Below are 57,002 nucleotides of genomic sequence, written 5' to 3' on the forward strand. Positions count from 1 at the left end.
AGTTGGCGAGCAGCTCGATGCCCGTCCCCTGCAGGTAGCAGTGCAGACCGCCGGCCGGCATGAACAGCCCCTCGCCCGGGCTGAGCGTCACGTGCTGCAGCAGGAGGGAGGCCACCAGCCCGATGTCCCCCGGGTGCTGGCGCGCGATGCGCACGGCGGCGCGGAAGGCGGCTCGGTCCTCGTCCGCCACGCCGGGGTCGTCCGCGAGCTCCCCGCAGCGCCACTCGACGTCGGCGAGGAGCTGGTCCCGCTCGCGCATGGGCCAGTGGAGCAAGGTGGTGAGCGCACGGACCTGTGCCTGGTCCTCCCCCGAGCGCAGGGCGTCGACGACGGTGGCCAGCGCGGGCACCTGGAGGTGCTCGACGATGCGGGCCGCCTCCTCCACGCTGCGAAAGCCCGCCAGCGCCTCGAACTCGGTGAGCGCCAGCACGGCCTCCGGCTTGGGCCAGTCGTCCTTGTAGTTGCGGGCCGGGTCGCGCAGCGGGATCGACGCGGCGTCCTCCCGTGACCACCCCTCCTGCGCCTGGGCCCGGTCGGGGTGGACCTGGATGGACAGCGCCTTCTCCACGGCCAGGACCTTGAGCAGGAAGGGGAGGCGCCCGTCGAACCGGCTCGCGCAGGCGACGCCGAGCTCCTGCTCGGGATCGGCCGCGATGACCCGGTGGAGCGTGGTCAGACCCTGCTCCCGCTCGAGCAGGGCAGGGGCACCGGGGTGGGCCCCGATCCACAGCTCGGCCTCGGGCCCGGGGGACGGCGTCGGCCTGCCCTGGAGGGTGGCGATGACGTAGCGGGAGCCCCAGTCGTAGGGCTGGACGACGGCTTCGAGACGATCCACCCAGCAACTCTAGCGAGGGGGGAGGCCCCGGACGGCCGAATGAGCAAGCTCAGACCTCCCGGAGCCGGTCGTCCTCGCCGCGACGCGGGCGGTGGGACTCCACCAGGGCTGCGAGGCGCCCGGCCTGCGCCTGGGACCCCAGGCCGTCGGCCCGCTGGATGGCCATCACCGCGACCGTCTCGGTGTCGTCGAGCACCACGGACACCCAGGGGTCACCGTGCCCGAACCGCACCGCCTCGATGCTGGTCCACGGCAGGTGCCGCGTCGTCATCAGGTTGCGGACGGTCAGACCAGACTCGTCGGGGATGGCCCGGATCGCGGCATACCGCGCGAGCACGGCGGCGATCGCGACACCGCACCCCACGAGCATGAGCCGATCGACGGCACCGAAGCCCCGGGCCCCGCCGGGGACCAGCGCCGCGAGGACGCAGAACAGCACCAGGCTGACGACCCCGGCGCCCAGGGCCACGGCCCGTCCCCGGCGCGGCTGGAAGGGGTCGTAGGGCGACGGCCCCGGCCGGTCGACGGCGCTCATCCGGCCGCGGTCACAGCCGGCACGCGGCGATGTCGGTGACCAGGATGCCCCGCGCGCCGATGCGGTAGAGCTCGTCCATCACGGCGTTCGTCTGCTTGCGGGGCACCATGGACCGCACGGCCACCCAGGCGCGGTCGTGCAGGGGCGAGACCGTGGGCGACTCCAGGCCCGGCGTGACGGCGACGGCCCGCTCGACCAGCTCGGCCGGGCAGTCGTAGTCCATGAGGACGTACTGCCGGGCGACGAGCACGCCGTGCAGCCGCCGCCGCAGGGTGTCCAGGGCGGGGTCGGGCTCACCCTGCGTCGCGGCACCGGCGTCGGACCGGCTGATGAGCACCGCCTCGCTGCGCAGGATGGGGTCGCCGAACACCTCGAGGCCCGCGTTGCGCAGCGTCGTGCCGGTCTCGACCACGTCGGCGATCAGGTCGGCCACGCCCAGCGTGACCGCGGTCTCCACCGCGCCGTCGAGATGGACGACCTCGGCGGTGATGCCGTGCTCGTCGAGGTGGGAGCGGACCAGGCCTGAGTAGGACGTCGCCACGCGCCGGCCGTCGATGTCGCTCACGGCGTCCATGGACCCCGCGGGCGCGGCGAACCTGAAGGTCGACCGGGCGAAGCCCAGCGCCATGACCTCGCGCGCGGTGCTGCCGGAGTCGAGCAGCAGGTCGCGACCCGTGATGCCGAGGTCGACGGTGCCCGCTCCGACGTACACCGCCACGTCACGGGGGCGCAGGTAGAAGAACTCGACGCCGTTGTCGGCATCGGTGAGCACGAGCTCCTTGGTGTCACGACGCTGGGCGTAGCCCGCTTCCTTCATGATCGTCGTGGCGGGCTCGGACAGCGACCCCTTGTTGGGGACGGCGACTCGCAGCATGGGGTCTCCGGTCAGAGGTGGGCGTAGACGTCGTCCAGGCCGATGCCCCGGGCGAGCATGAGGACCTGGAGGTGGTAGAGCAGCTGGCTGATCTCCTCGGCGGCGCGCTCGTCACCCTCGTGCTCGGCCGCCATCCACACCTCGGCGGCCTCCTCGACGATCTTCTTGCCGATGAAGTGCACGCCCTGGTCGAGCTCGGCCACCGTGCCGGAGCCTTCCGGCCGGGTCGCGGCCTTGTCGGTGAGCTCGGCGAACAGCTGGTCGAAGGTCTTCACGCGCTACAGCCTACGGCTCCCGGTGACGGCCGTATGACGTCGTCCGCGACGCGGGACCGCGTCCATCCGAGCCCCGGCGGGGCCGCCTCCCTCCGCACCGGCCTGGCGCGCCAGGGCTGGCACACGCCGCAGGCACTCGAGCGCTGCGCGACTGGTCGCTGGCACCGGAACCCCTCTCCCTCGAGAAGTCGTACGCACGCATAGTACGACAAATCGCACGGAGAGTAACTAGGTGCGGATACCTAGCGTGACTAGTCATCCGGCGTGCGCCGCCACGAGCCCACGCAGGTGGTCGACCGCCGCCGCCGCGTCCTCGGCGCCGTAGACCGCGGACCCGGCCACGAAGACGTCGGCCCCCGCCTCGGCGCACCGCTCGATGGTCGTGAGGGACACCCCGCCGTCGACCTGCACCCACACCTCGCCGCCGTGGCGCCTCACCGCCTCGCGGACCTCCCTCACCTTGGGCAGCTGGTCGGCCATGAAGGACTGGCCGCCGAACCCGGGCTCGACCGTCATCACGAGGATCATGTCGAGCTCGGGCACGAGGTCGGCGTAGGGCGCGAAGGCGGTGCCCGGCTTCAGCGCCATGCCCGCCCGGCCACCCGCGGCGCGCAGGGCCCGGGCGAGCCCGCGCGGGTCGCGGGTCGCCTCGACGTGGAAGGTCGCCGACCCGGCCCCGGCCTCGACGTACGCGGGCGCCCAACGGTCCGGGTCGTCGATCATCAGGTGGCAGTCGAGCGGGATCGGGCTCACCCGCGCGAGTGCCTCGACGACGGGCAGCCCCAGCGTGAGGTTGGGCACGAAGTGGCCGTCCATCACGTCCACGTGAGCCCAGTCGGCGTTGCCGATGCGGTCGAGCTCGTGCTCCAGGTTGGCGAAGTCGGCGGACAGGATGCTGGGCGAGATCTGCACGGGCCCAGCCTAGGCGAGCCGCCGTCCGCCGGAGGTCTCGCCGTCGGTCAGCGCTTGCGCAGCAGGGCCAGGAACATCCCGTCGGTCGCGTTGCGGTGGGGCCAGAGCTGCACCTGCGGACCCTCCCCCGCCAGGTCCAGGCCCGGGGCCACCGTGAGCATGGCCTCCCGGGCGTCCAGCACCTCGACGTCGTCCCGGCGCCCCGCCACGTCCTGCACCACGAAGGTGGTCTCGTTGACGTGCGGGCTGCAGGTCGCGTAGCCGATGACACCCCCGGGACGGGTCGCGTCGATGGCCGAGGCCAGCAGCTCGCGCTGCAGCTGGGTGAGGGCAGCCAGGTCCGCCGGGGTGCGGCGCCACCGGGCCTCCGGGCGGCGCCGCAGCGCGCCCAGCCCGGTGCAGGGGGCGTCGACGAGCACGCGGTCGTAGCGGCCCGGCTCGTCCACGCCGACGTCCCGGCCGTCGCCCACCCGCACGTCCACACCGGCCCCGGCCGCCACGGCGGCTCGCAACCCCTGGCGGACGAGGTCGGCCCGGTGGGGGCTCACCTCGTTCGCCGTGAGGTAGGCCCGGCCCACGGACAGCGCCGCCAGCAGCCCGGCCTTGCCGCCCGGGCCGGCGCACAGGTCGAGCCACTCCTCGGGGTAGTCGTCGATGCTGTCGACCGGCACCGCGGCGAGCGCGAGGGCCAGCAGCTGCGAGCCCTCGTCCTGGACGGCGGCCCGTCCGTCACGGACGGGGGCCAGAGCCCCGGGGTCGCCGCTGCGCAGCACCGCGCCGACCGGTGAGACGGGGGCCGGCTCGGCGCCGAGCCGGACCAGCTCGGCGACGCCCACCAGGCCGGGGCGCGCCACGAGCATGACGTCCGCCGGGTCGTTGTCGGCCTCCAGCAGCGCGACCAGCTCGTGGTCGACGGTGTCCGGGGACGCCGCGCCGTGCGCGACGAGCGCGGCGCGCAGGGCCCTGACGATCCACTCCGGGTGCGAGTGCTCGACGGCCAGCCGGTCCGTGCCGGTGCCGGTGGGCAGGACCCGGCCGAGCCACTCCTGCCGGGACCGCTCGCTGACCCTGCGCAGCACGGCGTTGACGAAGCCCGCCGCGCCGGCCCCGTTGACCTGCCGCGCCAGCCCGACCGTCTCGGCGACGGCGGCGTGGGCGGGGACGCGCATCCCCAGCGCCTGGTGCGCCCCGAGACGCAGCGTGTCGAGCACCGGCGGGTCGATCTTGTCGACGGAGCGACCGGCGGCATCGGCGAGGACGGCGTCGTACAGGCCCTGCCACCGCAGCGTCCCATAGGTGAGCTCGGTGGTGAAGGCCGCGTCGCGACCCTCCATCGCGTGGCCACGCAGGAGGCGCGGCAGCTCCAGGTTGGCGTAGCCGCCCTCGGCGACGCTGCGCAGCACGGTGTAGGCGGTGAGCCGCGCCGGGTCACCGCTGCGGGCGCGCTCGGAGGGGCGCTGCGCACTCCGCGGCCGGGGCCCGCGGCGGCCCTCGGGGCGGTGGCGCCGCGCGGGCCCGTCGGCACGCCGGTCGTCGGGGGAGGTCACTGGCCCATCACGTCCTCGTCGGTGATCCGCACGCCACGCGCCCAGTCGGCGGCGGCCATCTCGCGCTTGCCCTGCGGACGGACGGTCCACAGCCGCACCGCCGTGGTCGCGGTCCCGACCACGACCTCCCGCTTGCCGGCCTCGACCTCGCCCGGCCCGAGGTCGGGTCGGGAGTCGACCGTGACCGGCCCGATGCCGAGGCGCTCGCCCCGGAAGGTCGTCCACGCGCCGGGGTCCGGGGTGCACCCTCGCACCTGGCGGTCGATGGCGAAGCCGGGTGCGGCCCAGCTGATCCGGGCCTCCTCCACGGTCAGCTTGGGCGCGTGGGACACGCCGTCGGGGCGCTGCGGCACGGCCTGGATCGCGTCCGCCTCGATCGCGTCGAGGGTCTCCACCAGCAGGCCGGACCCGGCGACGGCGAGCCGGTCCAGCAGGTCACCGGCCGTGTCGGTCGGGCGGACGGCCTCCGTCATCCTCCCCAGGACCGGCCCGGTGTCCAGACCCTCTTCGAGCAGGAAGGTGGTCGCCCCGGTGATCTCGTCGCCGGCCATGACCGCGCGCTGGACGGGAGCGGCACCCCGCCAGGCCGGCAGCACGGAGAAGTGCAGGTTGACCCAGCCTCGCGGGGGGACGGCCAGCGCCGTCGGGGGCACCAGCCCACCGTAGGCGACCACGGGGCAGCAGTCGGGCGCGAGCTCGCGCAGTCGCTCGAGCACCTCCGGGTCACGCAGGCTGCGGGGGGTGAGGACCGGGAGCCCGGCCCCCTCCGCGCGGGCCCTGACCGGCGACGGGACCAGGGTGCGGCCTCGTCCGGCGCGCGCGTCGGGTCGGGTGATGACCGCGACGACGTCGTGGGACGACCCGAGCAGGGCCTCCAGGCTGGGCAGGGCGACGGCCGGGGTGCCGGCGAAGACGAGACGCATGGCGGGCTCCTAGAGGCCGAAGGCCGAACCGGACAGGTGGGGGCTGGCCTTGACCGTGGGCGCCGGCGACCCGGACCACTGCGCCTCGCGGATCGCCCGCATCGCGAGGCGCCGCTGCTCGGGGTCAAGCCGGTCGATGAAGAGCACCCCGTCCAGGTGGTCGGTCTCGTGCTGGACGCAGCGCGCGAGGAGCTCGGACCCCTCGAGGCGGACCGGCTCGCCGTGCATGTCCTGGCCGGTGGCCACGACGCGCAGGGCGCGTCGGGTCGGGAACGCCAGGCCCGGCAGGGACAGGCAGCCCTCGTCCCCGTCCTGGGTCTCCGGCGACAGGTCGAGGCAGGGGTTGACGAGGTGCCCGAGGACGCCGTCGACGTAGTAGGTGAACACCCGCAGGGAGACGCCCAGCTGAGGTGCCGCGAGGCCCGCCCCCGGCGCGTCGATCATGGTGTCGGTCAGGTCCTGGACCAGACCTCGCAGCTCGGCGTCGAAGTCCGTCACGGGTGCGGCCGGGGTGCGAAGGACCGGGTCGCCGAACAGGCGGATGTCCATGACTGACACGTGCTGCGGTCCTTGGTGGGTGCGACGACGGCTGGCGGTCCCAGTCTACGCGGGTCGCAGCGGCGCCCCACGGGCGACCAGGTCGCGGCGCAGCTGCTCCGGCCCGGTGAAGCGGACGGCGTCGAGACCGCACGCCGTCGCCGCCACGACGTTGCGGGCGTTGTCGTCGGTGTAGCAGCACTCGGTCAGGGGGATGCCCATGCGCTGCTCGAGGATGCTGAAGATCGCCGGGTCCGGCTTGATCACGCCCTCGGCGCCCGACACCACGACGTCGATGAAGCCCTGCAGGAAGGCGAAGCGGGGCCGGGCGTGCTGCTCGAACAGCTCGCTGGACCAGTTGGTCAGCGCGAAGAGCGGCACCCTGGCGTCGTACAGCTCCCGCAGGATCTGCACGGTCCCGTTGATCTGGTGCGTGAGCGACTTGTCGAAGTTGGCCGCGTAGGAACGGATCTCGTCGGCGTACCGGGGGTGCTCGGCGATCGCGCGGTCCTCCGCCTCGGTTACGGGCACGCCACGGTCGAGGGAGAGGTTCCAGTCGTGGAAGCTGAAGTCGTCCGCGGCGAGGAAGGCCCGCGCACGCTCCTCCCCGACACCGGCCGCGATGGCTGGCAGGGGGTCCCACGCGACGAGCACCTGCCCGAGGTCGAAGACCATCGCGCGTGTCTGCCTGCTCATCTCGTCCCGCCTCCGCCTCGTGGTCGCCCGACAGGCCCCACCGTATGCCGTCGACCACCCCCGTACGCCGTCACACCACCGCGTCGCGCGGGCCGACCACGACGTGCACCGTCTCGGGCTCCTTGCGCGCCGAGCGCGTGGCGCGCATCGCCCGCAGGGCGTCGGCGAGGTCGAGGGCGTGCTCGTGGCCCGTGCGCAGCAGGATCCGTTGGCGCGGCGGAGGGTCGTCGCCCACCCGGCGAGGACCAGGTGGGGGCGGCGCCGGCAGCGGGCCGAGCCGCTCGACGGTGTCGGCCAGCCCCACGGCGGCGACCGCGTCGGCCAGGGCGTGCCGCTCCGCGTCGAGGCTGGCCATCACCACGGCGGGCGGCAAGGACAGCTCACGGCGCTCGGCCAGCTCGCGGGCCGCCAGCCAGCCTGGGTCCCAGCGCACCAGCGCCTCCACCGGCGGGACGGTGAGGTCGGTGGGGGCGCCGCACAGGACCGCGACGGCGCCCGAGGAGGCCGCGCGGGCCAGCGCGGCGGCGCCGAGCCAGCGCCGCAGCGCCTCCAGGGACGCGTCCAGGTCGGGGCGGTCCAGGCTCGCCCAGGCGTCCAGGAGCAGGACGGCGGCATAGCCTGACTCGGCGACCGGCTCGGCGCCGGGCGTGGCGATCACCAGCGCGGGCCGCGACCCGACCCGGCCCACGACCTCGCCCGAGCCGGACGTGATGACCGGCACCCCGGGAAAGGCCCGGCCGAGCTCCTCGGCGGTGCGCCTCGCCCCCACCACGGACGACCGCAGCCGGCTGCCCTCGCACTCGGGACACTCGTAGCGCGCCACCGTCGCCCCGCACCAGCGGCACCGGGGCGCCGCGTCGCGGCCGCCGAGGCCGAGCGGGCCGTGGCAGACCGGGCAGCGAGCCGGGGCACGACAGTCCTGGCAGGACAGGGAGGGTGCGTAGCCACGACGCGGCACCTGCACCAGCACGGGCCCGGAGTCGAGGGCCTTCTTGGCCGTCCGCCAGGCCAGCGAGGGCAGGTGCGCGCTCGCCGCCGCCGCGTCGCGCTCCTGCTCGTGGCCCTCGCCCGCGAGCACCACGCGCGGAGCCGCCCGGCGGAGCGCGACGGGGTCGGCCGCCACGACCGGCATCGCGCCGGCCTCGACCAGGCGCTGCACCTCGACCGAGCGGGCGAAGCCCCCGGCCAGGGCGGCGGCCCCCTCGCGACGGGCCCGCGCCAGCAGCACGTCGCGCACGTGCGGGTAGGGCGCCCGCGGCTCGGCGAGGAGGTCGTCCCCGTCGTCCCACCAGGACACCAGCCCCAGGTCCTGGACCGGCGCGAACATCGCGGCGCGGGTGCCCACGACGCAGCGAACGTGCCCGCGCAGCACCTTGAGCCAGGCCGTGTAGCGCGCCTGCGGGCCCTGCGCCGCGGTGAGGCGCACGTGCGAGCCCTTGCCCAGCACCGCCGTCAGCGCCGCGTCGACCCGGTCGACGTCGCGGTGGTCGGGCACGACGAGCAGCGCCCCACGTCCCGAGGACAGCGTGGTGGCCGCCGCCACCGCCAGCAGGTGCGGCCAGTCGCGCTCCGGGTCCCCACCGCTGGGCGTCGCCTGCCAGCAGGCGTGGGGCGAGCGACCCTCCGCCAGGTGCCGCAGGAAGGCATCGCCCGCGCGCAGCTCCCCCCACGGCCCGGGGTCGGGCCGTGGTGGCGTCGGCGCCGGCTCGCCGGACAGGTTGCGCTCGGCCGTCGCGTGCCGTGGGGGGACGGCGAGGCGCAGGACGTCGGACACCGTCCCGGCGCGGGCCCTGGCCACCTCGCGGCAGGTGTCCAGGACGGCCGGGGTGAGCACCGGCTCGGGGCTGACCACCCGCCGCAGGGGCGCGAGACGCCCCTGGTGCTCGGGCTGCTCCTTGCGGGCGATCACGAAGCCGTCGACGTCCTGACCGGCGAAGCGGACCCGCACCCTCGCACCGGGCACGGCCGTCGCGGCCAGCTCGTCGGGGACGGAGTACTCGAAGGGGCGGTCGAGGTGCGCCAGAGGCAGGTCGACGAGGACCTCGGCGATCGGGTCGCCCTGCGTGGTGCCCCCGGCCGGCGGCAGGGACCGGTCACCGCGCACGCGCGCCCGCACGAGCGCCAGCTGCTCGCCCGTCGCGGCCTCCACGGTCCCCTGGGCGGGCACCCGGTCCTCCTGCGTCATGGCCACGTTTCTATCGCACCCCGCCGACATACCCACGCCTGGCCGGACCCCGTCGCCCCGCTGTGAGCGTGACCCCCGTAGTCCGTGACCTTCATCCCCAACACCTGGGCGGTGCTCGCGAGCTCCTCGGCCGGGCGTTCGTCGAGGGTCCCTACCTGGTGGCGGCCCTCCGCGCCGTCACGCTACCCGCATCAGCGGGACACGCCCTAGGCGCGGACGGCGCGCTGCAGGGCCTCGACGCGGTCCGTCCGCTCCCAGGTGAAGCCGCCGTCGTCGCCGCCGGTCCGGCCGAAGTGGCCGTAGGCCGCGGTGCGGGCGTAGATCGGCCGGAGCAGGTCGAGGTCGTCGATGATCGCGGCCGGGCGCAGGTCGAAGGTCGAGGTGATGGCCCGCTGGATCGCCTCCACCGGGGCGCTCTCGGTGCCGAAGGTCTCGACGTACAGCCCGACGGGCTGGGCCTTGCCGATGGCGTAGGCGACCTGGATCTCGCACCGGCGGGCGAGCCCCGCGGCCACGACGTTCTTGGCGACCCAGCGGGTCGCGTAGGCGGCGGAGCGATCGACCTTCGAGGGGTCCTTGCCGGAGAAGGCGCCGCCGCCGTGGCGCGCCATGCCGCCGTAGGTGTCGACGATGATCTTGCGCCCGGTCAGGCCGGCGTCGCCCATGGGCCCGCCGATCTCGAAGCGTCCGGTCGGGTTGACCAGCGTGCGGTAGCCCTCGACGTCGAGACCGTCGGCGTGCTCGGCAAGCACGGGCTCGAAGACGTGCTTGACGATGTCGGGCTGGAGCAGCCCCTCCAGGGAGATGTCGGTGGCGTGCTGCGTCGACAGCACCACGGTGTCCACGCGGACGGCGCGGTCACCGTCGTAGGCGATCGTGACCTGCGTCTTGCCGTCGGGACGCAGGTAGGGCAGCGTCCCGTCCTTGCGGACCTCGGTGAGGCGCTCGGAGAGGCGGTGCGCCAGGTGGATCGGCAGGGGCATGAGGTCGGGCGTGTCGTCGCACGCGTAGCCGAACATCAGGCCCTGGTCGCCGGCACCCTGCTTGTCGAGGGCGTCCACCGCGCCGGTGCGGGACTCGTAGGCCGTGTCGACGCCCTGGGCGATGTCGGGGCTCTGCTGGCCGATGGAGATCTCGACGCCGCAGGACTGCCCGTCGAAGCCCTTGGTGGAGCTGTCGTAGCCGATCGCGAGCACGGTGTCGCGCACGATCCGGGGGATGTCGACATACCCCTCGGTGGTGACCTCGCCGGCGACGTGGACGAGGCCTGTGGTGACCATGGTCTCGACCGCGACCCGCGAGCGAGGGTCCTGCCGGAGCATCTCGTCGAGGACCGAGTCGGAGATCTGGTCGCAGATCTTGTCGGGGTGGCCCTGGGTCACGGACTCGGACGTGAACAGACGCGACACGTGTTGCTCCTCAGCACATGGACGGCAGTTGCCGGGAGTCTAGCGCCGCAGTTCGGTGGCGATGACGTCGAGGAGCGCGTGTGAGACGCGCGTCTTGGTCGTGGGTCCCGCGGTGACGGGCGCGCCCCCGTCGCGGCGCAGGATCGTCACGGTGTTGTCGTCCTGGCCGAAGGTCACGCCGACCCCGACCTGGTTGACGACGAGGAGGTCGCAGCCCTTGCGCCGCAGCTTGTCCTGGGCGAGCTCCAGCACGGAGTGCTCCGCGTCCCCCGTCTCGGCGGCGAAGCCCACGATGTAGGGCACCTGGCCGCCCTGGCGGTGCCGCTCGCGCACGAGCTCGGCGAGGATGTCCGGGTTGCGGACGAGCTCGATCGTGGGGGCGGACTCGTCAGGCCCGCCGTCGGCGCCCTGGCCGTGGGTCTTCTTGATCTTGGCCGTGGCCACGTGCCGTGGCCGGAAGTCGGCGACGGCGGCGGCCATGATGATCACGTCGGCGTCCTTGCTCAGGTCGGCCAGCTGAGCCTGCAGGTCCAGGGCGGACTCGATCCTGCGGGTGACGATGCGGGGATGGTCGGGCAGTCGTATGTCGACCGCGCCCGCCACGAGGACGACGTCGGCACCGCGCGCGGCCGCCGCCTCGGCGATCGCGACCCCCTGCTTGCCGCTGGACCGGTTGCCGAGGTAGCGGACGGGGTCCAGCGCCTCGCGGGTGCCGCCGGCGGAGACCACGACGACCACCCCGTCGAGGTCCTGGCGCGGGTCCGTCCCGGGCTCGAGCGCGCGGACGGCTGCGGCGTAGATGTCATCGGGCTCGGGGAGCCGCCCGGGACCGGTGTCCGAGCCCGTCAGCCTCCCGGACGCGGGCTCGATCACGGTGACACCACGGGCGCGCAGGGTAGCGACGTTGGCCACCGTCGCCGGGTGCTGCCACATCTCCGTGTGCATGGCCGGGGCCAGCACCACCGGGCAGCGCGCCGTCAGCAGGACATTGGTCAGCAGGTCGTCGGCCAGGCCGTGCGCCGCCTTGGCGAGCAGGTTGGCGGTGCACGGGGCGACGACGACCAGGTCCGCCTGCTGGCCGAGCAGCACGTGCCGCACCTGCTCGACGTCGTCGAAGACCTCGTGGGTGACGCGCTTGCCGGACAGCGCCGACCACGTGGGCTCCCCCACGAACCGCAGCGCCGCCTCGGTCGGGACGACGGTCACGTCGTGTCCGGACTCGGTGAAGCGGCGCAGCAGGGAGGCGGCCTTGTAGGCAGCGATGCCCCCGCCGACGCCGAGGACGACGCGACGGGGGCCGACGCTGTTGCTGTCCCCGTGGACAGCCATGGGGCGGATCAGCCCTCGGTGGGCTCGGAGGTGAGCAGACCGTCGTTGATCTCGCGCAGGGCGATCGACAGGGGCTTCTCGTGGACCTGGGTCTCGACCAGGGGCCCGACGTACTCCAGCAGACCCTCGGACAGCTGCGAGTAGTAGGCGTTGATCTGCCGGGCGCGCTTGGCCGAGTAGATGACCAGTGCGTACTTGGAGTCCGCAACCTGGAGCAGGTCGTCGATCGGCGGGTTGGTGATCCCGATGGGGGCAGCAACGGTGCCAGGCACAGTCAGTCTCGCTTCAGTCGATGGGTGGATCTCATCAATGATACGAGTTCCTCGGCCGCGCGGCGAACATCGTCGTTGACGACGGTGACGTCGAACTCCGCCTGGGCGGCGATCTCGGCCCGAGCGGTGGTCAGCCGCCGGGCTCGCTCCGCCTCGTCCTCGGTGCCCCGGCCGACCAGCCGGCGCACCAGCTCGTCCCAGCTCGGGGGCGCGAGGAAGACGAACTGCGCCTCGGGCATGGACTCGCGCACCTGGCGGGCGCCCTGCAGGTCGATCTCCAGGAGGGCGGGTCGGCCCTCGGCGAGGACCTCGTCGACGGGCCAGCGGGGCGTGCCGTAGAGGTGCGTCCCGTGGACAGTGGCCCACTCGAGGAACTCCCCCGCGTCGCGGCGGCGCTCGAACTCCTCGCGGTCCAGGAAGTGGTAGTGGACGCCGTCGCGCTCGCCGGGGCGGGGGGCCCGGGTCGTGGCGGAGACGGACAACCACACCTCGGGGTGGTGGTCGCGGACGTAGGCCGCCACCGTCCCCTTGCCGACGGCCGTTGGTCCGGCGAGGACCACCAGTCGAGGGCCGGGCGCAGCGGCCTCGGGCATCGCGCTCAGTTCTCGAAGCGGGCGAGCAGCGCCGCGATCTGGTTGGCGCCGAGCCCACGCACGCGTCGGGTGCGCGAGATCCCGACCTCCTCCATGATCTGCCGGGCCCGCACCTGGCCGACGCCGGGCAGCGACTCCAGCAGCACGTAGACCTTCATCTTGCCGATGACGTCGTTGGACTTGCCCTCGGCGAGGACCGAGCGCAGCGAGCCCTGGCCGTACTTGAGCTGGTTCTTGACCGCAGCGCGCTCGCGTCGAGCGACGGCGGCCTTCTCCAGTGCCTCGGCTCGCTGCTCGGGGGTCAGGGTCGGCAAGGCCACAGGAGTCTCCTCGGTGGGTCTGGACCGGGCTGGCCAGCGCCGGTCGGTGATGCTTGTGGACAACGTACTGGCGGGGCCAGCGCAGCCGCAACGCGGGGCCGGGCCCGCGCGGCGTGTGACGAGCCTAGCTCCCCGTCCGACATCGTCGGGAACGAATCCGGACATTTGACGCGCACATTCGTGCCGCTCAGCCGGACAGGGCCACCAGGGCGCGCATCTGCCGACCCGTCCGTCGCGCGGCCTCGCGCAGGACCGGCACGTCCGGCCCGGCCGACAGGACCTCGCGTGAGCTGGACGCAAGCACCTGGGGCAGCGCCTCGCCGAAGACCTGGCGAAGGCTCTCGGCCGTGCCGCCCTGGGCCCCCACGCCCGGGGCGAGCAGGGGTCCCCCCATCGAGGTCAAGTCCAGGCCCAGGTCCCGGACGGCGGTCCCGACGGTGGCACCGACGACCAGCCCGACCGAGCCGAGCCGTCCGGACTCCCTCGCCGCCGCGTTGTCCGCGGCGGCTCCCGCCACGACCTCCCCGGCGACCGAGCGCCCCCCTGCGCCCCGCGCGTGCTGCACGGACGCTCCCTCCGGGTTGGAGGTGAGCGCCAGCACGAAGACACCGCGGCCGGTTGCGGCGGCGAGGTCGAGCGCGGGACGCAGCGAGCCGTAGCCGAGGTACGGCGAGACCGTGATCGCGTCGACCGCGTCGGATCTGTCCTTGCCGAGGAAGGCCTCGGCGTAGGCCGTCATGGTGGAGCCGATGTCACCGCGCTTGACGTCGAGGATCGTCAGGGTGCCGGCCTGCCGCAGCCCGGACTGGACCCGCTCGAGGAGCGCCACGCCGCGCGACCCGAAGACCTCGAAGAAGGCGGACTGCGGCTTGACGCAGGCCACCTGCCCCCCGAAGGCCTCGACGCAGGTCATCGCGAAGCGCTCCACCCCGGCGAGGGTGTACGGCAGTCCCCAGGACTCCACGAGCTGCTGGTGCGGGTCGATGCCGACGCACAACGGGCCGTGCGCGTCCATGGCGGCGCGCAGCCGCGTGCCGAAGGGGGTCGGGTTCACGGCGTCTCCTCCGGTCGGTGGGTGCTCACCCGGTCTCCTCGGGCCACGGGCCGGCTCACCCGGCCGCGTGGGCGCCGTGCTGGGCCAGGCGCTCGGCGTGCTCCTGCAGCGAGATCACCGACACGGAGCCGTCTCGCATCGACTCGATGCCCTGCACGGCGGCGGCGAGCTGCTGGACCGTCGTGATGATGGGCTTGTCCATGCTGGTGGTGGCGGTGCGGATGGTGTAGCCGTCGGCGCGCGCCTCCGGGCTCGTGGGGGTGTTGACCACCATGTCGACCTCGCCGTCGAGGATCAGGTCCACGACGGTCGGCTCCCCCGCCGGGCCACGGCCCTCGCTGTGCTTGCGCACGGCCTCGGCACGGACCCCGTTGCGCCGCAGCACGTCGGCCGTGCCCTGGGTCGCGAGGATCCGGAAGCCCAGGTCCGCGAGCCGCTTGCAGGGAAAGATCATGGCGCGCTTGTGCCGGTTGGCGACCGAGATGAAGACGGTCCCCTCCGAGGGCAGCCCCCCGAACGCGCCGAGCTGGCTCTTGGCGAAGGCCGTCCCGAAGTCGTCCGCGAGGCCCATGACCTCGCCGGTGGAGCGCATCTCGGGGCCGAGGATGGTGTCGACGAACTCCCCGTCCTGCGTGACGAACCGCTTGAACGGCAGCACGGCCTCCTTGACCGCCGTGCCGGCCTCGATCGGCAGGGACGCGCCGTCGCCCTCGGACGGCAGCAGGCCCTCGCGGCGGAGCTCGGCGATGGTGGCGCCCATCATGATCCGCGACGCCGCCTTGGCGACCTGGACGCCGGTCGCCTTGGCGACGAACGGCACGGTGCGCGAGGCCCGGGGATTGGCCTCGAGGACGTAGAGGATGTCCTGGGCCAGGGCGAACTGGACGTTCATCAGCCCCCGGACCCCGATGCTGGCCGCCAGCCGGCGGGTGGACTCCCGAACCCGGTCGATCTCGGCGCGCCCCAGCGTCACCGGCGGCAGCACGCACGAGGAGTCTCCGGAGTGGATCCCGGCCTCCTCGATGTGCTCCATGATCGCCCCGACGTACATCTCCTGCCCGTCGTAGAGCACGTCGACGTCGATCTCGATGGCGTCGTCGAGGAAGCGGTCCACGAGGATCGGGTGGTCGGGGCTGGCCAGCGCCGCGCGCGTGACGTAGTCGGTGAGGGTCTGGTCGTCATACACGATCTGCATGCCGCGCCCGCCGAGGACGTAGGAGGGGCGGACGAGGACCGGGTAACCGATCTCGCGGGCCACCTCGAGGGCCTCGGCGGCCGAGTAGGCGGTGCCGAACCTGGGGGCGGGCAGCTGGGCCTCGTGCATGACCCGGCCGAACGCGGCGCGGTCCTCGGCGAGGTGGATGGCCTCGGGCGACGTACCGACCACCGGCAGCCCCTCGTCCTTGAGCGCCTGGGCCAGCCCGAGCGGCGTCTGCCCGCCCAGCTGGACGATGACGCCGGCCACCGGACCCGCGGCGCGCTCGGCGTGGTAGACCTCGAGGACGTCCTCCAGCGTCAGCGGCTCGAAGTAGAGCCGGCTGCTGGTGTCGTAGTCGGTCGACACGGTCTCGGGGTTGCAGTTGACCATGACGGTGTCGTAGCCCTGGTCGCGCAGCGCGAAGCTCGCGTGCACGCACGAGTAGTCGAACTCGACGCCCTGGCCGATGCGGTTCGGCCCGCTGCCGAGGATGATCACCGCGGGCCTGTCCCGAGGCAGCACCTCGGTCTCCTCGTCGTACGACGAGTAGTAGTACGGCGTCTGGGCGGCGAACTCGGCGGCGCAGGTGTCGACGGTCTTGAACACCGGGCGCACGCCGAGGGCATGGCGCACCCCGCGTACGACCGGCTCGGTCATGCCGGTGAGCTGGGAAATCTGGGTGTCGGAGAACCCGTGGCGCTTGGCCAGCCGCAGCTGCGCGGGAGTGAGCGTCTCGGAGCCCTTGATGGTGCGGGCGACCTCGTTGAGCAGCTCGATCTGGTCGAGGAACCACGGGTCGATGCGGGTCGCCTCGTGGACCTCCTCGACCGTCATACCGGCGCGCAGGGCCTGCTGGACGAGCAGGATGCGGCCGTCGGTCGGCGTCCTGGCCTGCTCCAGCCAGGCGGCACCCTGGTCACGACCGGGCCGATCGCCGCGCCAGTGGAAGGCCGCGTCCTTCTTCTCCAGGGACCGCACGGCCTTCTGCAGGGCCTCGGTGAAGTTGCGCCCGATCGCCATGGCCTCGCCGACCGACTTCATGGTGGTCGTGAGCGTCGGGTCGGCGGCCGGGAACTTCTCGAAGGCGAACCGCGGGACCTTGACGACGACGTAGTCCAGGGTCGGCTCGAAGGACGCCGGCGTCTCCCGGGTGATGTCGTTGGGCACCTCGTCGAGGGTGTAGCCGATGGCCATCTTGGCGGCGATCTTGGCGATCGGGAAGCCGGTCGCCTTGGACGCCAGCGCGGAGGACCGGGACACCCGGGGGTTCATCTCGATGACGATGACCCTCCCGTCCTCGGGGTTGACCGCGAACTGGATGTTGCAGCCGCCGGTGTCCACGCCGACCTCGCGGATGACGGCGATGCCGATGTCGCGCAGGTTCTGGTACTCCCGGTCGGTCAGCGTCAGGGCCGGTGCCACCGTGATGGAGTCGCCGGTGTGCACGCCCATCGGGTCGAGGTTCTCGATGGAGCAGACGACCACCACGTTGTCGGCGTGGTCGCGCATCACCTCGAGCTCGTACTCCTTCCACCCGAGGATGGACTCCTCGAGCAGCACCTCGGTGGTCGGCGAGGCGAACAGCCCGGCGCCCGCGATGCGCCGCAGGCCGGCCTCGTCGTAGGCGAAGCCGGAGCCGAGACCGCCCATGGTGAACGACGGCCGGACGACGAGCGGGTAGCCGAGATCGCCCGCCGCGTCGAGGCACTCGTCCATCGTGTGGCAGATGATCGAGCGGGCCGACTCGGCACCGCAGCGCTCCACGACGCCCTTGAACCGCTCCCGGTCCTCCCCCAGCTGGATCGCCTCGACGTTGGCGCCGATGAGCGGGCAGCCGTAGCGCTCGAGCACGCCCGCCTCGTGCAGCGCCATCGCGCAGTTGAGGGCGGTCTGGCCGCCGAGGGTGGCGAGGACCGCGTCCGGGCGCTCCTTGGCGATGATCGCCTCGACCACCTCGGGGGTGATGGGTTCGACGTAGGTCGCGTCGGCGAACTCGGGGTCGGTCATGATCGTGGCGGGGTTGGAGTTGACCAGGACGACCCGGATCCCCTCCTCGCGCAGGACGCGGCAGGCCTGGGTGCCGGAGTAGTCGAACTCGCAGGCCTGCCCGATGACGATCGGGCCGGAGCCGATGACCAGGACGCTCGTGATATCGGGGTTGCGGGGCATCAGCGGGCGTTCTCCTCAGGCTGGGCGGCGCCGATCAGGTCGATGAAGCGGTCGAACAGGTAGGCGGCGTCGTGCGGGCCCGCCGCCGCCTCGGGGTGGTACTGCACGGAGAAGGCCGGGACGTCGAGGCACTCGAGTCCCTCGACCACCTGGTCGTTGAGGCCGACGTGGCTCACCCGTGCCCGCCCGAAGGGGGTGTCGAGGTCCTCGCCGATCGGCGCGTCGACGGCGAACCCGTGGTTCTGCGCGGTGATCTCGACCTTGCGGGTCGACAGGTCCATCACCGGCTGGTTGATCCCGCGGTGGCCGTACTTGAGCTTGTAGGTGCCGAGGCCGAGGGCCCGCCCGAGGATCTGGTTGCCGAAGCAGATGCCGAAGAAGGGGATGCGGGCGCCCAGGACCTCGCGCAGCACCCCCACCTCGTGCTCGGCCGCGGCCGGGTCTCCCGGGCCGTTGGACATGAACACCGCGTCCGGGGAGAGGGCCTGTATGTCGGAGAACGTCGAGGTCGCCGGCAGGACGTGCACCTCGAGGCCGCGCTCCGCCATGCGCTGCGGCGTCATGCCCTTGATACCGAGGTCGAGCGCCGCCACGCGGTAGCGTGGCTCGCCCTCGGGGCGCACGACGTACGGCTCGTCGGCGCTGACCTCGGCGGCCAGGGCCGAGCCGGCCATCGCGGGCTGGGAGACGACCCGGTCGATCAGCCGCTCCACGGGGGTGTCGGCCACGTCGCCGGAGAAGATGCCGACCTTCATCGAGCCGCGCTCGCGCAGGTGGCGCGTGAGGGCGCGGGTGTCGATCTCGCAGATCCCGACGACGCCCTGGCGCTCCAGCTCGCCCTCCAGCGGGGCCGTGCTGCGCCAGCTGCTCGGGCGCAGCGCGGGGTCCCGCACGACGAAGCCGGACACCCAGATGCGGTGCGACTCGTCGTCCTCGCCGTTGACGCCGGTGTTGCCGACGTGCGGGGCGGTCATGACCACCACCTGACGGTGGTAGGAGGGGTCGGTCAGGGTCTCCTGGTAGCCGGTCATGCCGGTGGAGAAGACCGCCTCGCCGACGGTGCTGCCGACCGCTCCGTAGGAACGACCCGCGAAGGTCCGTCCGTCCTCGAGGATCAGCAGGGCCGGTTGGCGTTCGAGGCGCAGGGTCACGACATGCTCCGCTCAGGTGTGAGGACGGGGGTCACGCGAGCCGGCCGTCGCGGGCGGTAATGCGCCCACGCAGCATCGTCGCGCGGACGGCACCGGTGAGGGTCCGCCCGTGCCACGGATTGTTGCGCGACAGCGAGGCGCTCGCAGCGCGGTCCACGGTCAGAGACCGCGTGGGGTCGACGAGCACGAAGTTGGCGGGCTCCCCCTCGGCGATCGGCCTGCCGTGCCCCTCCAGCCGGGCGATCTCGGCGGGCCGCGTCGACATGACCCGCGCCACGTCGGACCAGGACATCCGCCCGGTGCTCACCATCACGTCGCTGACCACGGACAGGGCGGTCTCCAGTCCGAGCATGCCGAACGCGGCGTCCGCGAAGGCGTGCTCCTTGTCGTGCACGACGTGCGGCGCGTGGTCGGTGGCCACGACGTCGATGGTGCCGTCGGCCAGGGCGGCGCGCAGCTCCTCGGCATACTCGCTCGGCCGCAGGGGCGGGTTGACCTTGTAGACCGTGTCGTAGTCCTGCAGGAGGTCCGTGGTGAGCACCAGGTGGTGGGGGGTCACCTCGGCGGTGACCGCGATCCCCTTGCCCTTGGCCCAGCGGATGACCTCGAGCGAGCCCGGCGTGGAGACGTGGGCGACGTGCACCCGCCCCCCGGTCTGCTTGGCCAGCATCACGTCTCGGGCGACGACGACCTCCTCGGCCGCGTCCGGCCACCCGGGCAGACCCAGCCGCCCGGACAGCTCGCCCTCGTGGCAGCAGGCCGTGCTGTCGGCGAGCCTGGGGTCCTGCGAGTGCTGGGAGATCACCCCGTCGAAGGCCGTGACGTACTCCAGCGCGCGGCGCATGAGCCGGCTGTCGTGGACGCACCGGCCGTCGTCGGAGAACACCCGGACCCGGGCCTGCGAGCGCGCCATGAGACCGATCTCGGACAGCTCCTCCCCCGCGAGCGCCTTGGTGACGGAACCGACGGGCATCACGTCGACCAGGCCCGCCTCGCGCCCGCGGCGCCAGACCTCCTCGGCCTTCTCCGGGGTGTCGGTGACGGGCTGGGTGTTGGCCATCGCGAAGACCGCGGAGTAGCCGCCCACCGCCGCAGCCGCGGACCCGGTCCGGATCGTCTCGGCGTCCTCGCGCCCCGGCTCGCGCAGGTGGGTGTGCAGGTCCACGAGCGCAGGGAGGGCGACGAGCCCGTCGGCGTCGATCGTCTCGTCCACGGCGTCCTGGGCCACGGACATGTCTGCGGCAGAGCCGATCTCGCGGATGACGCCGTCGACGACGAGGATGTCGGCGGAGCGATCCCCGAGCAGGCTGGCACCGGTGATGAGGGTGGTGGACATCAGGCGGTCTCTCCTTCGCCGGCGAGCAGGTGGTAGAGCACGGACATGCGGACGGCGACGCCGCCGGAGACCTGGTCGAGGATGACCGAGCGGGCGCCGTCGGCGGCGTCCGAGGAGATCTCCAGGCCGCGGTTCATCGGGCCGGGGTGGCAGATGAGCGCGTCGTCGCGCATGAGCTCGAGGCGCCGCGGCGTGAGCCCGAAGCCCGCGATGTACTCCCGCGGCGTGGGGAAGAAGCCGCCGCTCATGCGTTCCTTCTGCACACGCAGCATCATGACGACGTCGGCCTTGGGGATCTCCGCGTCGAAGTCGTGGGACCAGGTGAACCCATCACGCTCGGCCCAGGTCCGGATGCCGTCCGGCATCAGGGTGGGCGGCGCGACCACGCTGACCGTCGCGCCGAGCTTGGCCAGGCACAGGACGTTGGAACGGAACACGCGGCTGTGGCGCAGGTCGCCGCAGATCACGACGTGACGGCCGTCGAGGTCACCCAGCTCGCGCCGCATCGTGTAGGCGTCCAGCAGGGCCTGGGTGGGGTGCTCGTGGGTCCCGTCGCCGGCGTTGATGACGACGCCGGAGACCCACGACGCGATCTGCTGCTGGGCGCCCGAGGACATGTGCCGGATCACGAAGCCGTCCACGCCCATGGCCTGGAGGTTCATCACCGTGTCGCGCAGCGACTCGCCCTTGGACAACGACGACCCCTTGCCGGCCATGTTGAGCGAGTCGGCGGACAGCCACTTCTCGGCGAGCTCGAAGGATCCACGCGTGCGCGTGGAGTCCTCGAAGAAGAAGTTGACGACGGTGCGCCCGCGCAGCGTCGGCAACTTCTTGATGTCCCGGTGCTGGACCTCGTGCATCTGCACGGCGGTGTCGAGGATCTGCGTGATGTCCGCAGCGGTCAGGTCGTTGATGGACAGGAGGTGCTTGTTCACCGGTTGCCTCCGGAGATGCGGACCTCGTCGGTGCCGTCGCGCTCGGCGAGCAGCACCGAGACCCGTTCGGTGGACGAGGTGGGGAGGTTCTTGCCGACGTGGTCGGCACGGACGGGCAGCTCGCGGTGGCCTCGGTCGACGAGCACGGCGAGCCGGACCACGCGGGGGCGTCCCAGGTCGGCCAGCGCGTCGAGGGCGGCGCGGACGGTGCGGCCGGAGTAGAGCACGTCGTCGACGAGGACGACGACCTTGTCGTCGATGCCGTCGGACGGGATGTCGAGCCTTTCCGCGGGGCGGATCGGCCGGCGCCGCAGGTCGTCGCGGTACATCGTGATGTCGATCGCCCCCACGGGGACGTCCGCGCCCTCGACCTCGGCCATGGTCCGGGCCAGGCGCCGGGCGAGGGGGACGCCGCGGGTGGGGATGCCGAGGACGACCAGGCCCTCCGCTCCCTTGTTGCGCTCGAGAACCTCGTGGGCCATGCGTCGCAGGGCCCGGGCGATCTCGTTGTCGCTCATGACGATCCGGGCATCGGTGCCGTTGTCGTCGGATGACTGGGGGGGTGTCTGTGGGGCAGGCGTCATCGCGTCTGACCTCCTTCTCGCCTCGCTGGACGTCGTTAAAGGATGTCGATCGCCCCGATCCTAGCGGGACGCGAGGGGTGGTCGTGACCGCCGTCCCCGCGCCCCGGTGCCGCCGGTGCCGCCGGACGGCAGAACCCTCGCGCACGGTCACAATCGGACAGGGCGGGGCCAATCGGGCGCACATCCACCACGTCCACGATGACGCAATCGGATTGTTCAATCGCTCAGAGTCAATCATGTGCCCATATGGATGAATACCAGTGGGCTTTCGGCGGTTGCGCTTGCCGCGAGGATCACCGTGAGTAACCATCTCTTTGTTACAGACAGTTACGTGATCGGAGACAGTCATGGCCAGCGACTACGCGAAGGCCCTCGGGTCCCGGCTGCGTTCCATCCGCACCCAGCAGGGCCTGTCCCTGCACGCGGTCGAGGAGCGCTCGCAGGGTCGCTGGAAGGCCGTCGTGGTGGGTTCCTACGAGCGTGGGGACCGGGCCGTGACCGTGCAGCGGCTCTCCGAGCTCGCCGACTTCTACGGCGTCCCCGTGTCCGCGCTGATGCCCGACTCCGAGGTCGCGCCAGCCACCGAGGCCCCCGCCAAGCTCATCATCGACCTCGAGGCCCTCTCCCAGGTCTCGGCCGAGCGCGCCGGCCCCCTCGCCCGCTACGCCGCGACGATCCAGTCCCAGCGCGGCGACTACAACGGCAAGGTGCTGTCCATCCGCCAGGAGGACCTGCGCACCCTGGCCGTCATCTACGACACCTCACCCGCGCAGCTGGCCGACGAGCTCGTCGGCTGGGGCGTCCTCGACCCGGCCGCCCGCCGCGGCATCCCCGAGGCCTGATCCTCGCAGCTCTCGTCGGCGAGCTCAGACCAGGGTGGGCTTGACCTGCTGCAGCCGGCCGAGCAGACCGTTGACGAAGGTCGGGGACTCGTCGGTGGACAGCTCCCGCGCCAGCGCCACGGCCTCGGCGATCGCCACGCCCTCCGGCACCTCGTCGCCGTAGACCAGCTCGAAGGTCCCGAGCCGCAGGATGGCGCGGTCCACCGCCGGCATGCGGTCCAGGGTCCAGCCCTGCGCGTAGGTCGTCAGCGCCTCGTCGATCGCCACCCAGTGCCGGACGACACCCTGCACCAGGGTCGTGGAGTACTCCGGGACGGGGTGGTCGTCCTGACCCGCTCGGACCGGCGACGCGAGCCGCTCGGCGAGCAGGTCGGCGGCGTTCATGCCCCGCGACTCCGCCTCGAAGAGGATGTCGAGCGCCCGCTTGCGAGCCTTGCCTCGTGCCGACACGTCAGCTGACGCGGCCCAGGTAGGAACCGTCCCGGGTGTCGACCTTGACCTTGGTGCCGCTCTCGAGGAAGAGCGGGACGGCGATCTGCGCGCCGGTCTCCAGCGTGGCAGGCTTGGTGCCACCCGTGGAGCGGTCACCCTGCAGGCCCGGCTCGGTGTAGGTGATCTCCAGGACCACGGAGGCGGGCAGCTCGACGTAGAGCGGGGAGCCCTCGTGGGTGGCGACGATCGCCTCCTGGTTCTCCAGCATGTAGTCGGCGGCCGAGCCCACGACGGTCTCGCTCACGTGGAGCTGGTCGTAGGTCTTGCCGTCCATGAAGACGAAGTCGTTGCCGTCCTTGTAGAGGTACTGCATCGTCCGCTTGTCGACGTTGGACGTCTCGACCTTGGTGCCGGCGTTGAAGGTCTTGTCCACCGTCTTGCCGGTCATCACCGACTTCAGCTTGGTGCGCACGAAGGCCGGACCCTTGCCGGGCTTGACGTGCTGGAACTCCACCACGGACCAGAGCTGGCCCTCCAGGTTGAGCACCATGCCGTTCTTGAGGTCGTTGGTCGTTGCCACAGGGCCGTCCATCTCTGTCGTCGGGGGGCGCGCTGCAGCGCCTCGGATCACCAGGGTTTCCGCGTCAGTCTACCGGGTGCGCGCACACCCAGGTGATCGCCGGTTCACGCCGACGCCGGGCGCCGGACGGCAGCAGGGCTCACACTCGGGTCATGAAGCTCACGACCGCCGCTCTCGGGGGCCTCGCCGCGATCGCCGGCGTCGCCGTCCACGACCTCACGCAGCGACGACACTCCCTGCTGCGCAACTACCCCGTCATCGGCCACGGCCGGTTCCTCGTCGAGGCGATCGGGCCGGAGCTGCGGCAGTACGTCGTCGCCGCCAACGACGAGGAAAGACCGTTCTCCCGGGATCAGCGGCGGTGGGTCTACGCGTCGGCCAAGAGGGAGAACAACTACTTCGGCTTCGGCTCCGACAACGACATGGAGCGGGTCGCCAACTACGCGGTCATCAAGCACCGGACGTTCGCAGACGTCGCGCCGCCCACCCACGACCACCCGGCGGAGCAGTCGCCGCTGCCGTCGGCCAAGGTCCTCGGGGGTCCGCGCGGACGTCGGCACGCGTTCCGCCCGCAGTCGGTGGTCAACGTGTCGGCGATGAGCTTCGGGTCCCTGTCCGCCAACGCCATCAGCGCCATCAACGCGGGGGTGGGCATGGCCGGGGCGTTGCACAACACCGGCGAGGGCGGGCTGTCGCCCTACCACCGCCAAGGGGGCGACCTCGTCTTCCAGATCGGCACGTCCTACTTCGGCTGCCGCGACGGGGAGGGCAGGTTCGACCTGGAGCGTCTGGCGGCCCTGGTCGGGTCGGCGCCCGTCCGGGCCATCGAGATCAAGCTGTCCCAGGGTGCCAAGCCCGGGCTGGGCGGGGTCCTGCCGGCCGCCAAGGTGACCGAGGAGATCGCCGAGATCCGCGGCATCCCGGTCGGCAAGGACTGCATCTCGCCATCGCGTCACGGCGAGTTCGACAGCGTGGACGGCCTTCTGGACTGGGTCGAGACCATCGCCGAGCGCACGGGGCTGCCCGTCGGCATCAAGTCGGCGGTCGGCAACCTAGAGTTCTGGCAGGAGCTGGCCGAGCTGATGACCGACCGCACGCGCGGGGTCGACTTCATCACCGTCGACGGCGGCGAGGGCGGCACCGGCGCGGCGCCCCTGACCTTCTCCGACTCCGTGTCCCTCCCGTTCCGGATGGGCTTCCCGCGGATCTACGCGCTGTTCGCCGAGCGGGGGCTGACCGACGACATCACCTTCATCGGCGCGGGCAAGCTGGGGCTGCCCGACAACGCGGTGGTGGCCTTCGCCATGGGCTGCGACATGGTCAACGTGGCGCGGGAGGCCATGCTGGCGATCGGCTGCATCCAGGCCCAGAAGTGCCACACCGACACCTGCCCGGTGGGGGTGGCCACGCAGAACCCCTGGCTGTCCCGCGGCATCGACCCCGCCCTCAAGTCGGTCCGACTGGCGAACTACCTCATGACCGTGCGACGCGACCTGCTCAAGGTGGCCGAGGCCTGCGGCGTGCTGCACCCGGCCCTGATCACGATGGACGACGTGGAGCTCCTCGACGGCACCGGCGGCGGCGTGTCCCTGCGCGAGCGTTACGGCTACGAGCCGGGGTGGGGCGAGCTCGGGCCGCAGCTCGCCGCGGAGGTCTCGGCGATCATGCACCGCACCGCACCGCAGGGAGGCGAGGCCCCCGAGAGCGCCCACGCGCAGTGATCAGGCGGGGCGTCGTGGGCGACGTCGCGTCCGACCCTGGGTCGCAGGACTGCATGAGTGCTGCTTGGAGTTGGCGACACTCATGGACTGTCCCTCCTCCGTGGCCCTGACCGCTCTCCTTCTCGGCGCCCTGATCGGCTCGTCCTGCAGCGCGGCCACGCACGAACGACCGGGCCGGTCATCTCCCCCCGCAGATGACCGGCCCGGAGCCGTATGCCGTCGGTGCCCGCGTCCCCTACTTGATCTCGCGCCGCACCAGCAGCGCGCTACCCACCACGAGGGGCAGCAGGACCCACAGCGCCTGCGACGAGACGAGGTGCTGCCAGTCCGTGCCCGTCATCGACCCGGCCAGCAGCGGCGCGGTGGACTGGCTCGGGTCGATCCAGGGCGCCGAGCTCCGGAACCACGCCACGCTGGCGGTCAGGATCGTCAGCGCCGTCGGGAGGATGAAGAACGCCGCGATCGCCGCACCCGGCACCACGATCAGCAGACCGAAGGCGACGCCCTGCAGGACGCTGAGGATCATGGCCAGCAGGACGCCTCCGACGAGGGCCCAGCTGCTCGGCCAGGTCCCCGGCGCGTCCTTGACCGTCATGGCCAGGCCGTTGGCCGCGGCGGCGAGGGCGACGGCCAGCGCCACCGCGAGGACCGCGACGATGCAGCCGGCCACGGCCTTGGCGGCCACCACTCTGAGCCGGCGCGGCTCCTGGGTGAAGCTGACCAGCCCGGTGCGCTGCGAGAACTCCGAGGTCCCGGTGAGGATCCCGAGCACCGGCAGCAGCATCATCAGCGGCGTCGACGTGGCCGTGAGGAAGGTCGTGAAGGTCAGGCTCTCGCGCTCGGCGAAGGCCAGGACGAGGGCGATCGCCGCCGCCGTCACCAGGCCGATCGTGATGAGCAGCCACCGGCCGGAGCGGGTGTCGACGAGCTTGCGCAGCTCGACGTGCAGCAGCCGCCCGAAGGGGATGCCGGGGCGGCCGCCCGAGGCGCGGGTCGCCGGGGTGCGCCCGCTCTCGTCGCGACCGGTCGTGCGGTGGGTCGTCGTGGCGCTCATGCCACAGCCTCCTGCCCGTTGGTGCCGCGCGCGTCGCCCGCGGTCAGCTCGAGGAACATCTGCTCCAGCCCGGCACGCACCCTGCGAGACGCGTCGGGCCTTCCGCCATACCGCGACCGACCATCGGCCAGGGTCGACGCGACCTAGGGATGACGCCTCCAGGCCCCCCGGCTCCTAGGCTGCTGCCATGAGCAGCCGTCCGCCCCGGGACCTGTGGGCTCCCATCTCGGTGTGGGGGCACGTCTGGCGGGGTCTGCTCGCGGCGGTGACCGGCACGCTGCTCTTCCTGGTATCGAACGATCCCCAGTTCTCCCGCCCGCTGGCGAGCTGGGTGCCGTTCGTCGACCTCGTCGTGGGGGTCCTGTCCCTCGTGCTGCTGCCGCTGCACCGGCGCTCCCCGCTGCTGGTGCCGGTCCTGCTGCAGGCGATGACGGCCGTGTCGACATCGAGCGGCGGCTCGGCCTCGGTCGCCCTCGTCTCGGTCGCCACGCGGCGGCGCTGGCCGCGCATCGCCCTCGCGGGCGTCGTCGCCATGCTGGCGTCGCTGGCCGTGTCCCGCATCTATCCCGAGATCGATCCGATGCCAACGGCGCTCAACGTCGCCACGATGGTGCTGGTGCTCGCCGCCCAGATCGCCTGGGGCCTGTACCTCGGGGCCCGGCGCGACCTGTTCGCGACCTGGCAGTGGCGAGCAGAGACCGCCGAACGCGAGCAGGTACAGCGCATCTCGTCCGCGCGCGAGGCCGAGCGCACCCGCATCGCCCGCGAGATGCACGATGTGCTGGCCCACCGGATCTCGCTGGTGTCCATGCACGCCGGTGCCCTCGCCTACCGGGACGACCTGTCCCGCGAGCAGATTCGCAAGGAGGCCACGATCATCCAGGGCACCTCGATGCAGGCCCTGACCGAGCTGCGTCAGATCCTCGGCGTGCTGCGCAGCACACCGGTCGGTGAGCCGCAGGACGCCGTCGAGGCGCCGCAGCCCACCTTCACCGACGCCGACGACCTCGTGCTGCGGGCCCTGCGTGCCGGGGCGAGCGGCTTCCTGCTCAAGGACACTCCCCCACCGCAGATCGTGCAGGCCATCCACCGCGTCCGGGCCGGGGAGCCGACGCTGTCGCCGAGCGTGACCCAGCGACTCATCCACGCGGTGTCCACCCGCACCAGCGACACGCGGCAGCGCCGCGCCTCGACCCTGGTGGCGGGTCTGACCGATCGCGAGCGCCAGATCGCGCTGGCCATCGGCGAGGGCCGCACCAATGCCGGCATCGCAGCCTCGCTCTACCTGTCCGTCGCCACCGTCAAGTCCCACGTGACCCACCTGCTGACCAAGCTCGAGGCGGACAATCGCGTCCAGATCGCCATCCGCATGCACGACGCCGGCCTGCTCTGACCATGCCGCGGGTGCCGGCCGCCGCGACCGCGCGGCGCGCCTGGGGCCTGGGGCCTGGGGCCTGGGGGGGTCGTGCGATCGCTGGACTTGCCAGAGATGACACGGGCTGTCACCTGACGTTAGCACCGTCATCTGTGACAAGCAGGCGCGTCGACGGTGGCCTGCTGCGCAGACCCTGAGCGTCACCAACCGGGCGTGGCGCCTCGGCTGGACGGGGCGGTCGGGAGAGGAGCTCAGCGCCCAGGTGCACCACCTGCACGACGTCCACCGCGACCGGTGCACCCACGCGGTCACGGGCGCGTGGCGCCACGACCTGCGCTGACGGCGTCGTAGGCCGCGCGCAGCCACTCCTCGCGCGGGCCCTCGAGGCGGGTGGGCGAGCCGACGCCGGTCAGGGCGACGAAGCGCAGGGTGGCCCCGCGCGACTTCTTGTCGCGGGACATGGCGGTGAGCAGGTCGGGCCAGCGGCCGTCGGCATACGACGTCGGCAGACCGACCGAGGTGAGCACGCGGCGGTGCCGCTCGACCACGGACCGGTCGAGCAACCCTGCGGCGCAGGCGAGCTCGGCAGCAAAGACCATGCCGACCGACACCGCGTCGCCGTGCCGCCAGCGATAGGACTCCACCTGCTCGACGGCGTGGCCGAAGGTGTGACCGTAGTTGAGGATCTCGCGCAGCGAGGACTCGCGCAGGTCCGCCGCGACGACGTCGGCCTTGACCCGGATCTTGCGCTCCACGAGCTCGCGCAGGACTGCGCCGTGGACGTCGAGGGCCGCCTCGGGCGAGGCCTCGACGAGCTCGAGGATGCGCGGGTCGGCGATGAACCCGCCCTTGACCACCTCCGCCAGGCCCGCTGCCAGGTCGGCCCGCGGGAGGGTCGCGAGGGTCGTGAGGTCGCACACGACGCCGCGGGGCTCGTGGAAGGACCCGACGAGGTTCTTGCCCTCGGGGGTGTTGATGCCGGTCTTGCCGCCGACGGCCGCGTCGACCATGGCGAGCAGGGTCGTGGGCACGTGCACGACGTCGACGCCGCGCAGCCAGCTGGCGGCGACGAAGCCGCCCAGGTCGGTGACCGTGCCACCACCGACGCACACCACCGCGTCGGACCGGGTGAAGCCCGCCTGCCCCAGCTGCGACCAGAGCCGCACCAGGACGTCGGCGGACTTGGCGGTCTCGGCGTCCGGCACCTCGGCACGGTGGACCTGCAGGCCGTGTGCCGCAAGGGCCCCGGCCACACCGGAGGCATAGGTCTCGACGGCGGGCGAGGACACGACGAGCACCCGCAGCACGCCCGCCCTCAGCAGTCCGGGGACCCGGTCCAGCACACCGTGCCCGACCACGACGTCGTAGGCGTCGCCGACCGGGATCGCGGTCGCGTCGTCCGGGCCTGGCGTCCCGGCCGTCCCGGCATCGTCGCTCATGCGGTGCCGCCCTGCAGGAGCTCGACGACCTGGTCGGCGACGTCCTGGACGCTGCGGCCGGCGGTATCGACGGTCCAGGTGGCGACCTCGGTGTAGAGCGGACGCCTCGTCTCCATGTGGCGGATCCAGGAGCGCCGCGGGAGCAGGGCGACCATGGACGAGCTCTGGTCGAAGCCGATGCGTCTGGCGGCATCGGCGATGCCCACGTCGAGGAAGACGACGGTGTGGTCGTGCAGCACCGCCCGCACGGCGGGGTCGGTGATCGCACCGCCGCCGATCTCGACGACGCCGTCGCGCGCCAGCACCTGCATGGTCGCCTCGCGCTCGAGCTCGCGGAAGCGGGCCTCCCCCAGGTCCACGAAGACCTCGGACACGGGTGTGCCGGCGAGGCGTTCGACCTCGCGGTCGGTCTCGACGCAGCCTGCCCCGAGCAGCTCGGCCAGGGCGTGGCCCACGGCGGACTTGCCCGACCCGGGGGGACCGACCAGGACGACCTGCGGGCGCGTGCGCCGCGGGAGGGCGTGGATGATGGACTCGGTGACCTCTGCGGCGTCCCGACCGGTGGTGTCGACCGCCACGTCCGCCGCCTGCTCGTAGACGGGTCGCCGGGAGGCATAGAGCTGCGGCACGTCGTGGCGGCGCAGCATCGGCCGCCCCGCGGGGTCGCCGACCCGCGTCAACGCCTCGTCGAGGTCGACGTCGAGGTGCACGACCTGGTGGTCCCCGAGGGCGGCGACGACCTCGGGCGAGCCGAGCGCACCGCCGCCGAGCGCGAGGACGCAGGGCTCCCTCGCGGACAGCAGCTCCAGCACGGTGCGGCGCTCGACCTCCCGGAACGCCGCCTCGCCGTGCGCCGCGAAGTACTCCGGGATGGGCATGCCGAGGCGCTCGACCAGCACGGCGTCGCTGTCGACGAACGGCAGGCCGGTGCGCGCCGCGAGCTGCCGTCCGACGGTGGACTTGCCCGCGCCCATGAAGCCGACGAGGACGATCATCAGCGCATCGCCTCCGGGATCGCGTCGAGGTAGGCACGGTAGTTGCGCGCGGTCTCGGCGACGCTGTCGCCGCCGAACTTCTCGAGGCAGGCCTCGGCCAGCACGAGCGCCACCATCGCCTCCGCGACCACACCGGCGGCGGGCACGGCGCACACGTCCGAGCGCTGGTGGATCGCGGTGGCCTGGGCGTCGGGGTCCGTCACGTCGACGGTGTCGAGCGCGCGAGGAACGGTCGAGATGGGCTTCATCGCGGCGCGGACGCGCAGCATGTCGCCGTTGCTCATGCCCCCCTCGGTGCCGCCGGCGCGGTTGCTGCGTCGCACGATCCTGCCCTGGTCGTCCCGCTCGAGCTCGTCGTGGGCCGCGCTCCCCCGTCGACGGGCGGTGCGGAAGCCGTCGCCGACCTCCACAGCCTTGATCGCCTGGATGCCCATGAGCGCGGCGGCGAGCCGGGCGTCGAGGCGTCGATCCCAGTGGACGTGCGAGCCGAGGCCGGGCGGCAGCCCGACCGCGACGACCTCGACGACGCCGCCGAGGGTGTCGCCGTCCTTGTGGGCGGCGTCGATCTCGGCGACCATCGCGGCGCTCCCGGCCGGGTCGAAGGCCCGCACCGGGTCGGCGTCCAGGGCGGCGACGTCGTCGGGGCCGGGCACCGGGGCGTCGTCGGCCACACCGGCCTCGCCGATCGCGACGGTGTGCGACACCAGCCGTACGCCGTACGCCTGCTCGAGCAGCGCCGCGGCGATCGCGCCCAGCGCCACGCGCGCCGCCGTCTCGCGGGCGCTCGCCCGCTCGAGCACCGGGCGCGCGTCCTCGAACGCGTACTTCTGCATGCCGACGAGGTCGGCGTGGCCGGGGCGCGGGCGGGTCAGGGGCTTGTTGCGCGCGATCTCCTTCGGCGCGTTGACGTCGTCGCTGGCGGCATACGCCTCGGCGTGGACGGGGTCGGGGCTCATGACCGTCTGCCACCTGGGCCACTCGGAGTTGCCGATCCTCAGGGCGACGGGGCTGCCGAGGGTGAGGCCGTGCCGGAGTCCGCCGATGATCTCGATGGCGTCCTGCTCGAACTTCTGCCGCGCCCCGCGTCCGTAGCCGAGACGGCGGCGGGCGAGGGCTCCGGCGATGTCGTCGCTCGTCACGCGGATCCCGGCGGGCAGGCCCTCGATCGTGGCGGCCAGGGCGGGACCGTGCGACTCACCGGCAGTCAACCAACGCAGCATGTCTCGGATCCTCCCACGCCGGGACGGGTCGGCTAGCGCTGCGTCCACGCTCCAGACGCGGCGTCGAGCAGCACGGACGCGGGCACGGCGCGCCCCGTCATCAGCTCGACCTGGAGGGCGCCCTGGTGCGCCAGCATCTCCAGGCCGGAGACGACCGGAGCTCCCGCGGCGGCGAAGGTCCGCGCGAGCGGCGTCGGCCAGTCCTCGTAGATCGCCTCGAAGAGCGGCGGGAGCCGGGGCACCTCCGTGAGCCGGGCGGCGACGGCGTCCGCGCCGCGCCCCGGGAGGGTGTCGATCACGAGGTCGGCGTCGCGGGCCAGGGTCGTCACCTCGCCCAGCGGGTGGGCGGACCAGGAGATGTCCAGCTCGTCGAGCAGGGCTCCGGTCTCGGGACGGACCGCGGACCGTATGCCGAACGCGACCGTGCGGGCGCCGAGCTCGCGCACGGCCGCGAGCGCCGAGCGGGCGGTCGCCCCGGACCCGAGGACCAGCACGTGCCGGGCCGCCGTCACCTCGTGGTCCGCCAGCGCCTGGCGGACGCCGTGCACGTCGGTGTTGTAGGCGTCCCAGCCGAGGTCGGGGCGCCGCACGAGGGTGTTGGCGCCGCCGACGCTCTCGGCGACCGGGTCGACCGTCGTGGCCAGCGCCAGCGCGGCCTCCTTGAGCGGCATGGTCAGGGACAGTCCCCGCCAGGTCTGGTCGAGACCGGCCACCAGCGCCGGCAGCGCCGCCGCCTCGCACTCGCGTCGGCCGTAGGTCCAGTCGTCGAGCCCCAGGTGGGCGTAGGCCGCCCGGTGCATCACCGGAGAGAGGGAGTGGGCGATCGGCGAGCCCAGCACCCCCGCCCTCAGCACTGGCCCTTGTGCGCCTGGCACCACGCCTGGAACTGCAGGACGGCCTTGTCGTGGTCCGCCTTGTTCTCGGTGAAGACGGTCTCCCCGGTGGCGGGGTCGACCGTGACGAAGAACAGCCAGGGGCCCTGGGCGGGGTTCACAGCGGCCTTGATGGACTCCTCGCCGGGGTTGCCGATGGGCCCGACCGGCAGCCCGTCGCGGGTGTAGGTGTTGTAGCCGTTGACCTGGGCACGCTCCGCGTCGGTGGTGGTGATGACGCGCTTGCCGGTCGGGTAGGCGACGGTCGAGTCGAGCTGCAGGCGCATCGGCACGGCCAGGCGGTTCTCGAGCACCCGGGCGACCTTGCCGCGGTCGGCGTCCAGGCGCGACTCGGACTCGACGATGCTGGCCACGATGACGACGCGCTCGGCCTTGTCGTCGCTGACTCCCAGCCCGGCGAGGACGTCCTTGGTCTTGGCGACCATCGCGGCGAGCTGCTGGGCGGCGGTGCTCTTGGGCCCGAACTCGTAGGAGGACGGGAACAGGTAGCCCTCGACGTTGCCCTTGGCCGACGAGGGCAACGCGAGCGCCGCGGTGTCCTTGGCGGCCTTCTGGTAGTCCGCGACGGGCAGGCCCGAGGCCTTGGACAGCACGGCGTAGACCTCGCTCGCGCGCATGCCCTCGGGGACGGTCACCCGCTTGACGACGCGGTTCCTGGGGTTGGCCAGGTAGTCGATCGCGGCCTTGGCCGGCTGGTGCTCGGCCATCAGGTAGCTGCCCGGCTGGATGGACTGGGCGCGGGAGTCCTCCCGGGCCGCGTCGACGAAGGCGCCGGCGGACTTGATCACGCCGGCCTTCTCGAGGGTCTCGCCGATGGCCCTGCCGTTGGCGTCGGCGGCGATCGTGACGGGCACCTTCTTGCCGGTGGCGTCGCTCGCGGCGTAGTCGTCGGGGCCGAGGAAGCCCGCGACGACGGGCTTGAGCACGAGACCGGCGACCAGGACGGCCGCGGCCAGGGCCACCAGGACGAGCAGGATCAGCACCGGCCCACGCTTGCGTCGATGCGGGGGGCGCCCCGTTGGCGTCCTGCCGGTCCCGTCGCCGGGGCCCTCGTCAGCGGTGACGGACCCCTCCCGACCGCCGAAGATCGAGTCGCTCAGGTGCTGGTCGGTCACGGGCTGGGGTCCTTGTCGTCGGGTTCGACCGCCGCCCCGGGCCGGGCGTCGGCTCCCCGTCCCCGGTGCCGCGCCTTGCGGGGGCGGTCAGGGATCGGGGTGGCGGCACGACGTGCGTCCGCCACGGGTCCGGGCTCCTCCGCCGGAGTTGCGCCGGCCCTCCTCCCGGTCGACCGCTCGTGGTCGAGGGCCACCTGGAGGATCAGCACCGCGGCGGCCTGGTCGATGACCTGGCGCTGGGCCCTGGCCCGGCGCCCGCTGTCGCGGAGCTGTCGTGCGGCGTCCACCGTGGTCAGTCGCTCGTCGACGAGGCGTACCTCGATGTCCGGGCCACCGGCGGCGGTCTGGGTCGAGCCTAGGAGACCGGTGGCGAACTCGCGCGCCCGACGCGCCGACTCGCCCTCGCCCCCGGCGAGGGTGCGGGGCAGCCCGACATACACGACGGACGCTCCGGCCTGGGCGGCGAGCGCCGCGACGGCGGCCACGTCGGTATGGCGCCCGGGCACGTGCGCCACGGTCGTCTCGGGCGTCGCGACCAGGCCGTCCGGGTCGCTGCGGGCCACCCCCACCCGGACCGTGCCGACGTCGACGCCGAGGCGCACGCCGCGGGGCAGGGTGACCTGCCGGTCGTCCTGTCGAGCGGGTGCGACGGTCCCGTCCGGTCCCGCCGGCGCCGCTGGCACGTCAGCCATGCGTCAGCGCTGGGTGGCGCGGGCCCCGACGGTCCACTCGACCTGGGTGAGCGCCTCGCCGATCCTGGTCGCGTCCTGGCCGCCGCCCTGGGCGAGGTCGTCCTTGCCGCCGCCCCCGCCACCGAGGGTCTGCGCGGCGACGCGCACCAGGTCACCGGCCTTGATCCCCCACTCGCGGGCCCGCTCGTTGGTGGCCACGACGACGACGGGCCGCCCCTTGGCCTCGGTCGCGACGGCCACCACGCCCGGACGATCGGTGCCGAGCCGGCCACGCAGGTCGAGCACGAGGGCGCGCACGTCGTCGGCCGCCAGCCCGTCCGCGTGGTGACCGACGAAGCTCACGCCATACACGTCCTTGGCCTGGCTCGCGAGCCGGCCGGCGGCCGCGAGCGCCTGCTGCTGGCGCATGGTGGTGATCTCGCGCTCGGCGTCCTTGAGCTTGCCGAGGATCGAGGAGATGCGCTCGGGCAGCTCCTCGCTGCGGACCTTGAGGTCGGCCGTGAGCTGACCGACGATCGCCGCCTCGCGCGCGAGGAAGTCGTAGGCGTCCGACCCGACGAGCGCCTCGACGCGACGCACCCCGGAGCCGATGGACGCCTCGCCGAGCAGCTTGACGACGCCGAGCTGGCCGGAGCGCTGGGCGTGCGTGCCACCGCAGAGCTCACGCGCCCAGTCGCCGACGGAGATGACCCGCACCTCGTTGCCGTACTTCTCGCCGAACAGCGCCATGGCGCCGGAGGCGACCGCCTCCTCCTGGGTCATGACGTCGGCACGCACCTCGAGGTCCTCGAGCAGCATGGTGTTGACCTTTGACTCGACCTCGCCCAGCACCGAGACGGGCACCGCCGAGGTGGCGTTGAAGTCGAACCGGAAGCGGCCGGGGGCGTTCTCGGAGCCGGCCTGCGTCGCGGTGTCGCCGAGCGCCTCACGGATCGCCTTGTGCACCATGTGCGTCGCGGTGTGGGCGCGGCTGATCGAGCGGCGGCGCTGCAGGTCGACGAGGGCGTGGGCGGCCAGGCCGGGCACGACCTCGCCGGACACGACCGTCGCCTTGTGGACGATGAGCCCGGTGATGGGCTTCTGGACGTCGCGGACCTCGATGACGGCGCCGTTGTCCAGCTCGATCCGACCGCCGTCGGCGAGCTGGCCGCCGCCCTCGGCGTAGAAGGGGGTGCGGTCCAGGACGATCTCGACGTCCTGCCCCGCGGTCGCCGACCGCGTCGACGCGCCGTCGACGACCAGGCCGGAGACGCGCGCCTCGGAGCGCACCTCGTCGTAGCCCGTGAACTCGACCGCGTGGCCGAGGGCGTCCGCCAGCTCGCGGTAGGCGCTGGCGTCGCCGTGGCCCTGCTTCTTGGCCTGGGCGTCGGCCTTGGCGCGCGCCCGCTGCTCGCCCATCAGGCGGCGGAAGCCCTCCTCGTCGACGGACAGGCCCTGCTCGGCCGCCATCTCCAGGGTCAGGTCGATCGGGAAGCCGTAGGTGTCGTGCAGCTGGAAGGCCTTGTCCCCGCCCAGCACCCGCGCACCCGACGACTTCGCCTGGGAGACGGCGGAGTCCAGGATGGTGGTGCCGCTGGTGAGGGTGCGGCGGAAGGCCTCCTCCTCGGCGTACGCGATCTGGCTGATCCGAGAGAAGTCCCGCTTGAGCTCGGGGTAGGACCTGCTCATCTGCTCCATGGACACGGGCAGCAGCGCGGGCAGCGCGGGCGTGGTCACACCCAGCAGCCGCATCGAGCGCACCGCGCGGCGCAGCAGCCGCCGCAGGACGTAGCCGCGCCCTTCGTTGCCGGGCGTGACGCCGTCGCCGATGAGCATCAAGGACGACCGGACGTGGTCGGCGACCACGCGGAAGCGGACGTCGTCGCCGTCGTTCGCGCCATACCGCCGACCCGAGATCTGCTCGGCCCGCTCGATGACCGGGTAGACCTCGTCGATCTCGTACAGGTTGTCGACGCCCTGCAGCAGGAAGGCCACGCGCTCCAGGCCCATGCCGGTGTCGATGTTCTTGGCGGGCAGCGGGCCGACGACGCGGAAGTCGTCCTTGGCCTTGACGTCCGTGATCTCCTCGGTCTGGAAGACGAGGTTCCAGATCTCCAGGAAGCGGTCCTCGTCGGCCTCCGGGCCGCCGTCCGCGCCGTACTCCGGGCCGCGGTCGATGTAGATCTCCGAGCAGGGGCCGCCGGGGCCCTCGACGCCCATGTGCCAGTAGTTGTCCTTGAGGCTGCGGCCCTGGATGCGCTCGGCCGGGACCCCGACGGCGATCCAGTGGTCGTAGGCCTCCTTGTCGCCCTCGGGGTAGTCCGGGTGGTAGCCCGGGCCGAGGACCGTGACCCACACCTTGTCGGGATCGAAGCCGAGGAAACCGTCCTCCTGGCGGCCGGTGACGAACTCCCAGGCGTACCTGATGGCCTTCTTCTTGAAGTAGTCCCCGAAGGAGAAGTTGCCGTTCATCTGGAAGAAGGTGCCGTGGCGCGTGGTCTTGCCGACCTCCTCGATGTCGCCGGTGCGCACGCACTTCTGCACACTGGTGGCGCGCTTGTAGGGGGCGGTCTCCTGGCCGAGGAAGTAGGGCTTGAAGGGGACCATGCCGGCGTTGACGAAGAGCAGGTTGGGGTCGTCGTAGAGCAGGGGGGCGCTGGGGACCACAGTGTGTCCCTTGCCCTCGAAGTACGCGAGCCAGCGGCGACGGATCTCGGCGGTTTCCATGACGGTGTCCTTGTCTTGGTCTTGCACGTGTGGGGGCAGGCGCGGGCGTCGGCCGGGGCCTGCAGGGAGCAGTCGTATGACGGGGAGGGGCCACCTGCGCGCGCACGCACGCAGGCCGGGGCGGGGGCAGCCGCCCCTAGATAGCTCGGGCTCGGCCCGCCGCGGCGATCCGCGCAGCCGCGGTGGTCGCAGGCGTGGCTGCGACTGCGGCGATCACTGCGCGACGGGTGCCGGGGACCACGGCGCTCACCTCCGAGGGGTCGTGGCGTCTTCGGCCAGCCTACCCCTAGCCGCCCGCCTCATCGCCGGTCGTGCAGCGCGGCCCGCAGCCACCTCCACCGGGAGGCCAGGCGCTCCTCGAATCCGCGCGTCGTGGGGCGGTAGTAGTCGACGGCCCGGTCCAGGTCGTCCGGGAGGTACTGCTGGGCCGCGACGCCCTCGTCCAGCGCGTGCGGGTAGACGTAGCCGTCGCCGTGCCCCAGCCGCGACGCGCCGGCGTAGCCCGATCCGCGCAGGTGCGCCGGCACGGCACCCCCGCGGCCGGCCCGCACGTCGGCGATGGCCTCGTTGATGCCGGCGTAGGCGGCGTTGGACTTGGGGGCGAGAGCGTTGTGGACCACGGCCTGGGCCAGGATGATGCGCGCCTCGGGCATGCCGATCTGGGCCACGGCGTGCATCGCGGCCACGGCGGTCTGCAGAGCGGTGGGGTCCGCCATACCGACGTCCTCGGAGGCCGCGATGACCACCCGCCGCGCGATGAACCGCGGGTCCTCCCCCGCCTCCAGCATCCGCGCGAGGTAGTGCAGCGAGGCGTCCACGTCGGACCCCCGCATCGACTTGATCAGGGCGGACGCGACGTCGTAGTGCTGGTCGCCGGTCTTGTCGTACCGCACGACGGCCTTCTCGACCGCCTGCTCGACGTGGGCGCTGGTGATCGACACGGGCTCGTCGTGGGCCGCGCCGGCGGGTTCGTCGCCGAGCGCCACCCCGGCGGCGCCCTCCAGCGCGGTCAGCGCCCGCCGCGCGTCTCCCCCGCTGATCCGTATGACGTGCTCCCGGGCCGCCGCCTCGAGGGCGAAGGCACCGGCGAGGCCCCGCTCGTCGACCACCGCCTGGTCGAGCACCTCGCCGAGGTCCTCGTCCGTCAGCGAGCCGAGGGTCACGAGCACCGAGCGGGACAGCAGCGGCGCGATGATGCTGAACGACGGATTCTCCGTCGTCGCCGCCACGAGCACGACCAGACGGTTCTCGACCGCGGGCAGCAGGGCATCCTGCTGGGCCTTGGTGAACCGGTGGATCTCGTCGAGGAAGAGCACGGTGGTGCGGCCGTAGAGGTCGCGCTCGCGCACGGCCTCGTCGATCACCCGGCGCACGTCCTTGACCCCTGCCGTGATCGCCGACAGCTCGACGAACCGGCGACCGGCCGCGGTGGCGACCAGGTGGGCGAGGGTGGTCTTGCCCGTGCCGGGAGGTCCCCACAGGATCGCCGACAGCGGACCGACGGTGCCCGAGTGCCCCTCGATCAACCGTCGCAGGGGGCTGCCGGGCCGCAGCGCCGCCCCCTGCCCGCGCACCTCGTCCAGGGATCGCGGACGCATCCGGACCGCGAGGGGCGGCAGCGGGGCGTCGGATCCGCCGGAGGCGTCGAACAGGTCCGGGACATCCACCGGCTCAGTGTCTCAGACGTCCCGATCCCCCTCGGCGCTGACGGGCTCCCTCCGGTGGCCCTCTGGTCACGAATCGGTATCGACGCCGCCCGGGGGTCTGGACCGGACGGTGGCCAGACCTAGAGTGTGGCCCACGGTTCCCCGCTCACACGAGGGCAAAGGCGCACTCGCTCGGCTGGGATCACACCCTGACCGCCATCCGTCAGGGTGATCACCAAGGTCCGTCCCATCACCGGACCGTTCGAGGAGGTCTATCCCTATGCGAGCCACCACTCGCCTCACCCTCACCGCCACCATCTCGGCGTCGGCAATGCTGCTGGCCGCCTGTGGCGGCGGTTCCGGCAGCTCCGGCTCCTCCGCCAGCGGCGACTCCGCCGGCAAGGAGGGCGGGTCCATCTCCGTCCGCGGCTGCAACCCGGAGAACCCCCTGATCCCCGGCGCCACCACCGAGACCTGCGGGGGCGACGTCATCGACGCCGTCACCGCCCGCCTCGTGCACTACAACGTCGACACGGCCAAGCCGGAGAACGACATCGCCGAGTCCATCGAGACCCAGGACAACCAGACCTTCACGATCAAGCTCAAGAAGGGCTACAAGTTCTCGGACGGCACCGAGGTCAAGGCCAAGAACTTCGTCGACGCGTGGAACTACACCGCTCTGTCGACCAACGCCCAGGGTGCGTCCTACTTCATGGAGCCGATCGAGGGCTTCGCGGACCTGCAGGCCGAGGAGGGCCAGCAGCCCAAGGCCAAGACCATGTCCGGCCTGAAGGTCGTCGACGACCACACCTTCACCATCAAGACCACCGACAAGGTGTCCAACCTGCCCGAGCGCCTCGGCTACTCGGCCTTCGCGCCGCTGCCGGACTCGTTCACCAAGGACCCGAAGGCCTTCGGCGACAAGCCGGTCGGCGCCGGCCCCTACGTGGTCGAGTCCTGGACCAAGAACCAGTCGATCGTCCTGAAGAAGAACCCGAGCTACTCGGGCTCCAACAAGGGCTCCCTGGACCAGATCACCTTCAAGATCTACCAGGACTCCTCGGCCGCCTACAACGACGTGATGGCCGGCAACCTGGACGTCACGGACGAGGTCCCGTCCTCGGCGATCACGGCCGACAAGTACAAGACCGACCTGCCCGACCGCAACGCGCAGAAGGAGTACGGCGGCATCTCGACCGTCACCTTCGCGTCCGCCAAGGCAGACCCGGCGGTCCAGAACCCCAAGGTCCGCCAGGCGATCTCGATGGCCATCGACCGCGAGGCCGTCATCAAGTCGCAGTTCAACGGCACGCGTACCCCGGCCACCGGCTGGGTCGCCACGACCGTCAACGGCTACAAGGCCGGCGCCTGCGGCGAGTTCTGCACCTACGACGCCGCCAAGGCCAAGGCCAAGCTGCAGGAGGCCGGTGGCTTCACGGGCAAGCTGACCCTGTCCTACAACGCCGACGCGTCGCACAAGGACTGGACCGAGGCCACGTGCCAGTCGATCAAGGAGGCGCTGGCCATCGACTGCGTCGCCACCCCGGTCGTGGACTTCAAGACCTTCCGCACGCAGGTCAAGAAGCGCGAGATGAAGGGCATGTTCCGTACGGGCTGGCAGATGGACTACCCGTCGATCGAGAACTTCCTCACCCCGATCTTCGCGACGGGCGCGTCCTCCAACGACGGCGACTACTCCAACAAGGCCTTCGACGCCAAGCTCAAGGAGGCCGCCGCGGCGACCGACTCGGCCAAGGCGAACGAGCTCTACCAGGAGGCCGAGGGCATGCTCAAGGAGCAGATGCCGTCGATCCCGCTCTGGTACCCGAAGGCGACCATCGGTTGGTCCCCCAAGGTGACCAACGTCAAGATCTCGGCGTTCGGCAAGCCGGACTACGTGGGCATCAAGCTCAAGTGAGCTGACGGGCCTCAGTCCGACAGGTGACACCTGAGTCGTGGGTGCCCGGCACGTGCCGGGCACCCACGCCTGTGCGGGGGCGATGTCGGACATCACCCCCGGTGCCGCTACGCTGAGGCCGCTCGCACTCCCCATCCCGACCCCCCACGGGTCTGACCACAGCCATCGCGTGAGCAGCGTCGCCACGTGAGCCGTCTGCCGGATGCCATCCCCCTCCGGCGGAGGCATCGCAGCTCACGCTCGGAGCACGACTCCGAGACGTCTGCGGCCCAGCCGCCGCAGGCACGACCATCTGAGGAGGTGTCGTGACCAAATACATCATTCGCCGGATCCTGCAGATGATCCCGGTGCTCATCGGTGCCACGTTCTTGATCTTCGCCATGGTGTTCGCCCTACCGGGCGATCCGACCGAGGGCAAGTGCGGTGAGCGTCCCTGCTCCCCCGCCTACGTGGAGAAGTTCCGCGCCGAGCACAACCTCAACGACCCGCTGCTCGTCCAGTACGGCAAGTACATGGGCAAGCTCGTCCAGGGCGACCTCGGCACCAACTTCTACGGGATGCCGGTGGCCGAGGACCTCTCCTCGCGCTACGCCATCACCGCCAAGCTCGCGCTGATCGCCATCGCCTTCGAGATCGTGATCGGCCTGGTCGCCGGCGTGCTGGCCGGCATCCGCAAGGGCAAGTTCATCGACAACCTCGTCATGGTCTCGACCCTCGTGGCGATCTCGATCCCCTCGTTCGTCATCGGCTCGACGCTGCAGTACGTCCTCGGCGTCCGGCTTCGCTGGTTCCCGGTGACCGCCGCCAACGACCCGACGCTGTACGACCTGGTGCTGCCGGGGTTCGTCCTCGGGTCCCTGTCGATCGCGTACGTCGCCCGGCTGATGCGCACCAACCTGGTCGAGAACCTCCGCGCCGACTACGTCCGCACGGCCATCTCCAAGGGTCTGACCCGGCAGCGGGCCATCGGTCTGCACGCCATGCGCAACTCGATGATCCCCGTCGTCACCTTCCTCGGCGCCGACTTCGGGTCGTTGCTCGGTGGCGCCATCGTCACGGAGCGCATCTTCAACATCCGCGGCGTCGGCGGCTACATCTTCACCGGCATCCACAACCGGGACGGCATCGCCGTGGTCTCGGCCGTCACGATGCTGGTGTTCGTCTTCCTCATCGTCAACCTGCTCATCGACCTGCTCTACGGCCTGCTCGACCCGAGGATCAGCCATGACTGACGCCACCACCGCCACCGTCGCCGCCGCAGAGGTGGCCCCGGACCCCTCCCAGGGGGCCGGCCCCGGAGCGGACGAGGCGCGTTCACTGTGGTCGGACGCCTGGCGCCAGCTGCGCAAGAACCCCCTCTTCTGGATCTCCGCCGCGCTCATCGTGGTCTTCCTCCTGATGGCGCTCGTGCCCCAGCTGTTCACCCGCATCGACCCGACGTCCGGCTCGCTGCGCCACGTGCGCGAGGCCATGAGCAGTGACCACTGGTTCGGCACGGACAAGCAGGGCCGCGACATCTACTCCCGCACGATCTACGGCGCGCGGGCCTCGATCATCGTCGGCCTGCTGACCACGCTGAGCACGACCCTCGTCGGCGGCGCCCTCGGCATCATGGCCGGCTACCTCGGCGGCTGGCTCGACGCGCTGCTGATGCGCGTGACGGACATCTTCTTCGCGATCCCCATGTTGCTCGGGGGCATCCTGTTCATGGCCTCCTTCCCGTCCAACGCCGACACGAGCTACTGGGCCGTCGTCGGCAAGGTGGTGCTGGTGATGACCGTGTTCGGCTGGCCGGGCATCGCGCGACTCATGCGTTCCGCCGTCCTGCAGGTGAAGTCCTTGGAGTACGTCCAGGCGGCGCGGGCGCTCGGCGCCCGCCCGGGACGGATCATCCTGGGCCACGTCCTGCCCAACGCGGTGGCGCCGGTCATCGTCGTGGCGACGATCAACCTGGGCGCCTACATCGCGACCGAGGCGACGCTGTCCTTCCTCGGCATCGGTCTCGTGCCCCCGACCATCTCGTGGGGCGTCGCGATCTCCGACGCCCTCGACACGGTGCGCACCTCGCCGCACATCCTGCTCTTCCCCAGCCTGTTCCTGAGCCTCGCGGTCCTCGCGTTCATCCTCCTCGGTGACGCCGTCCGCGACGCGCTGGACCCGAAGTCTCGATGAGGGGCTGACACACACATGTCTACGACCCACACGGCCCGTCATGCGCGGGCACCCCAGGAAGCCGGCTCGGCCTACCAGCCGATCGACGGCCGCCTCCTCGACGTGGAGGACCTCCACGTCGAGTTCCACACGGACGACGGCATCGCCCGGGCCATCAACGGCGTCAACTTCACCCTGGACGCCGGGGAGACGCTGGCGATCCTCGGCGAGTCGGGCTCCGGCAAGTCGGTGACCGCCCAGGCGATCATGGGCATCCTCGACATGCCCCCGGCCAAGATCCCCCAGGGCTCGGTCCGCTACTGCGGTCAGGAGCTGCTGACCATGCCGGAGGACCAGCGGCGGCACGTGCGCGGCCCGGAGATCTCGATGATCTTCCAGGACGCTCTGAGCTCGCTCAACCCGGTCTTTCCGGTCGGCTGGCAGATCGCCGAGATGTTCCGCCAGCACCGCGGGATGAACAAGTCCGACTCGCTCGAGCAGGCCGTGCGCCTCATGGAGCGGGTGGCCATCCCCGGGGCCAAGTCCCGCGTCAAGGCCTTCCCGCACCAGTTCTCCGGTGGCATGCGCCAGCGCATCATGATCGCGATGGCCATCGCGCTCGACCCGGCCGTGCTCATCGCCGACGAACCGACCACGGCGCTCGACGTGACGGTGCAGGCGCAGATCATGGGTCTGCTGGCCGAGCTCCAGCAGGAGCGCCAGATGGGCCTGATCCTGATCACCCACGACCTCGGTGTCGTGGCCGACGTCGCCGACCGCATCGCGGTGATGTATGCCGGCCGCATCGTGGAGCAGGCCGACGTCTACGAGCTCTACCGCAAGCCGGCCCACCCCTACACCAAGGGGCTGCTGGACTCCATCCCGCGCCTGGACCAGAAGGGCGAGACGTTGTCGGCGATCGGTGGCCTGCCGCCCAACCTGCTGCGGATCCCGCCGGGCTGCTCGTTCAACCCGCGCTGCCGCTACGCCCAGGACGTCTGCCGGCAGGACCGTCCCGAGCTGCTCGAGGTGGCTCCCGGTCGCCTGTCCGCGTGCCACTTCTCCCAGGAGGTGCTCCATGGCTGAGCCGATCCTCGTCGCCAAGGACCTCGTCAAGCACTACCCGATCAAGGGCGGAATCCTCCGCACCACGACGGGTCACGTCAAGGCCGTGGACGGTGTCTCGTTCGAGCTGCTCAAGGGCGAGACCCTGGGCATCGTGGGCGAGTCCGGTTGCGGCAAGTCGACCCTGGGGCGCCTGCTCATGCGCCTGGAGGAGCCGACGTCGGGCACGCTCGACTTCGACGGCGTCGACATGTACTCCCAGAAGGGCTCGGCCATGCGCAAGCTGCGCCGAGACATCCAGATCGTCTTCCAGGACCCCTACACCTCGCTCAACCCGCGCAAGACGGTCGGCGACATCGTGGGCGAGCCCTTCGACATCCACCCGGACGTCGTGCCCAAGTCGGGTCGACGCAAGGCGGTCCAGGACCTGCTGGACCTCGTGGGGCTCAACCCCGAGCACATCAACCGCTATCCCCACCAGTTCTCCGGTGGCCAGCGTCAGCGCATCGGCATCGCCCGGGGCATCGCGCTCAACCCCAAGGTGCTGATCTGCGACGAGCCGGTCTCGGCGCTGGACGTCTCGGTGCAGGCGCAGGTCGTCAACCTGATGGAGAAGCTCCAGAACGAGCTCGGCCTGTCCTACATCTTCATCGCTCACGACCTGTCGGTGGTGCGGCACATCTCCGACCGGGTCGGCGTGATGTACCTCGGCAAGATGGTCGAGCTGGGCACGGAGGACGAGATCTACGAGCGGACGACGCACCCGTACACCCAGGCGCTGATGTCGGCCGTCCCCGTGCCGGACCCGACGCTGCGTGGCAAGCGCGAGCAGATCGTCCTGCAGGGTGACGTGCCGTCCCCGGCCAACCCGCCCGCGGGCTGCCGCTTCCACACCCGGTGCTGGAAGGCCCAGGAGCGCTGCACGACCGAGGTGCCGGAGTTCGTCGACCGGCCGGACGGCTACGACGGCCACCGCAGCGCCTGCCACTTCCCCGAGGTGCTCGTCGCCACCGGGGCCGAGGTCGACTCCGACCTGCCGGGCGGGACGAGCAGCGGCGACGGTGCCACCAGGGCCTCCGAGGGGCACGGCGGCCTGAGCGGTCTCCTGCGCAAGGTGGCCGACAAGGTGGGTCTGGACGACGACGCCAACGACCCCACCCACCAGTCGGCGCGCACCTACCGGCCCGACACCGGTGACAGCGACAGCGTCGCGGACGCACGAGCCACCGCCGACAACGCCAACAAGCAGCACGGCTGGTAGTCACCCGCCCACCACGGTCGTGAGGGTTTGGTCCAAGATCCTTGGACCAAACCCTCACGATCGTTGCCGTGACGAGGAAGGACACGATGCGCACCATCTCGACCCGGGAGGAGCTGTGCGCCATCGTTCCCCCGGACGACCTGTTCGCCCGGTATGCCGTCCCCGCCCGACTTCACGGTGGGTGGGTGCTCGGTGGCGCGGTGGCGTTCGTGCGGCGCAGCCACTCCGGGCGCCGTAGCCTCGCGACGTGGGGCCCGCGCGGGGATCTCGGTCGGCTGCTGGACCGGCTGATCGCGGACGGCGTGCTCTGCGCGTCGCTGGACCACGTGTCCGTCCAGCAGGCTGATGCCGAGGTGCTCCGCGCCCGCGTCCCGACCGCGGACGGCTCCGCGTGGGACTGGATGGCCACGACCACCGCTTCGGCACCGACCCCGGCCGAGGCGCGCGTCGTCCCTCTCGACGACACCGCGGACGCCGCCGAGCTGCAGGACCTCGCCGACCGCGAGAACCCGCTCTCCGAGGGCTACCCCGGCACGGGTCGCAGCGAGCGGTGGGTCGGCGTCCGCGACGACGGGGGCCGGGTCGTGGCCTGCGCGGCGGTGCACCGGCTCTCCTCCGGCGCGGCGCACCTCTCGGGCATCATCGTCGCCTCCAGCCACCGTGGGCAGGGCCTCGGCCGAGCCACCACCGCCGTCCTCACGCGAGACCTGCTGCGCAGCGAGCCCGTGGTGACGCTCGGCATGTATGCCGACAACGTGGTCGCTCGCAGCCTCTACCACTCCATGGGCTTCGTCACCGACAAGGCCTGGTGGAGCTGCAGCGTCCTCGCCCCGGACGGCTCGGGCGCCGGCCGCGAGTCCGCCTGCTCCTGACCTACCGCCGGTAGAGGCATCGACCAGCCTTCGTTCGCCGGGCTGATGCCTCTACCGGGGGCGGGTTCGACGGCGGCGCGTCAGAGCACGCCGTGCCAGCGCAGGACGCGCTCCAGGCCGGCCACGCCGTCGGCATACGGCTTGTGCGCGGCGCGGATCCCGGCGCGCCGTGCGCCCTCGACGTTGACCCAGGTGTCGTCGACGAAGAGCACCCGGTCTCGCTGGACGCGCAGGTCCCGCACGATGTGGTCGAAGTAGGCCCGGTCCGGCTTCTTGCAGCCCAGCTCGTAGGAGTAGTAGGCGCCGTCGAAGTGGTCGTCGAGGCCCTGGTCGCGCATGATCGCAGCGCGCATCGACTGCTGGTTGGTGGCGAGGTGGACCTTGACACCCCGGGCGCGGACCTGATCGACCAGCTCGAGCGCCCGCTGGTCGATCAGGATCAGGGACCACGCGGCAAAGAAGGCCTCCACCGGCAGGTCCACGCCGGACGTGCGCAGCAGCTCGGCGATCGCCTCAGGAAAGCCGTCGGTCCGCTGGCCGGTCAGGAAGGGCGCCTCGACGTCCAGCAGCGCCTGCATCCCCGGCCAGCGGGGGTGGCCCAGGACCTCGGAGGCCCACCCCTTCGGCAGGTATTGCAGGACGCCGTCGGCGTCGAGCAGCAGCGTGTCGATGGGGTGGGCCTTCGTCATACGAGCTCAGGACTCCTTGGGGGCGACGACCGAGGTGTCAAGGGCGGCCGCCGAAGCGGCCTGGTCCGTCGGCTTCCTGACCGCGTCGATACCCGCCTCCTTGCGCTGCTCCGGGGTGATCGGGGCGGGCGCGTCGGTCAGCGGGTCGTAGCCGCCGCCGGACTTGGGGAAGGCGATGACGTCGCGGATCGAGTCGTAGCCGCCGAGCAGCATGACGATGCGGTCCCAGCCGAAGGCGATGCCTCCGTGCGGTGGGGCGCCGTAGGCGAACGCGTCGAGCAGGAACCCGAACTTCTCCTGCGCCTGCTCCTGGGTCAGGCCCATGACCTGGAAGACCCGCTCCTGCACGTCGCGGCGGTGGATACGGATGGAGCCGCCACCGATCTCGTTGCCGTTGCAGACCAGGTCGTAGGCGTAGGCGAGGGCCGGGCCGGGGTCGGTGTCGAAGGTGTCGAGGAACTCCTTCTTGGGCGAGGTGAAGGCGTGGTGCACCGCGGTCCACGCGCCCCCTCCGACGGCGACGTCACCGGCGGCCTCGGCGTCCGCCGTCGGCTCGAAGAGCGGCGCGTCGTTGACCCACAGGAAGGACCAGGCCGACTCGTCGATCAGGTTGCATCGACGACCGATCTCCAGGCGGGCGGCGCCGAGCAGGGCGCGCGAGGGCTTGGTCGCGCCGGCGGCGAAGAAGATGCAGTCGCCGGGCTTGGCACCCACGTGCGCGGCCAGGCCGGCCCGCTCGGTGTCGGTGAGGTTCTTGGCGACAGGGCCGCCGAGCTCGCCGTCCTCGCCCACGAGGACGTAGGCGAGACCGCGGGCGCCGCGCTGCTTGGCCCACTCCTGCCAGGCATCGAGCTGCTTGCGGGGCTGCGACGCGCCACCCGGCATCACGACGGCGCCGACATACTCCGCTTGGAAGACGCGGAAGGTCGTGTCGGAGAAGAACTCCGTGCACTCGACCAGCTCGTTGCCGAAGCGCAGGTCGGGCTTGTCGGAGCCGAACCGGCGCATCGCCTCGGCATAGGTCAGCCGCGGGAAGGGCGTCTGCAGGTCGACACCGATCAGCGCCCAGATCTCCCTGGCGAGCGCCTCGCCGAGCTCGATGACGTCGTCCTCCTCGACGAAGGACATCTCGATGTCGAGCTGGGTGAACTCGGGCTGCCGGTCGGCGCGGAAGTCCTCGTCGCGGTAGCAGCGCGCGATCTGGTAGTAGCGCTCCATGCCGGCCACCATGAGCAGCTGCTTGAACAGCTGCGGCGACTGGGGCAGGGCGTACCAGCTGCCGGGGGCGAGGCGTGCGGGGACCAGGAAGTCGCGCGCTCCCTCGGGGGTGGAGCGGGTCAGCGTGGGGGTCTCGATCTCGACGAAGTCGCGCTCCCCCAGCACCTTGCGGGCCGCGGCGGACACCTGGGAGCGCAGCCGCAGCGCGGCGCCGGCGCTCTTGCCGGGGCGGCGCAGGTCGAGGTAGCGGTGCTTGAGGCGCGCCTCCTCGCCGACGGTGACGCGCTCGTCGATCTGGAAGGGCAGCGGCGCGCTCGGGTTGAGCACCTCGATCTCGGTGGCCACGACCTCGATCTCGCCGGTGGGCAGCTCGGTGTTGGCGTTGCCCTCGGGGCGCTCGCGCACCTCGCCGACGATCTTGACGACGTACTCGTTGCGCAGCTCGTGCGCGTCCCCGGCCGCCAGGACCTCGTCACGGACGACGACCTGGGCGACGCCGCTCGCGTCCCGCAGATCCAGGAACGCCACTCCACCGTGATCGCGCCGACGGGCGACCCAGCCCGTGAGCGTGACGGTCTGTCCGGAGTGGCTGGCACGCAGGGTGCCCGCCTCGTGGGTACGAAGCACGATGGTTCCTGTTCTGTGTGGCTGGGCGCCGCGGGTCGGCGCGCCCTCGCCATCCTACGGACTCACCCCTCCCCCGCTAAACGACAATGGGCCGTATGCCGACCGCGCCCCCAGCCATCAGCCCCACCGTCCTGCGGCGCACGGTGCTGCTCGTGGCCGCCCTCAACCTCGCGTACTTCTTCGTGGAGGCGGGGGTGGCGCTGGCGATCGGGTCGGTCTCGCTGTTCGCGGACTCCGTCGACTTCCTCGAGGACACGGCGGTCAACCTGCTCATCGCCCTGGCGCTCGGCTGGTCGCTGCGCGCCCGGTCGCGCGCGGGCAAGGTCATGGCGGTGATCATCTGCGTGCCGGCGCTGGCCGCGGCGTGGGAGGCGTTCTCGAAGTTCCGCCACCCCGAGGCACCCGACGTCGTGCCGCTGGTGGTGACCGCAGGTGGGGCCGTGCTCGTCAACGGGCTGTGCACCTGGGTCCTCGCCCGGCACCGGCACGCGGGCGGGTCGATGACGGCGGCGGCCTTCCTCGCCGCGCGCAACGACGTGCTGGTCAACGCGGCGATCATCCTGATGGGTCTGGTGACCGCGTGGACCGGTTCCGGCTGGCCGGACGTGGTGCTGGGCGTGGTGATCATCGCGGTCAACGTGACGGCGGCGCACGAGGTGTGGGAGGTCGCCGAGGACGAGCGGGTCGCCGCCAAGGCCCTGGCCGGGGAGGAGATCGGCGACTGACGTCGGGTCTCCGACTGGGGGTCAGCGCTGCTCGAGGTCGAGGATGGCGGCGGCCGCCGCGACGCAGGCGTCGTCGAGCCAGGGGGGCATCGGCATACGACTGCCGATGAAGGGGCGCATCAGCCCGTAGGGGCACTGCCGCACAGCGAGCGCCATGACCTGCTCGAGGTGCTCGTCGCGCCGGCCGTAGAAGCCCGCGGCCTGCGCGCGGCCGAGCGCCCACACGTCGTCGTTGAGGGTGCGGACCTCCTCCTCGAGGCCCGCGGGCGGGGCCGCCAGCAGCTCGCGCTGGCGGTAGAGCGTCATCGCGACCGCGACGTCGGGGTGCTCGCGGCACCACCGGGGGATGTGGACCGCCTGCGCCAGCAAGGCGTCTCGCGGGTCGTCCAGCTCGCGCGTCGCCAGCAGCCCGACGTGGAAGGCGCGGATCGAGCGCAGCCACAGCGCGACGAAGAGGTGCTCGCGCGACGGGAACCGGTGGTAGATCGACCCGATGGGTGCTCCCACGTCTTGGGCCACCTGAGCCACCGTCGCCGAGGCGCCGTGCGCCGCAACGGCTCTGAGCGCACCGTCGAGAAGGTCGTCGGCCGTGAACTTCGCGGGTCTTGCCATGGCGTCATCGTACGCCTAGTTTTAGAGCATGTTCACTAGAACCCCAATTCTAGATTGCGACAGTCCGCTCGCCCGGGCACTCCCCCGGGCCGAGTTCACCGAGCACCACGACACCGTCGTCGCCGCGCCGCCCGAGCGGGCGTGGGACGCCCTGATGGGCATCCGGTGGGCCGACCTGGCCCTCGGCCGACCACTCTTCGCCGTCCGCACCCTCGGCCGGCTCGACCTCGCCGACACCCTCGTCACCGACCCCCGCGGCCCCGGCCGCCCCACGCACGTCGACCCGCCGCACTACTACGCCAGCGGCCTGGCGGGACGACCGTGGGAGCCGCGCGCGGACGCCCAGCGGCCCATCGAGTCCCTCGACCAGCTGCGGGAGTTCACCGAGCCAGGCTGGCTGCGCTATGGCATGGACTTCCGCCTCACGCCTCTCGCGGGCGGGCGCACCCACCTGGAGACGACGACCCGCTGCGACCCCACCGACGAGGTCGCCCGGCGGCGGTTCCGCGCGTACTGGACCGTCATCCGGCCGTTCTCGGGGATTCTCCGCCGAGACCTGCTGCGCGCCATACGGACTCGCGCGGAGCGCGGGGCGTGAGCACCGCTCGCCCGCCCCAGACGTGGGCCCGGTGGGCCGCCTGGGGTGCCTTCCTGTCCACGATCCCCTCGGCCGTATGGCGCCTGCTGATGCTCTACGGGGTGCTGCCCGGCACGGCTGACCTGCGAGCGCTGCACGCCGGCGAGGAGGGCTACGTCTGGGGGCTGAGCATCGTGCAGGTCGCCTGCGGAATGCTCTCGCTGGGGCTCGTGCAGGGGTGGGGCGAGCGGGTGGGCGGCCTACGCCTCAACCGGTGGGTGCCGGTGCTGGTGGGCGGCCTCGGCGCGCTGGCCGTGACCTGGCTCTTCACGATCACCATGCCCACGCAGATCCTGACCGGTCACCGCCCGGACGAGTACACCATGCACGGCGGCCCGCTCGTGCTGATGGGGGCGTGCTACCTGCCGATCCTGCTCTGGGGGCCGCTGCTGCTCGTTGCGGTGGCGGGGTACTGGCGGCGTCGGCGACCCTAGAGCCATGGAGCCGCGCATCTCTCTGGTCACCCTCGGCGTCAGCGACCTGGCCCGCTCGACGGCCTTCTACTCGGTCTGGCTCGGGGTCCCCCCGGCCACCGACCACGACGACGTGGCGTTCTTCGCCACGGGCGGGACCCGGTTGTCGCTCTACGGCTACGAGGCATTGGCCGACGACGTCGGGAACGGCTTCGCCGACCAGCAGCGGTCGCGCTTCCCGGGGATCACGCTGGCGCACAACTGCCGTGAGCGCCACGAGGTCGACGAGGTGGTGGCGGCCGCGGAAGCCGCCGGCGGCACCGTCGTCAAGCCGCCCGCCGAGGCCTTCTGGGGCGGCTATTCCGGCTACGTCGCCGACCCGGACGGCTACCTGTGGGAGATCGCCTGGGGCGCGTTCCCCATCGCGGAGGACGGTCAGCTGGTCCTGGGCTGACCCCTGACCCCTCCCCCGTGCACAACTGCTGCACTTGTGGCCGCCCCACCTGAACCCACCGTTGCGGCACAACAGGATTCACACAGGCCGCCGCTGGATGTGCAGCAGTTGTGCACGCCCGACCTCGGCGACCGAGTCGGGTCAGTCCGGGAAGTCGCCGTCGACGTAGACCCAGCGCCCGAGCAGTCGTCGAAACCGGCTGATCTCGTGCAGCTCGTGGGTGCGTCCACCGACGAGCGACCGTGCGGCATACTCCACCTCGTCGCCGTCGGCGCGGATCACCCTCAGCCCCAGCCACTCTCGCTCGGAGTCCAGGCGCAGCTCGCCGGGCCGGGTCGCCGGGTCCCAGGTCTGCAGGAGATAGTCCGCGTCCCCCACCACGAACGCGCTGTAGCGCGAGCGCATCAGCTGCTCGGGGGTCGTGGCCGTATGCCGACCCAGGTGCAGCGGTCGACAACACCGTTCGTAGGGGTCACCGGACCCGCACGGGCACTCCCCCGGCGTGCGCGGCCTGGCGACGCCGAAGGCCGCGCCGGACCCGAAGGCCGAACCGTCGCGCCCCACGGTGCCGCTCACCGATGCGCCGGGTGCTCGGGCCAGGGGCTGTCGGCGGGGCGCAGCGAGGCCCAGCCTCCCGCCCGCGAGGCGTGCGCGGCGAGGATCCCCACCACGGTGGAGGGGTTGTGCACCCGGCCGGCGAGGACCGCGTCGCGCGCCTCGTCCAGGGCGACCCAGGCGGTCGGCATACCGGCCTCCTCGGCGGTGCGCTCGTGGCGCTCCTCCGGGGCGACCAGGGACAGGTCGCGCGCGAGGTAGATGCGGATCGCCTCGTCGCTGCCGCCGGGCGTCGTCCAGTAGTCCACCAGCACGTCCCAGCGCTCGGCACGCAGGTCCGCCTCCTCCAGGAGCTCGCGGCGTGCGGCGTCGGCCGGATCCTCCCCCGCCACGTCGAGCAGACCGGCCGGGATCTCCCACGCCAGGGCCCCCACCGGGACGCGGTACTGCTGGACCAGGGCGACGTGCTCGTCGGCGTCCAGGGCCACCACGGCCACCGCACCCGGGTGTCGGAGGTACTCCCGCTCCACCTCCCCGGCCTCGCCCAGGTCGACCCGCTCGCTGACCAGGTCGAAGACCCGCCCCTCGTACAGCACCCGGGAGGCCACGACCGGCCGAGGCTCCCGCCGGTCCTGCAGCTCCGTGCCGGCGATCCTCGGCTCGCCGCGGAAGTCCTTGTCGCCCATCAGGTCTCAGGCCCGGTCCGAAGCGAAACGACGGGGCGCGGAGGCCGCGACCTCGATCCCGCGCGCCTCCAGGGCCGCGCCGACCAGGCCGGCGAAGAGCGGGTGCGCGCGGTGCGGACGGCTCTTGAACTCCGGGTGCGCCTGGGTGGCGACGTAGTAGGGGTGGACCTCGCGCGGGAGCTCGACGAACTCCACGAGGGAGCCGTCGGGCGAGGTGCCGGAGAAGACCAGGCCGGCCGCCTCCAGCTGCTCGCGGTAGGCGTTGTTGACCTCGTAGCGGTGGCGGTGGCGCTCGCTGACCTTCTGGGTGCCGTAGGCGGTGGCCACGACCGAGCCCTTGGCGAGGCGGGCGGGGTAGGCCCCCAGGCGCATCGTGCCGCCCAGGTCGCCCGCACCCTCCACGAAGGCCTTCTGCTCGGCCATGGTGGCGATGACCGGCGCCGGGGACTGCGGGTCGAACTCCGAGGAGGACGCCTCCTGGATGCCCGCGAGGTTGCGGGCCGCCTCGATGACCATGCACTGCAGGCCCAGGCAGATGCCGAGGGTGGGGACCTTGTGCTCGCGGGCCCACTGCAGCGCGCCCAGCTTGCCCTCGATCCCCCGGACCCCGAAGCCGCCCGGCACCAGCACCGCGTCCACCCCGGCGAGCGCCGCCTCGGCACCCTCGGGGGTGTCGCACGTGTCGGAGGCGACCCAGCGGATGTTGACCCGCGCGTCGTGGTCGAAGCCGCCGGCGCGCAGCGCCTCGGTCACCGACAGGTAGGCGTCCGGCAGGTCGATGTACTTGCCGACGAGGGCGATCTCGACCTGGTGGGCGGGCTGATGGACCCGCTGCAGCAGCTGGTCCCAGTCCTTCCAGTTGACGTCGCGGAACTTCAGCCCGAGTCGTCGGATGACATAGGCGTCGAGCTGCTCGCGGTGGACGACCTTGGGGATGTCGTAGATCGAGGGGGCGTCGACGCAGGCGCACACGCCCTCGGCGTCGACGTCGCACATGAGCGAGATCTTCTTCTTGATGCCCTCGGGGATCTCCCGGTCGGCGCGCAGCACGAGCCCGTCGGGCTGGATGCCGACCTGGCGCAGCGCGGCGACGGAGTGCTGCGTCGGCTTGGTCTTGAGCTCACCGCTCGGCGCGAGATAGGGCACGAGCGAGACGTGCAGGAAGAAGCTGTTGTCGCGGCCGATCTCGTGCCGCACCTGCCGGGCCGCCTCGAGGAAGGGCAGCGACTCGATGTCGCCGACGGTACCGCCGATCTCGGTGATGATGATGTCCGGAGCGTCCTTGCCCAAGGTGGCGGGCTCGCGCATCCGGTCCTTGATCTCGTTGGTGATGTGCGGGATCACCTGGACGGTGTCGCCGAGGTACTCCCCGCGCCGCTCCCGGGCGAGGACGTTGTTGTAGACCTGGCCGGTGGTGACGTTGGCGCGACCGACGAGGTTGACGTCCAGGAAGCGCTCGTAGTGGCCGATGTCCAGGTCGGTCTCGGCCCCGTCCTCGGTGACGAAGACCTCACCGTGCTGGAAGGGGTTCATCGTGCCGGGGTCGACGTTGATGTAGGGGTCGAGCTTCTGCATCGTCACGCGCAGCCCACGGGCGCGGAGCAGATGTCCGAGGCTGGAGGCCGTGAGCCCCTTGCCGAGCGACGAGGCAACGCCTCCGGTCACGAAGATGTGCTTGGTGTCCACCACGGAGTTCGATGGTACGTCATCATTCCGTGACCTCGGGACGACAGGCCGTATGCCGACCGCATGCCCTCAGCGACGACTGTCTTGCACGCACAGGGCATACTGCGACAGCGCGGCGTCCACCGCGTCGTCCTGCGTGGGCAGTGCCTGCGCCCGCGCGAGGGCGCGGGCGCGCAGGTCCTCTCGCTCGGCGGGGTCCTGCGCCACCCGCGCCACCGCGTCCGCGAGCGCCTCGGCGTCGCCGACGGGGACGAGCACCCCCGCGGACCCGACGACGGCCGCGGTGCCGCCGGCGTCGGTGGCGACGATGGCGGCGCCGGCCTCCAGCGCCTCCTGCAGGGCGAGCGGCTGCCCCTCCCAGTTGGCCGAGCTGACGACCAGGTCGGCGGCCGCGAGCAGGTCCGGCACGTCACGGCGGTCGCCGAGCAGCCGCACCGGCAGGCCGCGCTCGGCGATGTCGGTCTCGAGGTCGTGCCGCATCGGCCCCTCCCCCGCGATGACGAAGCGGATCCCGCTGTTCTTGAGCCGCGCGGCGGCGTCGAGCAGCACCGGCAGGCCCTTCTGCGTGGTGAGGCGCGCCACGACGACGGCGAGGGTGGTGTCGTCGTCGACGCCCAGCTGCCGACGCACGGTCTCCCGGTCTGCCCGCGCCCCGGAGAACGCCGGCGCCGGGATGACGGCGTGCTCGACCCGGCGGGCGCCCAGCTCGCGCTGACGCTCCTCGAGGTCCCGGCTGACGGTGAGGACCAGGTCGGCCTTGCTGGCGACGAGCCGGTCCAGGGTGTTGTAGACGCCGCCCAGCCAGGAGCTGTCGGGCGTGGCGTTGTGCAGGGTGACGATGAGCGGGGCCAGGTGCCCGGTGCGGGCGAGGGAGCACAGCGCCCCGGCGCGCAGGCCGTGGGCGTGGACGACGTCGGCGCCGTCGATGAGGGCGCGCAGCGTCTGGTGGGCCCGCAGGTCGTTGGCGGGGTGCGGCCGGTCCGAGATGGGCAGGTGGACCACGCGGGCACCGGTGGCGCCGTAGGCGAAGAGCTCGTCGGCCGACTGGGGGCACCCGACCATGACGTCGTGCCCACGGGCGACGAGGCCCTGGACGAGTCCGTGGACGTGCCGTCCCATGCCGCCGGAGCTTGTACCCACGACCAGGAGGATGCGCATGGCAGTAGTTCACCACGAACGTGGATCAACCGCCCTGACGGACCGCCCCCCGGACAGCGCCGACGAGCGCCCGCACGCCCACCCGATCCAGGGCGGCCGCCGCACCCAGCCACACGGCGAGCGCGACCACCCCGCTCGCGACACCGAGGGCGACGGGCCCGGCGACGCCGCCGGCGTCCGCCGTGCCGGGCATGCCTGCCGTGGGCCACCAGGCTGTGGCGAGGCGCCCGGCCACACCGGCCACGGGTATGGCGAGCGCGGCGCCCGCCACGGTCCGGGTCAGCCCGGCCGTGGTCGCGGTCCCCCAGGCGCGACGCACGGCCGCGAGCAGCCCGGCCCCGGCGACGGTCATCCCGACGCTGCTCGCCACCCCGAGGGCGGTGATCGTGGAGCCGGCCGTGGCGGAGCCCGCCGTGAGGACGAACGGCACCGCCGCCGCCAGGAGCCAGCCCGCCGCCGTCCACCTGGCGGCGACCGAGGGACGGCCTCGGACGTAGAGGGCGCGCGTCAGCAGGGCCACGAGCCCGTAGCCGAGCAGGCCGGGGGCGAAGCTGGTCAGGCCCAGGTCGACGCTGGTCGCGAGGTCGGGCCCCTGCCCGTGGTGCCGGCCCGCATCGATGGTCGCGAAGAAGCGACCCACCGCCGGGGCGGCCGCCACGAGGACGGCGGCCCCGAGCGAGCCCGACAGGGCCACGACGCGCACCGACCTGCCCAGCCGGGCGGAGAGCTCGGGGGTCACCGGAGCCCGCTGTCCGCCACGCTGCGTGAGGGAGGGGAGCACCGCCGTCGCCACGGGGACAGCCAGCACGGCGTAGGGGAGGACGTAGACCGCCTGGACGTACTGGTAGACGTTGAGCACGCCCGTCCCGCCGCGGTGGTCGGCGATCCACACGGTGGCCAGCACGGCGACCTGCTGCGCGAGCAGGGCGATGATCCCGGCGACGGCGAGACGGCGCACCCGGCGCCCCGCATCGTCGGGCAGGCGCAGGGTGGGGCACAGCCGAGCACCGCTGCGCCACAAGGGGACCAGGAGCGGCAGGCTCAGGGTGACCACCCCGAGCGTCGTGCCGCCCGCCAGCGCCGCCACGGCCCCGTCCGGCAGCGTCGCCCCCGTGGCGCCGGGGGGCGCCATACGGCCGTAGGCGACGTAGGCGGCGATCACGACGAGGCTGGACAGCAGCGGCACCAGGGCGGGCCAGGCGAAGCGCCGACGGGCCTGCAAGGCGCCAGCGGCGACGACGCCGATGCCGTAGAGGGGGATCTGCGGGGCGAACCACCACAGCATGCGGGTGGCGAGCTCGCGCTGCGACGCGCACGCCTCGTCGGGCAGCAGGAAACCCGCGACCGGCGCGGCGACGAAGGCCAGGACCACGGCGAGGGGCACGAGGACCACGCAGGCCCAGGTCAGCAGTGCCGAGACCACCTGGTCCGCGCGGTCGTGGTCGTCGTCAGCGAGGTAGCCCGCCACGACGGGCACCGCGACCGCCGCCAGGGCCCCTCCGGCGGCGACCTCGTAGAGGACGTTGGGCACGGTGTTGGCGGCGGCGTAGGCCGTGCCCACGCATCCCGCCCCGACCTGCCCAGAGAAGGTCAGCCACCGGCCGAACCCGACGACGCGCGCCAGCAGGGTCAGGACGGCGATCAGTCCGCTGGCCGCCGCGATCCCCCGCACCGCGCGGGCGCTCACGTGGCGCGGCCCCACGCGTCGACCGCGCGCAGCACCGGGCTCGCCTCGATCACGGCGCTGAAGCTCACGCGCTCGCTCGCGAGCACCAGGCTTGAGAGTATGGCGAGCGCCAGGGCCCTCGCGGGGAGCCGGCAGCCGGCGACGACCGCCGTCCCGAGCAGCGCCCCCGCGGCGTTGGCCCCCGTGTCGCCCAGCATCGACCGGCCGGC

54 protein-coding genes (2 of these 54 only partly in view) are annotated in these 57,002 nt (G+C 72.3%); 13 read left to right on the forward strand and 41 right to left on the reverse strand.

Annotated features, from left to right (window positions below; all coding sequences use genetic code 11):
• The 21 genes from manA to pyrR form a co-directional block, all read right to left on the reverse strand.
• Positions 1–835: the 5' portion of a mannose-6-phosphate isomerase, class I gene (manA, locus tag ACF3NS_RS13175; RefSeq protein ID WP_154594411.1), read on the reverse strand. It extends 386 nt beyond the left edge of the window; only the first 835 of its 1,221 coding nucleotides appear in the window; its start codon is at positions 833–835; its stop codon lies off the left edge, out of view.
• Positions 836–884: 49 nt separating this feature from the next.
• Positions 885–1,370 (reverse strand): PH domain-containing protein, encoded by a 486-nt coding sequence (locus ACF3NS_RS13180; RefSeq protein ID WP_154594412.1) that lies wholly within the window; start codon positions 1,368–1,370, stop codon positions 885–887.
• A gap of 10 nt (positions 1,371–1,380) precedes the next feature.
• On the reverse strand, positions 1,381–2,244 hold the full coding sequence (hisG, locus tag ACF3NS_RS13185) for an ATP phosphoribosyltransferase (RefSeq protein WP_154594413.1): 864 nt from the start codon (positions 2,242–2,244) through the stop codon (positions 1,381–1,383).
• An 11-nt stretch (positions 2,245–2,255) separates the two neighbouring features.
• Positions 2,256–2,519, reverse strand: a complete 264-nt coding sequence (locus ACF3NS_RS13190) for a phosphoribosyl-ATP diphosphatase (protein ID WP_288799827.1) — start codon at positions 2,517–2,519, stop codon at positions 2,256–2,258.
• 255 nt (positions 2,520–2,774) lie between these two features.
• A complete protein-coding gene (gene rpe, locus ACF3NS_RS13195) occupies positions 2,775–3,431 on the reverse strand; it encodes a ribulose-phosphate 3-epimerase (RefSeq protein WP_289033395.1) in 657 nt (218 codons plus the stop codon).
• Between the two features lie 47 nt (positions 3,432–3,478).
• Positions 3,479–4,978: an RsmB/NOP family class I SAM-dependent RNA methyltransferase gene (locus ACF3NS_RS13200; RefSeq protein WP_289033397.1), complete on the reverse strand. Its 1,500-nt coding sequence runs from the start codon at positions 4,976–4,978 to the stop codon at positions 3,479–3,481.
• Positions 4,975–5,901 carry a methionyl-tRNA formyltransferase gene (gene fmt / locus ACF3NS_RS13205; RefSeq protein ID WP_392466560.1) on the reverse strand — a complete coding sequence of 309 codons (927 nt, stop codon included), beginning with the start codon at positions 5,899–5,901 and terminating at the stop codon, positions 4,975–4,977. Before fmt ends, ACF3NS_RS13200 begins: the two co-directional genes overlap by 4 nt.
• A gap of 9 nt (positions 5,902–5,910) precedes the next feature.
• On the reverse strand, positions 5,911–6,459 hold the full coding sequence (def, locus tag ACF3NS_RS13210; RefSeq protein WP_288800228.1) for a peptide deformylase: 549 nt from the start codon (positions 6,457–6,459) through the stop codon (positions 5,911–5,913).
• Positions 6,460–6,504: 45 nt separating this feature from the next.
• A complete protein-coding gene (locus ACF3NS_RS13215) occupies positions 6,505–7,134 on the reverse strand; it encodes an HAD-IA family hydrolase (protein ID WP_154594416.1) in 630 nt (209 codons plus the stop codon).
• A gap of 70 nt (positions 7,135–7,204) precedes the next feature.
• Positions 7,205–9,319, reverse strand: coding sequence for a primosomal protein N' (locus ACF3NS_RS13220; RefSeq protein WP_195849247.1), 2,115 nt, complete (start codon positions 9,317–9,319; stop codon positions 7,205–7,207).
• Positions 9,320–9,525: 206 nt separating this feature from the next.
• The gene (gene metK / locus ACF3NS_RS13225) at positions 9,526–10,728 is read right to left on the reverse strand and encodes a methionine adenosyltransferase (protein ID WP_311966721.1); all 1,203 of its coding nucleotides are present in this window, start codon (positions 10,726–10,728) and stop codon (positions 9,526–9,528) included.
• A 39-nt stretch (positions 10,729–10,767) separates the two neighbouring features.
• Positions 10,768–12,057, reverse strand: a complete 1,290-nt coding sequence (gene coaBC / locus ACF3NS_RS13230) for a bifunctional phosphopantothenoylcysteine decarboxylase/phosphopantothenate--cysteine ligase CoaBC (RefSeq protein WP_154594417.1) — start codon at positions 12,055–12,057, stop codon at positions 10,768–10,770.
• Positions 12,058–12,065: 8 nt separating this feature from the next.
• Entirely contained in the window at positions 12,066–12,329 is a 264-nt protein-coding gene (gene rpoZ / locus ACF3NS_RS13235) for a DNA-directed RNA polymerase subunit omega (protein WP_019286114.1), read from the reverse strand.
• Between the two features lie 2 nt (positions 12,330–12,331).
• Complete coding sequence (gene gmk / locus ACF3NS_RS13240; protein ID WP_288798321.1) at positions 12,332–12,922, reverse strand: guanylate kinase; 591 nt, start codon at positions 12,920–12,922, stop codon at positions 12,332–12,334.
• Between the two features lie 5 nt (positions 12,923–12,927).
• On the reverse strand, positions 12,928–13,242 hold the full coding sequence (gene mihF, locus ACF3NS_RS13245; RefSeq protein WP_019286116.1) for an integration host factor, actinobacterial type: 315 nt from the start codon (positions 13,240–13,242) through the stop codon (positions 12,928–12,930).
• A gap of 187 nt (positions 13,243–13,429) precedes the next feature.
• Positions 13,430–14,296, reverse strand: coding sequence for an orotidine-5'-phosphate decarboxylase (gene pyrF / locus ACF3NS_RS13250; RefSeq protein ID WP_311966722.1), 867 nt, complete (start codon positions 14,294–14,296; stop codon positions 13,430–13,432).
• A gap of 55 nt (positions 14,297–14,351) precedes the next feature.
• The gene (gene carB, locus ACF3NS_RS13255; protein ID WP_288798325.1) at positions 14,352–17,663 is read right to left on the reverse strand and encodes a carbamoyl-phosphate synthase large subunit; all 3,312 of its coding nucleotides are present in this window, start codon (positions 17,661–17,663) and stop codon (positions 14,352–14,354) included.
• Positions 17,663–18,814: a glutamine-hydrolyzing carbamoyl-phosphate synthase small subunit gene (gene carA / locus ACF3NS_RS13260; protein ID WP_392466563.1), complete on the reverse strand. Its 1,152-nt coding sequence runs from the start codon at positions 18,812–18,814 to the stop codon at positions 17,663–17,665. The genes carB and carA overlap by 1 nt, the downstream gene beginning before the upstream one ends.
• 31 nt (positions 18,815–18,845) lie before the next feature.
• Positions 18,846–20,150, reverse strand: coding sequence for a dihydroorotase (locus ACF3NS_RS13265; RefSeq protein WP_392466565.1), 1,305 nt, complete (start codon positions 20,148–20,150; stop codon positions 18,846–18,848).
• Positions 20,150–21,085 (reverse strand): aspartate carbamoyltransferase catalytic subunit, encoded by a 936-nt coding sequence (locus ACF3NS_RS13270; RefSeq protein ID WP_311966723.1) that lies wholly within the window; start codon positions 21,083–21,085, stop codon positions 20,150–20,152. The genes ACF3NS_RS13265 and ACF3NS_RS13270 overlap by 1 nt, the downstream gene beginning before the upstream one ends.
• Complete coding sequence (gene pyrR, locus ACF3NS_RS13275; RefSeq protein WP_392466566.1) at positions 21,082–21,669, reverse strand: bifunctional pyr operon transcriptional regulator/uracil phosphoribosyltransferase PyrR; 588 nt, start codon at positions 21,667–21,669, stop codon at positions 21,082–21,084. The genes ACF3NS_RS13270 and pyrR overlap by 4 nt, the downstream gene beginning before the upstream one ends.
• Positions 21,670–22,016: 347 nt before the next feature.
• On the opposite strand from pyrR, the gene ACF3NS_RS13280 reads away from it, so the two are divergent.
• Complete coding sequence (locus tag ACF3NS_RS13280; RefSeq protein ID WP_154594422.1) at positions 22,017–22,511, forward strand: transcriptional regulator; 495 nt, start codon at positions 22,017–22,019, stop codon at positions 22,509–22,511.
• Between the two features lie 24 nt (positions 22,512–22,535).
• On the opposite strand, the gene nusB is transcribed toward ACF3NS_RS13280, so the two are convergent.
• Together nusB and efp are read right to left on the reverse strand one after the other, a co-directional pair.
• On the reverse strand, positions 22,536–22,961 hold the full coding sequence (gene nusB / locus ACF3NS_RS13285; protein ID WP_288798331.1) for a transcription antitermination factor NusB: 426 nt from the start codon (positions 22,959–22,961) through the stop codon (positions 22,536–22,538).
• A 1-nt stretch (position 22,962) separates the two neighbouring features.
• On the reverse strand, positions 22,963–23,523 hold the full coding sequence (gene efp / locus ACF3NS_RS13290) for an elongation factor P (protein WP_288798332.1): 561 nt from the start codon (positions 23,521–23,523) through the stop codon (positions 22,963–22,965).
• 152 nt (positions 23,524–23,675) lie between these two features.
• On the opposite strand from efp, the gene ACF3NS_RS13295 reads away from it, so the two are divergent.
• The gene (locus ACF3NS_RS13295; protein WP_392466569.1) at positions 23,676–25,244 is read left to right on the forward strand and encodes an FMN-binding glutamate synthase family protein; all 1,569 of its coding nucleotides are present in this window, start codon (positions 23,676–23,678) and stop codon (positions 25,242–25,244) included.
• 235 nt (positions 25,245–25,479) lie between these two features.
• Here ACF3NS_RS13295 and ACF3NS_RS13300 read toward each other — a convergent pair whose 3' ends face one another.
• Entirely contained in the window at positions 25,480–26,298 is an 819-nt protein-coding gene (locus ACF3NS_RS13300; RefSeq protein ID WP_392466571.1) for an ABC transporter permease, read from the reverse strand.
• Positions 26,299–26,485: 187 nt separating this feature from the next.
• On the opposite strand from ACF3NS_RS13300, the gene ACF3NS_RS13305 reads away from it, so the two are divergent.
• Positions 26,486–27,691, forward strand: a complete 1,206-nt coding sequence (locus ACF3NS_RS13305) for a histidine kinase (protein ID WP_392466572.1) — start codon at positions 26,486–26,488, stop codon at positions 27,689–27,691.
• Positions 27,692–27,981: 290 nt separating this feature from the next.
• Here ACF3NS_RS13305 and aroB read toward each other — a convergent pair whose 3' ends face one another.
• The 8 genes from aroB to ACF3NS_RS13345 form a co-directional block, all read right to left on the reverse strand.
• A complete protein-coding gene (gene aroB / locus ACF3NS_RS13310) occupies positions 27,982–29,112 on the reverse strand; it encodes a 3-dehydroquinate synthase (RefSeq protein ID WP_392466574.1) in 1,131 nt (376 codons plus the stop codon).
• Positions 29,109–30,107: a shikimate kinase gene (locus ACF3NS_RS13315; protein WP_392466575.1), complete on the reverse strand. Its 999-nt coding sequence runs from the start codon at positions 30,105–30,107 to the stop codon at positions 29,109–29,111. The genes aroB and ACF3NS_RS13315 overlap by 4 nt, the downstream gene beginning before the upstream one ends.
• Positions 30,107–31,327, reverse strand: coding sequence for a chorismate synthase (gene aroC, locus ACF3NS_RS13320; RefSeq protein WP_392466577.1), 1,221 nt, complete (start codon positions 31,325–31,327; stop codon positions 30,107–30,109). Before aroC ends, ACF3NS_RS13315 begins: the two co-directional genes overlap by 1 nt.
• Positions 31,328–31,359: 32 nt before the next feature.
• Positions 31,360–32,166 (reverse strand): shikimate dehydrogenase, encoded by an 807-nt coding sequence (locus ACF3NS_RS13325; protein ID WP_392466580.1) that lies wholly within the window; start codon positions 32,164–32,166, stop codon positions 31,360–31,362.
• Positions 32,167–32,174: 8 nt separating this feature from the next.
• Positions 32,175–33,335 (reverse strand): endolytic transglycosylase MltG, encoded by a 1,161-nt coding sequence (gene mltG, locus ACF3NS_RS13330; protein ID WP_392466583.1) that lies wholly within the window; start codon positions 33,333–33,335, stop codon positions 32,175–32,177.
• Entirely contained in the window at positions 33,332–34,027 is a 696-nt protein-coding gene (gene ruvX / locus ACF3NS_RS13335; protein ID WP_392466586.1) for a Holliday junction resolvase RuvX, read from the reverse strand. Before ruvX ends, mltG begins: the two co-directional genes overlap by 4 nt.
• Before the next feature lie 3 nt (positions 34,028–34,030).
• Positions 34,031–36,733 carry an alanine--tRNA ligase gene (alaS, locus tag ACF3NS_RS13340; RefSeq protein WP_392466589.1) on the reverse strand — a complete coding sequence of 901 codons (2,703 nt, stop codon included), beginning with the start codon at positions 36,731–36,733 and terminating at the stop codon, positions 34,031–34,033.
• Positions 36,734–37,032: 299 nt separating this feature from the next.
• Positions 37,033–38,331 carry a replication-associated recombination protein A gene (locus ACF3NS_RS13345; protein ID WP_154594451.1) on the reverse strand — a complete coding sequence of 433 codons (1,299 nt, stop codon included), beginning with the start codon at positions 38,329–38,331 and terminating at the stop codon, positions 37,033–37,035.
• Positions 38,332–38,659: 328 nt separating this feature from the next.
• Between ACF3NS_RS13345 and ACF3NS_RS13350 the strand changes: the two genes are divergently transcribed.
• From ACF3NS_RS13350 to ACF3NS_RS13375, 6 genes are all read left to right on the forward strand, one after another.
• Positions 38,660–40,297: an ABC transporter substrate-binding protein gene (locus ACF3NS_RS13350; RefSeq protein ID WP_392466591.1), complete on the forward strand. Its 1,638-nt coding sequence runs from the start codon at positions 38,660–38,662 to the stop codon at positions 40,295–40,297.
• A 305-nt stretch (positions 40,298–40,602) separates the two neighbouring features.
• Positions 40,603–41,529: an ABC transporter permease gene (locus tag ACF3NS_RS13355; RefSeq protein WP_392466592.1), complete on the forward strand. Its 927-nt coding sequence runs from the start codon at positions 40,603–40,605 to the stop codon at positions 41,527–41,529.
• A complete protein-coding gene (locus tag ACF3NS_RS13360; protein WP_392466593.1) occupies positions 41,522–42,469 on the forward strand; it encodes an ABC transporter permease in 948 nt (315 codons plus the stop codon). Before ACF3NS_RS13355 ends, ACF3NS_RS13360 begins: the two co-directional genes overlap by 8 nt.
• A gap of 15 nt (positions 42,470–42,484) precedes the next feature.
• Positions 42,485–43,534 (forward strand): ABC transporter ATP-binding protein, encoded by a 1,050-nt coding sequence (locus tag ACF3NS_RS13365; RefSeq protein WP_154594436.1) that lies wholly within the window; start codon positions 42,485–42,487, stop codon positions 43,532–43,534.
• A complete protein-coding gene (locus ACF3NS_RS13370; protein ID WP_230083049.1) occupies positions 43,527–44,774 on the forward strand; it encodes an ABC transporter ATP-binding protein in 1,248 nt (415 codons plus the stop codon). Before ACF3NS_RS13365 ends, ACF3NS_RS13370 begins: the two co-directional genes overlap by 8 nt.
• 68 nt (positions 44,775–44,842) lie before the next feature.
• On the forward strand, positions 44,843–45,646 hold the full coding sequence (locus tag ACF3NS_RS13375; protein ID WP_392466596.1) for a GNAT family N-acetyltransferase: 804 nt from the start codon (positions 44,843–44,845) through the stop codon (positions 45,644–45,646).
• Positions 45,647–45,726: 80 nt separating this feature from the next.
• Here ACF3NS_RS13375 and ACF3NS_RS13380 read toward each other — a convergent pair whose 3' ends face one another.
• Together ACF3NS_RS13380 and aspS are read right to left on the reverse strand one after the other, a co-directional pair.
• Positions 45,727–46,335, reverse strand: a complete 609-nt coding sequence (locus ACF3NS_RS13380; RefSeq protein WP_392466598.1) for an HAD family hydrolase — start codon at positions 46,333–46,335, stop codon at positions 45,727–45,729.
• A gap of 6 nt (positions 46,336–46,341) precedes the next feature.
• A complete protein-coding gene (aspS, locus tag ACF3NS_RS13385; RefSeq protein WP_392466600.1) occupies positions 46,342–48,180 on the reverse strand; it encodes an aspartate--tRNA ligase in 1,839 nt (612 codons plus the stop codon).
• 95 nt (positions 48,181–48,275) lie between these two features.
• On the opposite strand from aspS, the gene ACF3NS_RS13390 reads away from it, so the two are divergent.
• The gene (locus ACF3NS_RS13390) at positions 48,276–48,905 is read left to right on the forward strand and encodes a cation transporter (protein ID WP_392466601.1); all 630 of its coding nucleotides are present in this window, start codon (positions 48,276–48,278) and stop codon (positions 48,903–48,905) included.
• A 21-nt stretch (positions 48,906–48,926) separates the two neighbouring features.
• Here the strand turns inward: ACF3NS_RS13390 and ACF3NS_RS13395 are convergent, their stop codons facing one another.
• Positions 48,927–49,517 (reverse strand): TetR/AcrR family transcriptional regulator, encoded by a 591-nt coding sequence (locus tag ACF3NS_RS13395; RefSeq protein ID WP_154593117.1) that lies wholly within the window; start codon positions 49,515–49,517, stop codon positions 48,927–48,929.
• Positions 49,518–49,545: 28 nt separating this feature from the next.
• Here ACF3NS_RS13395 and ACF3NS_RS13400 point away from each other — a divergent pair, with 28 nt between their 5' ends.
• Genes ACF3NS_RS13400 through ACF3NS_RS13410 form a run of 3 tightly spaced genes read left to right on the forward strand, consistent with a single transcriptional unit; the run spans position 49,546 to position 51,021 of the window.
• Positions 49,546–50,115, forward strand: a complete 570-nt coding sequence (locus ACF3NS_RS13400; protein WP_392466604.1) for a hypothetical protein — start codon at positions 49,546–49,548, stop codon at positions 50,113–50,115.
• Positions 50,112–50,588 (forward strand): hypothetical protein, encoded by a 477-nt coding sequence (locus ACF3NS_RS13405; RefSeq protein ID WP_154593115.1) that lies wholly within the window; start codon positions 50,112–50,114, stop codon positions 50,586–50,588. Before ACF3NS_RS13400 ends, ACF3NS_RS13405 begins: the two co-directional genes overlap by 4 nt.
• Before the next feature lie 4 nt (positions 50,589–50,592).
• On the forward strand, positions 50,593–51,021 hold the full coding sequence (locus ACF3NS_RS13410) for a VOC family protein (protein WP_392466607.1): 429 nt from the start codon (positions 50,593–50,595) through the stop codon (positions 51,019–51,021).
• A 141-nt stretch (positions 51,022–51,162) separates the two neighbouring features.
• Here the strand turns inward: ACF3NS_RS13410 and ACF3NS_RS13415 are convergent, their stop codons facing one another.
• The 6 genes from ACF3NS_RS13415 to ACF3NS_RS13440 form a co-directional block, all read right to left on the reverse strand.
• Positions 51,163–51,597: a YchJ family protein gene (locus ACF3NS_RS13415; protein ID WP_311966501.1), complete on the reverse strand. Its 435-nt coding sequence runs from the start codon at positions 51,595–51,597 to the stop codon at positions 51,163–51,165.
• The gene (locus ACF3NS_RS13420; RefSeq protein WP_154593113.1) at positions 51,594–52,262 is read right to left on the reverse strand and encodes an NUDIX hydrolase; all 669 of its coding nucleotides are present in this window, start codon (positions 52,260–52,262) and stop codon (positions 51,594–51,596) included. Before ACF3NS_RS13420 ends, ACF3NS_RS13415 begins: the two co-directional genes overlap by 4 nt.
• A gap of 6 nt (positions 52,263–52,268) precedes the next feature.
• Positions 52,269–53,951: a CTP synthase gene (locus tag ACF3NS_RS13425; protein WP_311966500.1), complete on the reverse strand. Its 1,683-nt coding sequence runs from the start codon at positions 53,949–53,951 to the stop codon at positions 52,269–52,271.
• Positions 53,952–54,017: 66 nt separating this feature from the next.
• Complete coding sequence (locus ACF3NS_RS13430) at positions 54,018–55,106, reverse strand: glycosyltransferase (RefSeq protein WP_154593112.1); 1,089 nt, start codon at positions 55,104–55,106, stop codon at positions 54,018–54,020.
• Between the two features lie 25 nt (positions 55,107–55,131).
• Entirely contained in the window at positions 55,132–56,793 is a 1,662-nt protein-coding gene (gene murJ, locus ACF3NS_RS13435; RefSeq protein WP_392466611.1) for a murein biosynthesis integral membrane protein MurJ, read from the reverse strand.
• A protein-coding gene (locus ACF3NS_RS13440) for a hypothetical protein (RefSeq protein ID WP_392466613.1) crosses the window boundary here: on the reverse strand, positions 56,790–57,002 show its end. 666 nt of this gene lie beyond the right edge of the window; the window shows 213 of its 879 coding nt (coding positions 667–879); its start codon lies off the right edge, out of view — the gene reads right to left on this strand; the stop codon is at positions 56,790–56,792. Before ACF3NS_RS13440 ends, murJ begins: the two co-directional genes overlap by 4 nt.

The sequence above is a fragment of the Arsenicicoccus cauae genome (genome assembly GCF_043162025.1).
Taxonomy (GTDB): Bacteria; Actinomycetota; Actinomycetes; order Actinomycetales; family Dermatophilaceae; genus Arsenicicoccus; species Arsenicicoccus cauae.

Coding starts and splice junctions, on each gene's coding strand:
- ACF3NS_RS13180 (WP_154594412.1), bottom strand. CDS start 1,370: ATGAGCGCCGTCGACCGGCCGGGGCCGTCGCCCTACGACCCCTTCCAG.
- hisG (WP_154594413.1), bottom strand. CDS start 2,244: ATGCTGCGAGTCGCCGTCCCCAACAAGGGGTCGCTGTCCGAGCCCGCC.
- fmt (WP_392466560.1), bottom strand. CDS start 5,901: ATGCGTCTCGTCTTCGCCGGCACCCCGGCCGTCGCCCTGCCCAGCCTG.
- ACF3NS_RS13215 (WP_154594416.1), bottom strand. CDS start 7,134: ATGAGCAGGCAGACACGCGCGATGGTCTTCGACCTCGGGCAGGTGCTC.
- ACF3NS_RS13220 (WP_195849247.1), bottom strand. CDS start 9,319: ATGACGCAGGAGGACCGGGTGCCCGCCCAGGGGACCGTGGAGGCCGCG.
- coaBC (WP_154594417.1), bottom strand. CDS start 12,057: ATGGCTGTCCACGGGGACAGCAACAGCGTCGGCCCCCGTCGCGTCGTC.
- gmk (WP_288798321.1), bottom strand. CDS start 12,922: ATGCCCGAGGCCGCTGCGCCCGGCCCTCGACTGGTGGTCCTCGCCGGA.
- carB (WP_288798325.1), bottom strand. CDS start 17,663: ATGCCCCGCAACCCCGATATCACGAGCGTCCTGGTCATCGGCTCCGGC.
- ACF3NS_RS13265 (WP_392466565.1), bottom strand. CDS start 20,150: ATGTCCACCACCCTCATCACCGGTGCCAGCCTGCTCGGGGATCGCTCC.
- pyrR (WP_392466566.1), bottom strand. CDS start 21,669: ATGACGCCTGCCCCACAGACACCCCCCCAGTCATCCGACGACAACGGC.
- ACF3NS_RS13280 (WP_154594422.1), top strand. CDS start 22,017: ATGGCCAGCGACTACGCGAAGGCCCTCGGGTCCCGGCTGCGTTCCATC.
- ACF3NS_RS13295 (WP_392466569.1), top strand. CDS start 23,676: ATGAAGCTCACGACCGCCGCTCTCGGGGGCCTCGCCGCGATCGCCGGC.
- ACF3NS_RS13300 (WP_392466571.1), bottom strand. CDS start 26,298: ATGAGCGCCACGACGACCCACCGCACGACCGGTCGCGACGAGAGCGGG.
- ACF3NS_RS13305 (WP_392466572.1), top strand. CDS start 26,486: ATGAGCAGCCGTCCGCCCCGGGACCTGTGGGCTCCCATCTCGGTGTGG.
- aroB (WP_392466574.1), bottom strand. CDS start 29,112: ATGAGCGACGATGCCGGGACGGCCGGGACGCCAGGCCCGGACGACGCG.
- ACF3NS_RS13315 (WP_392466575.1), bottom strand. CDS start 30,107: ATGATCGTCCTCGTCGGCTTCATGGGCGCGGGCAAGTCCACCGTCGGA.
- aroC (WP_392466577.1), bottom strand. CDS start 31,327: ATGCTGCGTTGGTTGACTGCCGGTGAGTCGCACGGTCCCGCCCTGGCC.
- ruvX (WP_392466586.1), bottom strand. CDS start 34,027: ATGGCTGACGTGCCAGCGGCGCCGGCGGGACCGGACGGGACCGTCGCA.
- alaS (WP_392466589.1), bottom strand. CDS start 36,733: ATGGAAACCGCCGAGATCCGTCGCCGCTGGCTCGCGTACTTCGAGGGC.
- ACF3NS_RS13345 (WP_154594451.1), bottom strand. CDS start 38,331: ATGCGTCCGCGATCCCTGGACGAGGTGCGCGGGCAGGGGGCGGCGCTG.
- ACF3NS_RS13350 (WP_392466591.1), top strand. CDS start 38,660: ATGCGAGCCACCACTCGCCTCACCCTCACCGCCACCATCTCGGCGTCG.
- ACF3NS_RS13360 (WP_392466593.1), top strand. CDS start 41,522: ATGACTGACGCCACCACCGCCACCGTCGCCGCCGCAGAGGTGGCCCCG.
- ACF3NS_RS13365 (WP_154594436.1), top strand. CDS start 42,485: ATGTCTACGACCCACACGGCCCGTCATGCGCGGGCACCCCAGGAAGCC.
- ACF3NS_RS13370 (WP_230083049.1), top strand. CDS start 43,527: ATGGCTGAGCCGATCCTCGTCGCCAAGGACCTCGTCAAGCACTACCCG.
- ACF3NS_RS13380 (WP_392466598.1), bottom strand. CDS start 46,335: ATGACGAAGGCCCACCCCATCGACACGCTGCTGCTCGACGCCGACGGC.
- ACF3NS_RS13390 (WP_392466601.1), top strand. CDS start 48,276: ATGCCGACCGCGCCCCCAGCCATCAGCCCCACCGTCCTGCGGCGCACG.
- ACF3NS_RS13395 (WP_154593117.1), bottom strand. CDS start 49,517: ATGGCAAGACCCGCGAAGTTCACGGCCGACGACCTTCTCGACGGTGCG.
- ACF3NS_RS13400 (WP_392466604.1), top strand. CDS start 49,546: ATGTTCACTAGAACCCCAATTCTAGATTGCGACAGTCCGCTCGCCCGG.
- ACF3NS_RS13410 (WP_392466607.1), top strand. CDS start 50,593: ATGGAGCCGCGCATCTCTCTGGTCACCCTCGGCGTCAGCGACCTGGCC.
- ACF3NS_RS13420 (WP_154593113.1), bottom strand. CDS start 52,262: ATGGGCGACAAGGACTTCCGCGGCGAGCCGAGGATCGCCGGCACGGAG.
- ACF3NS_RS13430 (WP_154593112.1), bottom strand. CDS start 55,106: ATGCGCATCCTCCTGGTCGTGGGTACAAGCTCCGGCGGCATGGGACGG.